The sequence below is a fragment of the Phycicoccus sp. M110.8 genome, assembly GCF_032464895.1.
Lineage (GTDB): Bacteria > Actinomycetota > Actinomycetes > Actinomycetales > Dermatophilaceae > Pedococcus.
Map to the genome: position 1 here is coordinate 1869308 of NZ_JAWDIC010000001.1, position 56048 is coordinate 1925355.

Genomic DNA, 56048 nt, shown 5'->3' on the forward strand with positions numbered 1-56048 from the left:
CGCCGCTTGAGGAAGTACTCGACCGCCTTGACGTCGTGCTGGGTCTCGCGCTCGATCTCGGCCATCTCCGCGATCTCGGCAGCCCCGAAGTCCTCGACGACGGTGCGCAGCGCGGTCTTCTCGTCGTCGGTGAGCGCGCGCACGCCGGGCACGACCCCGTGGTCGGTGAGGAAGACCAGCCACTCGACCTCCACCCGCACCCGCTCGCGGTTGAGCGCCGGCTCGGAGAGGTGGTCGACGAGCGGTGCCACCGCGCCGCGGTAGCGGCCGTCGAGGGCGCCGAGGGCGATGGGCGGGGTCGCGTCAGCAAGCGAGGCCATGGCCCACAGTGTCCCAGAGCGCCGGAGCGGGTATGCCGCAAGGCTCCGTCCGTGGGACGGCCGTCCGCTGGGGGTGCCGCGCCCCGGCACCCGGCATACGGTCGAGCACATGCGCTACACGACCCTCGGGAACTCAGGAACCGTCGTCTCCACCCAGTGCCTCGGCACCATGACCTTCGGGGCGGAGGCCGACGAGCAGACCTCCGGGCAGATCCTCGACGCCTTCGCCGAGGCGGGCGGGACGTTCCTCGACACCGCCGACGTCTACAGCTCGGGGACGTCCGAGGAGATCGTCGGACGCTGGCTGAAGGAGCACCCCACCGAGGCGGCGCAGGCCGTCATAGCGACCAAGGGCCGGTTCCCCATGGGTGAGGGGCCCAACGACGTGGGCCTGTCGCGGCGCCACCTGCGCCGCGCGCTCGACGACTCGCTGCGCCGGCTCGGGGTCGAGCACATCGACCTCTACCAGATGCACGCCTGGGACGCGGTGACGCCGCTGGAGGAGACGCTGCGCTTCCTCGACGACGCCGTGGCCGCGGGGAAGATCGGCTACTACGGGTTCTCGAACTACCTCGGCTGGCAGGTCACCAAGGCGGTCCACGTCGCCCGCGCCCACGGCTGGGCGCCGCCGGTGACGCTGCAGCCGCAGTACAACCTGCTCGTCCGCGACATCGAGCACGAGGTCGTGCCCGCCTGCCTCGACGCCGGCATCGGACTGCTGCCGTGGTCGCCGCTCGCGGGCGGCTGGCTGACCGGCAAGTACCAGCGCGACCAGCAGCCCGAGGGTGCCTCGCGCCTCGGGGAGGACCCCGAGCGCGGGATGGAGGCGTGGGGTCCGCGCAACAAGCAGGAGCGCACGTGGGCCGTCGTCGACGCGGTGCGCGAGGTCGCCGACGCGGTGGGCGCGACCCCTGCACAGGTGGCGCTGGCGTGGGTCGGCGCCCAGCCGGCGGTCACCTCGGTCATCCTCGGCGCGCGCTCGGTGGAGCAGCTGCGCGACAACCTCGCCGCCGCCGACCTCGACGTGCCGGCCGAGCACCTCGACCGGCTGACGGAGGTCAGTGCGCCGCAGGCCGACGACTACCCGTACGGCACCGCCGGTGTCGCCCAGCGGGACCGCGAGCTCACCGGCGGCCGCTGAGCCCACGCCCGGTGACGCCCGGCCGTCGCCGTGTCGCACGGCCGGGCGGATGGGCCGGGCGCCGGGCCTCGGTGGGAGGCGTCAGTAGAAGCCGTACCGGTCCAGGGCCGGGACGAGCTCGTCCTCCTCGAAGGACAGGTGCTCGAGCAGGGTCTGCGAGAGCCGGTCGACGACGCGCTGCAGCTCCGGAGTGCCCGACGCGCCGGTGACCAGGCCGACCAGCGCGTCGTCGAGCTGCTCGAGCACGTCGTGGATCACGACGTGCTCCTGCTCCAGCCGGTCGAGCACCGGTGCGAGGTCGGGGTCGCTGCGCCGCAGGTGCGGGAAGACCGAGCGGTCCTCCAGGCCGTGGTGGCCGGTGACGAAGCGGCAGTACTGCTGGCAGTACGCCCCGAGCGTCCAGTTGTTCTGCCGCATCGTGAGCTCGTTGATCGCGTTGCGGGCACGGTGCGCCTGCTCCTCGCCCGCAACCACCTGCTCGACGATGTCGCGCAGCCGGGCCAGCTCGGCCCGCAGGCCGTCGTGGACCTCGACGAGGTGCGCGCCCGCCCCTGCGTGCGCCTGGGCGGCGCCGTCGTCGTCGGTCGGTCGCACGGCGACGGTCTGGCGGACGGCCGGTTCGGCAGCGGGTGCGTCGGCACCGCCGGCGGCCCTGCGGGAGCGCTCGTCCTCGACGAGCTCCCGGGTCGCCGGGGCCACCTCGGCGGCGAACCGCTGCACGTCCCGCACCGACGCGACCGGCAGGATGAAGGTGGACATCCCGTGCTGCAGGGCCAGCTCCGCCAGCTGCTCGGGCCCGACCCCCGGGTCGACGTTATACAGCCGCCGCACCGCCGCCGGGTCGCGGCCGGCGCCGCGCGCCGCCTCGTCGATCGCCGCGTTCATGGCCGCGAGCTCGGAGGGCCCGGCATACCCCATCGAGGGGAGCCAGCCGTCGGCGAGCCGGCCGGTGAGGCGGAGCATCCGCGGCTTGTACGCCCCGATCCAGATGCCGATCGGGTGGGCGGGCGCAGGCCCCGCGTGCAGGCCCTTGACCCGGTAGTGCTCCCCGTCGACGGAGACCGATCCGCGCCCGGACCAGACGCCACGGATGACCTCGATCGCCTCCTCGAGCGCGGTCGTGGCCTCACCGGGGGTGCGGCGCGGGCCGCCGGCGGCCGCGATCGCGTCCCAGAAGGCGCCGGTGCCCAGCCCGAGCTCCACGCGCCCGCCCGAGAGCAGGTCGAGCGTCGCGGCGCTGCGGGCCAGGACCACCGGCGGGCGCAGGGGCAGGTTGGCCACGTTGGGGGCCACGCGCACCGTCGTCGTCCGGGCCGCGACCACCGACAGCAGGGTCCAGGTGTCGAGGTGCCGGGCGTTGTACGGGTGGTCCTGCACGGTCACGAGGTCCAGGCCGCTGACGTCGGCGGCCTCGCTCATCTGCAGGACGAGGTCGGCCGCCGAGGCGTCAGGGGTGGGGAAGATGCCGAACTCCAGCTGGTGCCCGTAGTCCGTCACGAGAGTCCTCCGCGTCGTTGCCGTGGGTCCGGGTGCAGGTCGGCGTCAGTGCGGGGCCGGCGCCGTGCGCTCACCGTAGGCGCTGGGCCGCTCGTAGTCGCCCAGCACCTCGGCCAGGGCGAGGTGGCGCCGGGCGTCGTCGTGGCGCCCCTGCCGCTGCAGGGTGCGACCGAGCAGCAGGTGCAGGTAGCCGTCCGCGGGCCGCTCCTCCACGAGCTCGCGCAGCAGCGCCTCGGCGCGGCCGAGCTGGGCCGAGCCGAAGTAGGCACGGGCGAGCAGCACGCGCAGCTCGGTGGTGTCGTGCAGGACCTCGGCCTCGCGGGCCTCGGCGACGAGCTCGGCGAGCGCGCCGGCGGCCGCGATGTGGTCCCCGCGGTCGAACAGGGTGCGCGCCCAGGTCAGGCGGAGGGCGAACGGGGTGGTCGTGGCGGTCATGCCCTCACAACATAGTTGTGATTTCAACTATTCCGGCGCGACGCCGGCGTCGGGCGGCGGACGGCCGGCGTAGGGCGCACGGGCGTCGAGCAGCCCGGCGTCGGACTCAGGCCGGTGTGGCTCCGCTCCCGGACAGCCGCCAGCCGCCGCGCAGGATGAGGTCGACGAGTTCCTGGCGCTGCTCCTGGGTGAGGACGCGCTCGTCGGTGGAGAGGGGCTCGTGCATGGGTACGAGGGTACGAACGCCCTTGCCGACGACACGAACCGAGGAGGGTGGGGACGAGGGACTCCCGACCGAAGGGAGGAGGACGAGAGCGTCCGAACGTGGCCGAACCGGGCCGAACGGGCGCAATGGCGCCCCTGTCCCTCAGGTCCCGGTGGTCAGGGGCGCCCTCGGGTCCCGGTGGTCAGGCGCGCCCTCGGGTCCCGGTGGTCAGGCGCGTCGGTCGAGCTCTCGTCGGACGTGCTCGACGACCCCGTCGGCGGCCGCGGTCACCTCGGCGTACGTCTGGTCGAAGGCGGACTCGTCCTCGCCGTACCACGGGTCGTCCATGTCGAGGGTCCCCGCGCGCTCGGACTCGGGGTCGAAGGAGCGGAGCATGCGGATCTTGTCGCGGTGCGCGTCGGTGCGGGCGAGCCGGCGCAGCTCCCGGGCGTGGCCGGAGTCCGCGGCGAGGACGAGGTCGACCTCGTCGAACCACGACCGCTCGAACTTCCGGGCCACGTGGTCGGCTCCGCCGAAGTCCTCGTGCCCGTTGCGCTCGAGGACGGCGAGCGTGCGCGGGTCCGCGGCGTTCCCGACCTCCCAGGAGTGGGTGCCGGCGGAGTCGACGACCACCCGGTCCCCCAGCCCCGCCTCGGTGAACCGCTCGCGCAGGACGAACTCGGCCATGGGCGAGCGGCAGATGTTCCCGGTGCAGACGACGGTCACGCGGTAGGGGCGGGAGGCGGTCATGCCCCCATCCAACAGGACGCCCCGAGCGGCCCGGCGGCCTCCCCGCGGGTCCCCCCCCCGGCGGCCGCGGCCCACGTCGCCGCGGTCAGCGCAGCGCGAGGAGCAGGAGCGTGACGGGAGTCGCGAGGACGGCGAGCGCGAAGGCGGTCATGACGGCGCGCAGCCACCGTGGCGCCTCCTCCTGCGTGAGCAGCTCCATCCGCGCCCGCGTCGCCGACGTGCTGGCCGGGTCGGCAGCCCCGAGCGCGGCGGACGGGTGGTGCCCGCTCGCGAGCGTGACCAGCGCCCGCGCCAGGGGTACCTCGCCGACGGCCCGCCGGGCGGCCCGGTCGGCCAGCACCTCGACGAGCAGGCGCACCTCGCGCAGGGCCTCGGGGGCGCGCAGCCGGGCCGGCGCCGACCGGTGCAGCACCGTGAAGAACTCGAGGACGAGGTCGTGCCGGGCGCGCAGGTGGGCCTGCTCGTGCGCCAGCACGGCGGCCAGCTCCTCGGCCGGCAACGCCTGCAGGGCCCCTTCGCTGAGCACCACCCGCCGGCGCAGCCCGGGCAGGCAGTATGCCGTGGGCGTCGGGTGCGCCAGCACGCGCAGCTCGGCACCGTGGCCGGCCGCGGGGCCCTGGGCGGCGGTGCGCGGCAGCTCGGTGCCCAGGACGTCGACAAGCCGCCTGTGCCGCCGGCGGTCGGCTCGGATCCCGGTGCCCACCCGGTGGCCCGACCAGAGCAGCCGCGCGAGGACCGCGACACCGATGAGGCTCGCCACCGGCCCCCACCAGGACGGCCCGCCCGTGGCCCAGGCCGCGGGGGCGACGGTGAGGGCGGACAGCACCGCCGCCAGGGAGACCGCCTGCCACACGAGCAGCGCCTCGAGGGGAGCGCGCCGGAAGCGCACCAGCGGCGCCATGACCCGCGGGGCGGGGCCGGCCAGCAGGACCGCCAGCACGGCCAGGGCCGCCGGCGCCAGGGCGTGGCTCAGCGCGACGTCCCCGGTCGGCGCCCGGACCCGCCGTCGCCGGTGCCCGAGTGGCGGGCCTCGACCTGCGCGAGGGCCACCTTGAGGTCCGCGATCTCGTCCGCGGTGGCGTCGTCGAGGAAGTGCAGCATCGCGGCGCGGCGGTCCTCCCCGGCCATGCCCTGCAGCTGCTCGCGCATGGTCGCCGCGGTGAGGGCCTCGCGGCTGCTCGCCGGGGCGTAGCGGTAGGCCCGCCCGCTGCGCTCCTGGGTGAGCAGGCCGGCGTCCGCGAGCCGGCCCATGACGGTCATGACGGTCGTGTAGGCGATCCTTCGACGGGCGACGATCGCGTCGTGGACCTCGCGGACCGACACGGAGGGGTGGCCGGCGTCGACCGCCGACCAGATGGCGTCCATGACGGCGCGCTCGAGGTCCCCGAGCTGGTTCATGGCCTTGTGCGGCATGGCTACCTCATCCTCCGGTGACCGCCGGGACGCGGGCACCCAGGTCAATGATGCCGTCCGCTCCTGAGAGGCCCTCCGGCCGGTGGCTGACCACGACGACCGTGCGGTTCCCGCGGGCGGCCAGCAGGTCCTCGAGCACCGCGACGGCGGTGGGGTGGTCGAGGTGGGCGACCGGCTCGTCGAGCAGCAGGACGGGCCGCTTCGACAGCAGCGCCCGCGCGATCGACAGCCGGGCGCGCTCGCCGCCGCTCAGGCCGCGGCCGCCGGAGCCGAGCCGGGTGTCGAGGCCGTCGGCCAGCCCCGTGCGCCAGTCCCGGAGGCCGGCGGCGTCGAGAGCTGCGGCGACCTCGGCGTCGGTGGCACCCGGCCGGGCGAGCCGCAGGTTCTCGCGCAGGGTCGTGGCGAACACGTGCGGCTCGTCGTCGACCACGGCGAAGAGCGATCGCACCTCGGCCAGCGGCAGCGCCAGGGCGTCGGCGCCGTCGACGGTGTAGCTGCCGTCCTGGGGGTCGAGCTGCCGGGCGAGGACCGCCAGCGCGGTCGACTTCCCGCAGCCGGACGGCCCGGTGAGCGCGACGACCGAGCCCGGAGCGAGGTCGAGGTCGACCGGGCCGACAGCACGCCGGTGCCCGTCCCACGAGGCGGTGACACCGCTCAGGCGCAGGCGCGGCGGCACGGTGCGGGAGGCGGATGCCCCGTCCTCGTCGGTGGCGTCCCCGGTGGCGCCCCCGGTCGCGAGGCCGGATCCGGCGACCGCGGATGCGTCGACCGCGGCTGCGGCGACGGCGGGTGCCTCGTCGGTCAGGGCGTCGAGCCGGCGCCCGGCTGCACGCGCGCTGGCCAGGGCCCGCGCCGCGTCCGGCAGCGGGCTGAGCACCTCGGCGAGGGCGAACGGCGCCAGCACCACCAGGGCCAGCACTGGGGTCGGCCGGTCGCTGCCGGTGGCGACGAGCGCGGCGACGAGGGTGGCGACGGCGGTCGCCACCGGGATCGCTGCGGCCGCGCCGGCCCGGCCACGGCTCTGCCGCCGGACCGCAGCGGCGAGGGAGTCGTGCGCCTCGCCCAGCCAGCCCAGGGCCGACGCACCGGCGCCGACCGCGGCCAGGTCGAGGGCCTGGCTCGCGGTGAGCTCCGCGGTCGCCGTCGCGTCGGCGCGCGCCCGCACCAGGTCGTCGTGCCCCCGCTCCTCGACCAGCCAGGCCACGGTCGTCGTGGCCGCCGCCACGAGGAGCAGGCCCGCCACGGCGACACCTGCCCACGGCTCGACCACGCCGCAGAGCACCGCGGTGAGGACGCCGGTGACGGCCGTGGCGACGAACGGCACGGCGACCCGCACCTGCGCCTCGACCCGGTCGGTGAGGTCGTCCACGACTCCGGACAGCATGGCCGCCCGGCCCCGGCGCACGAGGCGCGCCGGGGTCAGGGGCACGAGCGCGGCATACAGGCGGGTGCGCTCGGTGGCCAGCTCGTCGAGGGCCGCGTCGTGCGAACGCAGGCGCTCGGCATACCGGAAGACGGGGCGCGCGATCCCGAACGTGCGCACGGCCACGATCGCCGTCAGCAGGGTGAGGATCACCGGTCGCTCGCTGGCGCGCACGATGAGCCACCCCGACGTGGCAGTCAGGGCCACGCCCGACGACAGGGCTGCGGCGCCGAGCACGCCGGCGAGGACGATGCGGGGGGTGAAGAGCCTCATCGGGCGAGCACCGCCCGGTCCTGGGGGTGCTGCGCACCGAGGTGGACGTGGGCGTCGGCGAGGGCGACGAGCTCGGGCCGGTGGGTGACCGCGACGACGCAACGCGAGTCGGCAAGTGCCCTGATCGCCCTGTGCGCCAACGTCATCGAGCCGTCGTCGAGGTGTGCCGTCGGCTCGTCGAGCAGGACGACCGGCGCGTCGCCGAGGGCCGCGCGGGCCAGGACGAGACGTGCCCGCTGCCCCGCGGACAGGCCGCGCCCGTCGTCGCCGAGCGTGGTGTCGAGGCCCTCCGGGAGGGCTGCGACCGCGCCGTCGAGCCCGACCGCGCGCAACGCCGACCAGACGGCGTCGGTCGAGGTGTCGGGGCCCGTCCCGAGGGTGAGGTTCTCGCGCACCGTGCCCGTGGTGAGGAACGGCCGCTGCGTCACGAGGTGGGTGGCGGACGCGTGGACGACGCCGGCGTCCGGAGTGCGCAGCCCGGCGAGCAGCTCGAGCAGCGTGGTCTTGCCGATGCCCGAGGGGCCGGTCACCGCAATGAGGCCGCGGCCGGCGTCGAGGTCGAGGCCGGTGAGGGTCGGCCGGTCCGCGCCGGGGTGGGTGTAGGCGAGACCGCGCACCGAGATGCCCGGCACCGTGGGTACCGTGGCTTGCGCGAGCCCGGCGGGCTCCGCTGCCCCGTCCCGGGGGTCGTCGCCGGCGAGCTGCCGGGTCGCGTCGGCGAGGGCCTGCGCGCCGTCGGCCGCGGTGTGGAACTCCGCGCCCACCCGCCGCACCGGCCAGTACGCCTCGGGCGCGAGCAGGATCGCGAGCAGCCCGGTGGACAGGTCGACCGTGCCGTGGGTCAGCCGGATCCCGACGAACACGGCCACGATCGCCACGCAGATGCTGGCGAGCAGCTCCAGGGCCGCGGAGCTGAGGAACGCCAGCCGCAGGGTCGCCATCGTGGCGACCCGGTGCCGCCGGCTGACCTCGCCGACGACCTCGACCTGGCGCTCGCCCCGGCCGTAGGACACCAGCGTCGGCAGCCCGCGCACGACGTCGAGGAAGTGGCCGCTGAGCCCGGCGAGCGCCTGCCACCGGCGCTGCGTCGCGTCCTGCGTCGTCGCGCCGATGAGGGCGGCGAAGACGGGAAGCAGCGGCAGCGTCAGCACGACGACGAGCGCGCTCAGCGGGTCGACGAAGGCCATCACCACGACCGCGAGGGCCGGGACCACCGCGGCGGTGACCAGCGCCGGGAGGAAGCGCGCGACGTACGGCTCGACGCTCGCCGACCCCGACGTGGCGAGCGTGACGGCGGTGGCGGGGTCCGGCCGGGTCTCGACCGGGGCGCCGAGCCAGCGCCCGACCAGCCGCGTGCGCAGCGCGGAGCTCACCGTCGTCCCGGCGCGGGCCGCGACCCGCTCGCCCGTGTGGGCGAGCAGGCCGCGGACCACGAACAGACCCACGAGGTATGCCGCGGGCACGGCCAGCGGCGTGCCCCTCACCACCGCCACCACGACGGCGGTGAGGGCGAAGGCGGTGGCGACGGTGGCCACTCCCGAGGCGATGCCGACGGCCGCGAGGACGGCCAGGGGCCGCCGCGCCTCGGGGACGGTGCGCAGGAGCTGGGGGTCGAACGGACGCATCGACACCCGGGCCTCAGTGCATCGCCGGCGCGGGGATGTGCTGGGTGCCGATCCGCTTGCGGAAGACCCAGTACGTCCACGCCTGGTAGGCCACGACGAGCGGCGTGAAGACCACCGCGACCCAGGTCATGATCGTCAGCGTCCGGTCGGTGCTGGAGGCGTTGGCCGTCGTCAGGGACCAGGCGGCGTTAGTCGTGCTCGGCATGACGTCGGGGAACAGCAGGAGGAAGTAGGTCGCCACGGCCATCGCGATGGTGACGAAGGTGCCGGTGAACGCCCAGCCCTCACGACCCCGCGCCCCGGCGGCCAGCGCGCCGAGGAGTGCGGCCGCGGCGAGCACGGTCGTCGCCCAGGACCAGCCGTTCCCCTGCTGGAACCCGAGCACCCCGAGCAGCGCCACGGCGAGGACCGCGGTGACGGCCCCGGCGCGGATCGCGATGCGCCGGGCGTCCTGGCGGATGTCGCCGGCCGTCTTCAGCGCGGTGAAGAAGGCACCGTGGGTGAGGAAGAGGCCGAGCGTGACGAGCCCGCCGAGCAGCGACAGCGGGTTGAGCAGGGTGAACAGGTTGCCGGTGAACTCCTTGTCGGCCGCGATCGGCAGGCCGCGCACGACGTTGGTGAGGGCGACGCCCCACAGCAGGGCGGGTACGAACGAGCCGGCCACGATCGCGAGGTCCCAGCGACGGCGCCACTGCGGGTCGTCCCTCTTGCCCCGGTAGTCGAACCCGAGGTTGCGGACGATGAGCGCCACGAGGATGAGCAGCAGCGGCAGGTAGAACGCGCTGAACATCGTCGCGTACCAGTGCGGGAAGGCCGCGAACGTCGCGCCACCTGCGGTGAGGACCCACACCTCGTTGCCGTCCCAGACAGGGCCGATGGTGTTGACCAGGACGCGGCGGCGCTTCTCGGTGTCCTCGGCGTCGCGGCCCCGGCCGAGCACCGGCAGCAGCATGCCGACACCGAAGTCGAAGCCCTCGAGGACGAAGTAGCCGGTCCACAGGACGGCGATGACGATGAACCAGACGGTGCTGAGCTCCATGACGGATTCCGTTCTCTGTGTTGGGGTCTCAGTACGCGAACGCCAGCGGGGCGTCCTCGTCGGTGGACTCGGGGGTGGCGGGCTCCTCGAACGGCGGTGCGCCGGCCCGCACGTAGGTGAGGAAGAGCTTGACCTCGACTACGGCGAGCACTCCGTAGAGCAGCGTGTAGACGACCATCGACGTGACGACCTCGCCTGCCGACACCGACGGCGAGACCCCGGTGGCGGTCGACATGACGCCGAAGACGAGCCACGGCTGGCGCCCGACCTCGGTGAAGATCCAGCCGAAGCTGTTGCCCAGCACCGGCAGCAGCGGTGCGGCGATGATGACCCAGTGCCACCAGCGCGCCCGCGGCACGCGGTCGCGTCGGGTCGTCCACAGCGTCGCGACTGCGATGAGCGCGGCCAGGACGCCGACGCCGATCATGAGCCGGAACGCCCAGTACGACAGCGGGATGTTCGGCGCGTAGGTCGCGTCCATGGTGAGGGGGTTGCCGGCGAACTGGGTCGCGTACTGCGCCTTGAGGTCGTTGATGCCCTGGACGCTGCCGTCGAAGCGGCCGGTCGCGAGGAAGCTCAGCAGGCCGGGGACGGTGATCGAGAACTTCTCCTGGCTGCCGTCGAGCGAGCCGACGGTGAAGAGGCTGAACGGCGCGTTGCCCGCGGACGAGGTGTACAGCGCCTCGGCCGCCGCCATCTTCATGGGCTGGACCTCGGTCATGATCTTGCCCTGGATGTCACCGGTGACCGAGACCGCGAGACCCGCGACGAGCGTGACCCACGCGCCGAGCCGGGTCGAGCGGCGGTACATCGGGGCGTCCGCGCCGACGTCCGCGCGCCGCAGGTGCCACAGGGACACGGCCATGACCATCGCGCCGCCGACCATGTATGCCGCGGTGACGACGTGCGGGAACGTCACGAGCTGGACCTTGTTGGTGAGGACGGCGACGAAGTCGGTGAGCTCGGCCCGGTGCGTCTGCGGGTTGTACCGGTACCCGACCGGGTGCTGCATGAACGAGTTGGCGGCGAGGATGAAGTAGGCCGACAGCAGCGTGCCGACGTGCACGATCCACATGCAGGCCGCGTGCAGCTTCTCCGGGATCCGGCCCCAGCCGAAGATCCACAGCCCGAGGAAGGTCGACTCGAGGAAGAACGCGAGCAGCGCCTCGATCGCGAGCGGCGCACCGAAGATGTCGCCGACGAAGCGGCTGTAGTCCGACCAGTTCATGCCGAACTGGAACTCCTGCACGATGCCGGTGACGAGCCCGAGCGCGAAGTTGATGGTGAAGAGCTTCCCGAACAGCTTGGCCAGCCGCAGGTCGTCCGGGCGGTGCCGGCGCACCCACGCCGTGTGGTACCAGGCGACCAGGGCCGAGAGCCCGATCGTGATGGGCACGAAGAGGAAGTGGTACACCGTGGTGATGGCGAACTGCCACCGTGCCAGGTCGAGGTTGTCCATCGGGGACGCTCCGGGGTCGTCGGGTCGAGGAGTGGCGTGCTGCGGACGCAGAACTACTACGTTCCGTAGTAAATACTACGCCTCGTCGTAGACGCCTCGGCAGGGCCGAAGGTCCCGGGCGGCTGTGACCTGCGGCACCTCCGTGGCGGCGCCGGCTGGCTAGGGTCGCCGGTATGCCGCGTGCCCGCCGTCCGCTCGTCCTCGTCCCCGCCCGCTGGGCCGGCGTCATCGAGGGCCGGGAGCGGCCGGGCGTCTTCGCGCCCAGGACGCTCATGGACGCCGTCAGCCGCGCCGGCGGCGAGCCGGTGCTGGCCTGGCCCGACACCGCCGAGCGGGCCGAGGCCCTGGTCGGGGTCGCGGATGCTGTTGTCCTGCAAGGCGGCGACGACCTCGACCTGAGGCCGTTCGGGGTGCCGGAGGTCCACCCGCGCGAGGTCCACCCCCTGCCGGAGCAGGACGCGGCGGACGTCGCCGTCACGCGCGCGGCGCTCGCTGCCGGCCTGCCGGTGCTGGCCATCTGCCGGGGGATGCAGGTCCTCAACGTCGTGCTGGGCGGCACCATCCACCAGCACTACGACGAGACGTCGGTCGCGCACGCCAACAACCCGCACGACGTCGACGTCGTCCCGGGCACGCTGCTGGAGTCGGTCGTCGGTGCCGGCGCCCGCGGCGGCTGGTCGAACCACCACCAGGCCTGCGACCGGCTCGCCGACGGCATGGTCCTGTCCGCGACCACGTCCGACGGCTGCGTCGAGGCGTTCGAGTCCACCGACGGCACGGTCCTCGCGGTGCAGTGGCACCCCGAGGTGGACGCCGAGCGCGTCCCGCACCAGCAGGCGCTCTTCGACTGGGTCGTGCGCGCCGCGCATGCGGTGGCGGAGGAATGAGCGAGTGCGAGTCAGTCCAGAGGCCTCGCAGACTGCGGCTGCAAGGCCCAACGACCTACGCCCAAGCGCTCGGCGACATCGGGATGCTGAAGACTCGCACGCTCCAGCGCGTCCAAGCACGCGTACAAGGGCAACGAGCTGAAGCTGAGGGCATCGGCCGCGGTGCGGTAGCCCTCGACGCCGGCGAGGTGGATGCCCCTTCCTTCATAATCCGGTCCGGCAAGTTGCCCCCAGAGCAACCGTTTCGTGAACCGGCCCTCGTCCCGGCGCAACCCTTCCAAGGCGGTCCAGACCTCATCGCGCGTCCCACACAGCTGGGTGACGCAGAAGAACTCGGGTTTACCGCCACGGTCCAGCCACCGTCCGTACCCGACCACAGAGGTGTCCCCTATCTGATGGGCGGGAACTCCGGTCTCCTCACGCATCTCCCGCGTCGCTCCGCGAGTCACAAGGTCGGCCAATCCGACCCCGGACTCTTCCCTCAGGTCCCTGGGTTCCAGCGATCCGGAGCCACTGGGAGCCAGAAGGTCAGCACTGGCGGTGTTTGCGCGCGACTGCTCGGCGAGGAGGAGCCAACCGTCGCTGGTGACTGCCACAGTCGAGACGCCGATGACGTTGGCGAGCTGGCTTGCCTGCAGGCTCACCAGGTGTGGCTGTCCGCCCTCTGTGCGCTGGCGGTCGTAGAGAAAGTCCCAACGAAAATCCCACTCATCGTCTCCGTCGCGGATGCGGAATCTGGTCAGCTCGTTCGAGCAAAGGAGGTCGAAGTAGCGCACGGACTCGACGACCACCTGCCGCATGTCCATGATCGCGGTGAGGTCCGTGGACAGCCGAAGGCATGGGGCGTTGAACTTCCACCGGGCCGAGCTGGTTCTACGCAGGACGTACATGCTCCTGCGCTGGAGGGGATGCGGCAGTCGGAATTCCCCTTGTCGGAGCTCCACGGTCACCTCCCGACGAAGAGAGGCGTCGAGATCGCGGCTGTAAGCCAGCGCACCCCGCGGAAGGTCGTGCACCTGCGGGAGCTGGTCACACACAGGGAGCCGGTCGAAAGTCGGACGACGTTCCTGGAAGTCCAGCGCACGGAACCGCCCGTTCAGCGCCTTGGTGTCGCTGAGGAAGGTCAGGAGAGCCAAGACCAGCCCGACGGCTGTGAGCACGACGCTCGCCCACTTTGGCCACCACGGCGTGCTGGTCGCGAGGGCCACGACGAAGGCAGCGAGAGCGGCGACGTAGACGCGCTCGTGTCGCGCGAAATACTGTGTGTGGTCGCGGACACTGCGAAGCCAGGTCGCCAAACGGTATGGACTCGACACGGTGGACATCCAACCGCCTCCTGGTCGCAGTGTCAGGTGGTTCAGTGATCAGTCGGGGTAGCCCTCGGGATTCGAGCTCTGCCACCGCCACGTGTCGGCGCACATGTCGTCGACCGTCCTGGTCGCGCTCCAGCCGAGTTCCTCGTGCGCTCGCGTCGCGTCGGCCCAATAGGCGGCCAGGTCGCCTGCCCGCCGCCCGACGACGGTGTAGGGGACGGTGCGCCCGCTGGCGTGCTCGAAGGCTCGGATCATCTCCAGTACGGAGGTTCCGTGCCCGGTTCCGAGGTTCCATGCTCGCAGTCCCGGTTCCTGATGCGCTATCCGATGCAGTGCGGCGACGTGGCCGGCTGCCAGGTCCTCGACGTGGATGTAGTCGCGCTGGGCCGTTCCATCGGGCGTCGGATAGTCGTCGCCGAAGACATAAAGCTCCTCACGAGCGCCCACGGCAACCTGCGCGATGAAAGGCATCAGGTTGTTCGGCGTGCCCTGTGGATCCTCGCCAATGGTGCCGGACGGATGCGCGCCGACCGGGTTGAAGTACCGCAACACAGCGATGCGCCACTGCCCTCCCGCGCTGGCAACGTCTCGCAGGACCTGCTCGATCATCACCTTGCTTCTGCCATAAGGGCTGGCGGCAGACAGTGGTTCGTAGTCCTCTTGGTAGGGCACAGGCGCGTTGTCGCCGTACACCGTCGCGGAGGAGGAGAACACGAGCCGGAAGCAGCCGTGCCGCTGCATCGCCCGGACGAGCGCGAAGGTCGAGTCGAGGTTGTTCTGGTAGTACTCCAGCGGCACCTCGACGCTCTCGCCCACGGCCTTGAGCCCGGCGAAGTGGATCACCGCGTCGAACTGCCGCTCGGCGAAGAGGGACTCGGTCTTGTCGCGGTCGGTCAGGTCGAACGCGTGCACCTCGAGCGGTCCGCCGATGAGCGCCTCGAGCCGCGGCACGACCGTGGGCTTGGAGTTGGCGAAGCTGTCGACGACGACCACGTCGTGGCCCGCGGCCACGAGCTGGACGACGGTGTGGGAACCGATGTAGCCGGCACCGCCGGTGACGAGGACGCGCATGGGGCAACCGTATGCCGCGCGGCCGGTCGGCGGCCACGCGGCATACGGGGTGTCCCGAGGTGCGGTCCCGGGCGGGGGGAAGGGGTCAGCGGCCGCTCTTGGCGCGCTCGATCCGGACCGGCGAGGCGGGGGCGCCGTCCTCGGGCGTCCCCTCGTGCCCGGGTCGATGCCGGCGGCGGCGATCTCGTCGAGGACTCCATCCCGGCCTCGGTGACGTGGCCGAAGACCGTGTAGTCGGGCCGCAACCGGCTGTCCCGGTAGACGAGGAAGAACTGGCTGCCGTTGGTGTCGGGTCCGCCGTTGGCCATGGCGAGGGTGCCTCGCGGGTAGTTCTTGCGGCTGCCGTCGGGGAAGCCGGACCAGTTCGGCAGGGCCTGCGCCGAGGCGAGCTCGTCCTTGAAGGAGTAGCCGGGGTCGCCCCAGCCGGTGCCGAGCGGGTCGCCGCACTGCAGCACGGACAGTGCGAACGGTGGCGTCTGGTAGGCGGTGAGGCGGTGGCAGCTGGTGCCGTCGAAGTACTTCTGGTGGGTGAGGAACAGGAAGCTCTGCACCGTGCAGGGGGCGAGCGCGCGGGTCCAGCACGAGCGGGATGTCGCCGTGGTTCGTCTGCAGGGTGACCTGCTGGGGATCCGTGACGCCGACGCTGCGCTCGTCCCGGTCCGGGGCGCGGGGAGGGGTGTCAGCCGCGCAGCGAGCGGGAGCGGCCGCGGAACTCGGCCACGACGGCACCGTCGGACTCGCGGGTCACCGTCACGTCGGTCAGCCCGCTGCGCCCGTAGGCCGCGCGCGTACGGCCCTCGGCGACCAGGACGTCGCCGAGCCGGGCCGAGGTGACGAAGGTGATGTCGGCACCGGCGGCGACGGTGAGCCGGCCGCCGGAGTTGCAGACGAGGGCGAACGTCGAGTCGGCGAGGGTGAAGATGAAGCCGCCGTGCGCGATGTCGTGGCCGTTGACCATCGCCTCGGTCACGGCCATGGAGACGACGGCGTGGTCGGGCTCGATCACGAGTGCCTGCATGCCCAGGCCGCGGCTCGCCCGGTCGTCGTCCCACATGCGGCGGACGTGGGTGAGGTCGGGTCCGTCCGCTGCTGCTCCGGTCATGGGGCCATCGTGGCAAACGCGAGAGGTCGCCGACCCGCCGCCGCGCGGTCAGCGCGGGGCACGTTCCCTCTGGCACGATCGGGCCATGAACTTCCTGATCAAGATCGCGGTGAACGCCGTCGCCCTGTGGGTCGCCGCGTGGCTCGTGCCGGGCATCTCGTTCGGCGAGGGCAAGTTCGGGTCCAAGTTCGCGACCGTCCTGCTCGTCGCGCTGGTCTTCGGCCTCATCAACGCCGTCGTCAAGCCGATCGCCAAGTTCTTCAGCTTCCCGCTCATCGTGCTGACGCTCGGGCTGTTCACCTTCGTCGTGAACGCGTTCATGCTCCAGCTCACCGAGTGGGTGTCCGGGCCGCTGGGGCTGTCGTTCGTCATCGACCACTTCTGGTGGGACGCGATCCTGGGCGCCCTGGTCATCACCATCGTCTCGATGGTCCTCGGCTGGGTCCTCCCCGACGACGACGACTGACAGCCCGCACCACGCCACCCGTGCACCCACCCCCTGAGCCATTGCGCCGGAACTGGGTCACTGATGCGCCTGGTGCATCACTGCCGCGATGCGCGCGGGTTGTGCGGTGGGCGGCCTCGGGTCACTGATGCGCTGTGCGCATCAGTGACCCAGCACTCGCGGAATGCTCTCGGCTCCAGGTCGGCTTCAGGTCGGCGCCCGGTCGGCTCCAGATCGGCTGCCGTCCGCCCCGCGGCTTCGCCGCCCCTCGAGCGCTCCGCCCTGCACCGTCGCGGCTGCCGCCACCCGACCTGCTGTCGGTGCCTGCCGGCATCCTGACCACATGGGGGACTTCGACGCAGCGGCCTACCTTCCCCGTGCACGCCGTCTGGGTGACCTGAGCCAGCGCGAGCTGGCGGCACGGCTGGGCGTGCACCAGTCCTCGGTCGCTCGGTGGGAGTCGGGTGTGGCAGCGATCCCCCTCGGCGCGCTCGTCGAGGCGCTGGCCGCTTCCGGGCTCCGCCTCGCTGTGGTGGATGGAGAGGGTCGGGAGGTCCCGCCGTTCGACCGCGACGTTGTCCGGGACAACGCCGGCAGGCGGTTCCCCGCCCACCTCGACGTCGCCCCGCCCTGGCCGGCGCCGCACAACCGCGGCAACGGACAGCGTTTCGACCGACCACCGCCGCGCGCCTGGTACGCGTTGCGAGCGACCCGCGACGCGGACGACGAGCGAGGCCTTGGGGCCGCCGGTCCCGCCACCCCCGCCGGCCCCGCCGTCCGTGCGACCGACCACCCCACCAGGACCGAGCTGGCCGTGATCGCGGTCCGGCAGAGGCAACGACCTCGGCGCGCCCCGCTCGACGTCGCGCCGTGCTCCTGTGCCGAGGAGTGCCTGCTCCTGCCCGGCTGCTCGCCGGCGTGCGCCTGCCAGTGCGAACCCGCGCGCGGTGCCACGCCGCATACAGTGACGCCATGACCTCCAGCTCCTCGGGCGCGAACGCCTCCGTCCGCCTGCGCGATGCCCTCGACCAGGTGCCCGCGTACGTCCCCGGCAAGCCGGCCGCCGCCCGCGAGGGCGTCACCGCGTACAAGATCTCGTCCAACGAGAACCCGTACCCGCCGCTGCCGTCGGTCCTCGAGGTCGTCCGCGACGCCGCCACGCACATCAACCGCTACCCCGACATGGCCGTCGGCGAGCTCTCCCAGGCCATCGCCGACCGGCTGGGCGTCCCGGTCGAGCACGTCGCCACGGGCACCGGCTCGGTCGGCGTCCTCGGCCAGGTCATCCAGGCGACCTGCGACCCCGGCGACGAGGTCGTCTACGCGTGGCGCTCGTTCGAGGCGTACCCCATCGTCACCGCCCTCGCGGGCGCGAAGTCCGTCCAGGTCGGGCTCGACGACCACGCCCGCCACCGGCTCGACGCGATGCGCGCGGCGATCACCGACCGCACCAAGGTCGTCATCGTCTGCACCCCCAACAACCCCACCGGCACGATGGTCACGCACACCGAGCTCGCGGCATTCGTCGACTCCGTGCCGGACAACGTCCTCGTGGTGATCGACGAGGCGTACGTCGAGTTCGTCACCGGCGAGGACGCGCCCCGCAGCCTCGAGCTCTACCGCGACCACCCGAACGTCATGGTGCTTCGCACCTTCTCCAAGGCGTACGGCCTGGCCGGCCTGCGCGTCGGGTATGCCGTGGCGCACGAGCCCGTCGCGGGCGCCCTGCGCAAGACGGCCGTCCCGTTCGGCGTGAACTCCCTCGCCCAGGCCGCTGCCGTCGCCTCGCTCGGCGCGTTCGACGAGCTCAAGGAGAGGGTCGACGCCCTCGTCGCCGAGCGCACCCGGGTCGTCGCGGCGCTGCGCGGCCAGGGCTGGTTCATCCCCGACACCGAGGCCAACTTCGTCTGGTTCGCCCTGGGCGACCGCTCGGCCGACTTCGCCCGGGCGGCCCAGGAGGCCGGGCTCACCGTGCGCCCGTACGGCAACGACGGCGTGCGCGCCACCATCGGCGAGACCGAGGCCAACGGCCTGCTGATCGAGGTCGCGGGGCAGTTCCTCAGCGACCACCCCGCCTCCTAGGGTGGGGGCCATGGTCGACACCTGGCTCCCCCCGTACCTCGCCTCCCCCGACCGCTACGGCCCCATGCCGTACCGCAAGGTCGGCCAGTCCGGCCTGCGGCTGCCCGCGGTCAGCCTCGGCCTGTGGCACAACTTCGGCGACGACAAGCCGTTCGAGACCCAGCGCGCCATCCTGCGCCGCGCGTTCGACATCGGCATCACGCACTTCGACCTGGCCAACAACTACGGGCCGCCGTACGGCGCCGCCGAGACCAACTTCGGCCGTCACCTGCGCGACGACTTCCGCCCGTACCGCGACGAGCTGGTCATCTCCTCCAAGGCGGGCTGGGACATGTGGCCCGGCCCCTACGGCGACGGCGGCTCGCGCAAGTACCTCGTCGCGAGCCTCGACCAGACGCTCAAGCGCACCGGCCTCGACTACGTCGACATCTTCTACAGCCACCGGCCTGACCCCGACACCCCGCTGGAGGAGACGATGGGGGCGCTCGCCTCGATCGTCCAGCAGGGCAAGGCGCTGTATGCCGGGATCTCCAGCTACGGCCCGGAGCTCACCGCCCAGGCGGCGGACCTCCTGCGCGACATGGGCGTGCCGCTGACGATCCACCAGCCCAGCTACTCGATGCTCAACCGCTGGGTCGAGGGCGGCCTGCTCGACACCCTCGGCGAGCGCGGGGTCGGCTGCATCGCCTTCAGCCCGCTCGCGCAGGGCATGCTGACGAACAAGTACCTCGGCGGCATCCCCGAGGGGTCGCGGGCCAGCCAGGGCAAGTCCCTGTGCCCGGACCTGCTCACCGACGAGGCGCTCGCCCACGTCCGCAAGCTCAACGACCTCGCCCAGGAGCGCGGCCAGTCGCTCGCCCAGATGGCGCTGTCGTGGGTGCTGCGCGACGAGCGGGTCACCTCGGTGCTCATCGGGGCCTCCAGCGTCGCCCAGCTCGAGGACTCCGCGGCGGCCGTGGCGAACCTGCGGTTCAGCGACGCCGAGCTCGAGGAGATCGACCGCGACGCCGTCGAGGCGGGCATCGACCTCTGGCGCACCCAGTCCCAGCTCAGCTGATCGGGGGCCTGGGCCTGACCCCGGTGGGCTGACCGGACTGGGCTGAACGAGTCGGTCGGCCCGACTCGGCGCGTCTACGTCATCGGCAGGTGTTTGGGCTGCGCCGCCGCGGGGCATGGTCGAAGGACGACCGTGGCCAGGCTCGACGGGGTGGGAGCGTGATGTGACCTCGACGCAGGACGTGCAGATGCCGGGCCGGACGCCTGACCCGCGGGTGATCCGGCTCCCCTCCCTGCGCCGGCTGCTGCGCCCGGGCCCGACGCTCGTGCTCCTGGCCCTGCTCGTGGGGGCGGCCTCCGCACCCCCCGGCCGGGAAGCCGACGCGGCCGGTGCGCACGCGCGCACCCCGGGGGCCGACGGGGGCACGTCCGCGCCCCAGGTCCCCGGCTGGCAGCAGGAGGCCGACCCGCGGACCCCCGTGGCGGTCGGCACGGGGGCGAGCGTGCCGGTCGGCCCGTCCCCTGTCGTGCTGCCCCTCTCCCCGGTCGTGCTGATGGAGCCGCCCGGCGCCCCGGGGTCAGCCGTCGGCGTCGGCTCGGACCTGTGGGCTGCCTACCGCTCCGCGGCCGCCGCCGTCCCGGCGTCGTGCCACCTCGACCCCAGGCTGCTTGCAGCCATCGGACAGGTCGAGTCGGGCTCCCTGGCCGGCCGCACCCTCGACTCCCGCCACCGCGCCGTGCCGCCGGTCCTCGGGCCCGTGCTCGACGGCAACGGGTACGCGCGCATCCCCGACACCGACCACGGCCGGTGGGACGGCGACCCGGTCTGGGACCGCGCCGTCGGCCCCATGCAGTTCATCCCCTCCACCTGGGCGCGCTGGGGCGTCGACGCGAACGGTGACGGCGTGGCCGACCCGGAGGAGATCGAGGACGCCTCGCTCGCCGCGGCCGACTACCTGTGCGCCGGCGGGCGGGACCTGTCCTCCCCGGCCGACCTGCGTGCCGCGATCCTGTCCTACAACCACTCGGCCGCCTACCTGGCCACCGTCCTGGCCCTCGTCCCGCGGATGACCCAGGGTGCGCTCGGCACCACGCTGGTCGGAAGCGGCCCGGCCGTGTCCGCTGCGCTCTTCGTGGGTCCGCCCTCGGTCCCGCCGACATCGGCTACCCCGGCATCCGCGTCGCCCACCGCGCGGCCGGCCGCCCCCTCCAGCCCGACCACCAGCCCGACGCCCGCGACCGCCACCTCCACGACGGCCGCCACGCCGAGGACGGCCACCCGCACGTGGACCGGGAGCCCGACGACGGCTGCCACCTCCACGACCTCCGGTGCCTCCACGACCTCCGGCTCCCCGACGACGACCGGCAGCCCGACGACGACCGGCACCACCTCGTCATCGAGCACGACCAGCACCACGTCGGTGCCGTCGAGCTCGACCTCGACCACGGCCACCCCGTCGTCCTCGACGACGACCGCCGCGTGCCCGTCCGGGTCGACGACCAGCTCGCCGACCTCGGGCACGACGAGCCCCACGTCCCCCTCCGGGACCGCCTCCCCGACGCCGACACCCTCCTGCACGGCGACGGCCACCCCCACGCGCACGCCGGTGCCGTCCACCTCCTCGGCCACGGCGGCGGAGGCGACCCTGCTGGGACAGGCCGGCTCCTCGTCCACGGGCTGACCTGCGCGGGCTGACCTGCGCGGGCTGACCGTGCGGGCTGACCGTGCGGCTCGCCCGGCTGGGCTGACCGCCCTCGCGGCGCGCCGCCGCTGCCCACGATCGGGGCCGGAGCGGGGTCACGTCCCGGATTCTGAGATTCTCGGCTGCTGCGGATATCTTGGCCCGTGCAAGGGCCACATGTGAGCGCCGCCACAAGCAGTGCCACACCACCATGCCGCCAGACACCGGCGGGGACCCCGCCAGGGTGAAGAAGGAGTGCCTGTGAGCGACAACGCTGTCGCCGACGCCACCAGCGTCGACCATGAGGGCGACGTGATCGCCGAGCTGACCGCACCCGTGCCCGAGGTGGGTGACGGCGGGCCCGAGATGGTCCAGCTGCTCACCCCCGAGGGGCAGCGCGTGGAGAACACCGAGTACGACGAGTACGTCAAGGACCTCGGCGAGGAGGAGCTGCGGGGCTTCTACCGCGACCTGGTCCTCATCCGCCGGGTCGACGCCGAGGCCACCGCGCTCCAGCGCCAGGGCGAGCTGGGCATCTGGGCCTCGCTGCTCGGCCAGGAGGCCGCCCAGGTCGGCTCCGGTCGCGCCCTGCGCCCGCAGGACTACGCCTTCCCGACCTACCGCGAGCACGGCGTCGCCTGGTGCCGCGGGGTCGACCCGCTCAACCTCCTCGGCCTCTTCCGCGGGGTCAACCACGGCGGCTGGGACCCCAACGAGAAGAACTTCCACCTCTACACGATCGTCATCGGCGCCCAGACGCTGCACGCGACCGGGTACGCCATGGGCATCCAGCGTGACGGCGCGGTCGGCACCGGCGACGAGGACCGCGACGCTGCCGTCATCGCCTACTTCGGCGACGGCGCGACCGCGCAGGGCGACGTCAACGAGTCGTTCGTCTACGCGGCGGTCAACAACGCTCCCGTGGTGTTCTTCTGCCAGAACAACCAGTGGGCCATCTCCGAGCCCAACGAGCGCCAGACCCGCATCCCGCTCTACCAGCGCGCGCGTGGCTTCGGCTTCCCCGGCGTCCGGGTCGACGGCAACGACGTCCTCGCCGTGTATGCCGTGACGAAGCAGGCGCTCAACGCCGCCCGCACCGGCCAGGGCCCCACCTTCATCGAGGCCTTCACCTACCGCATGGGTGCGCACACGACCTCGGACGACCCCACCAAGTACCGCGTCTCCGCCGAGGTCGAGGTGTGGAAGCACCGCGACCCGATCGAGCGGCTCAAGTCCTACCTCGTGCACGAGAAGAAGGCCGACCAGGCGTTCTTCGACGAGGTCGACCGCGAGGCCGACGAGCTCGCCGCCCACGTCCGCGAGGGCTGCCTGTCGATGCCCGACCCGACCGGCGACTCGATGTTCGACCACATCTACGTCGAGCCGCACCCGGTCGTCGAGGCCGAGCGCAAGGAGTTCGCCGCCTACCACGCCGGCTTCGCCGAGGAGGGGGGTCACTGATGGGGACCATGACCATCGCCAAGGGCATCAACTCGGGCCTGCGCGCCGCCATGGAGCGGGACCCCAAGGTCGTCCTCATGGGTGAGGACATCGGCAAGCTCGGCGGCGTCTTCCGCGTCACCGAGGGCCTGCAGAAGGACTTCGGCGAGGACCGGGTCATCGACACCCCGCTCGCCGAGGCCGGCATCGTCGGCACGGCGATCGGCATGGCCCTGCGCGGCTACCGCCCCGTGGTGGAGATCCAGTTCGACGGCTTCGTCTACCCGGCGTTCGACCACATCGTCAGCCAGGTCGCCAAGATGCGGGCCCGCTCGCTCGGCAAGGTCAAGCTGCCGATGGTCATCCGCATCCCCGTCGGCGGCGGCATCGGTGCCGTGGAGCACCACTCCGAGTCCAACGAGGCGTACTTCGCCCACACCGCCGGACTCAAGGTGGTTTGCTGCTCGAACGCCGAGGACGCCTACTGGATGATCCAGCAGGCGATCGAGACCGACGACCCGGTGCTGTTCTACGAGCCCAAGCGGCGGTACTGGGACAAGGGTGAGGTCGCCGAGGACGGCGCACCGCGCGAGCTGCTGCGCGCCAACGTCGTCCGCGAGGGCACCGACGCGACGCTCATCGCCTACGGCCCCATGGTCAAAACCTGCCTGCAGGCCGCCGAGGCCGCCGCCGCGGAGGGCAAGAACCTCGAGGTCATCGACCTGCGCTCGCTGTCGCCGCTGGACGTCCCCGCGCTGACCGAGTCGGTCCGCAAGACCGGCCGGGCCGTCGTCGTGCACGAGGCGTCGACCTTCCTCGGCATGGGCGCGGAGATCGCCGCGACCCTGCAGCAGGAGTGCTTCTACTCCCTCGAGGCCCCGGTGATGCGGGTCGGCGGCTACAACCTGCCGTACCCGCCCAGCAAGCTCGAGGAGGAGTTCCTCCCCGACCTCGACCGGGTGCTCGACGCCGTCGACCGCTCGCTGGCCTTCTGAGAGGGGCGCGCACACCCATGTCCGTTCGTGAGTTCAAGCTTCCCGACCCCGGCGAGGGCCTGACCGAGGCCGAGATCGTCACCTGGAACGTCAAGGTCGGCGACACGGTCAAGGTCAACGACATCGTCGTCGAGATCGAGACCGCCAAGTCCCTGGTCGAGCTGCCCGTGCCGTTCGCCGGCACGGTCACCGCCCTGCTCGTCGACGAGGGGTCGACCGTCGAGGTCGGCACGCCGATCATCGCTGTCGACACCGCCGGAGGCGCCGGTGCCGGTGCCCCGACGTCGGTGCAGGACGCGCCGGCCGAGGGGCCGGTCGAGCCCGGCCTCGAGGGCAGCCCGGCCCCGAAGCTCGCCGCCGAGGTCGCGGCCGCGCAGGCCGAGGAGGAGCAGATCGAGGAAGGCAAGATCGGCGGGACGACGTCCACCGGTCGCACGGCCGTCCTCGTCGGCTACGGCGTCAAGCAGACCGAGGCCAAGCGTCGCCCGCGCAAGCCCGGTGCAGGCGCTCCCGCGCCGGCCGGCGCGACGACCGCCGCCCCGGCAGCACCCGCACCCGCCGCCAGGGCCTCGGCGCCGGCCTCGGCAGCCCCGGCTGCGGCGGGTGCCACGGCTGCCGTCCCCGCGGCCCGGGCCGGTGGCGCCCGCGCGCTGGCCAAGCCGCCCGTGCGCAAGTACGCCAAGGACCTCGGCGTCGACCTGGCCTCGGTGGCCGGGTCGGGCGATGGCGGCATCATCACCCGCGCCGACGTCGAGGCCCACGCCTCGGGCGCCGCGACCGGCGTCCCGGCGACGGGCACGGCTCCGGCGGCCGGTGGCGGCAGCGAAGCCGGCGCGGCCGCGGCGGAAGCCAGCACGGCGGCATACACGGCTCCGGTCTTCGCCCGCACGGGCGAGCGGGAGACGCGCATCCCGATCAAGGGCGTCCGCAAGATGACCGCCCAGGCGATGGTGGGCAGCGCGTTCTCCGCGCCGCACGTCACCGAGTGGGTCACCGTCGACGCAACGGCCACGATGGAGCTCGTCGAGCGGCTGAAGAAGGACCGTGAGTTCAGGGACGTCAAGGTCACGCCGCTGCTGGTGCTGGCCAAGGCGATGGCGATCGCGATCCGGCGCCACCCGGAGATCAACGCGACGTGGGACGAGGCCGCGCAGGAGATCGTGGTCAAGCACTACGTCAACCTGGGCATCGCCGCCGCGACCCCGCGGGGCCTGATCGTCCCGAACATCAAGGACGCAGACCAGATGTCGATGCGGCAGCTGGCCGAGGCGATCGGAGCCCTCACCGCCACGGCGCGCGAGGGTCGCACCCAGCCGGCGGAGATGTCTGGCGGGACGATCACGATCACCAACGTCGGCGTCTTCGGCGTCGACACGGGCACGCCGATCATCAACCCCGGCGAGTCGGCGATCCTGGCGTTCGGTGCCATCCGCCGCCAGCCGTGGGTCGTCACCGCCGAGGACGGCACCGAGACGATCGAGCCGCGCTGGGTCACCCAGCTCGCGCTGTCGTTCGACCACCGCCTGGTCGACGGCGAGCTCGGCAGCAAGTTCCTCGCCGACGTCGGCGCGATCCTCGCCGACCCGGCCCGCGGGCTCGTCTGGGGCTGACCTCCAGGCGAGGACCGCCACCACTGCCGCAGGCTCCGTGCACCTCCGGGTGCGCGGGGCCTGCGCGTCGTTGTGGGCCGTCCCGGGAGCCGGTCGTATGCGGTTTCCCAAGATTCGTTCAAGGGTCCGCTCCGGTGCTGGCCCGGCCGGGTGGGGGCACGTACGGTCGGCTGGTCGTCGACACCAGGGGGGATCGAGATGACGATGCCAGTGCTGCCGGTGACTCCGCGGCCCTTCAGCGTCGACGAGCAGCAGGCGGTGCTCGACGCCGCCGCCCTCCTCCAGACATGCCGCCGCGACTGGGCGCAGCGCCTGTCGGAGGGTCCGCGTGACGGTGGCCGGATCATCGCCCACGGGGACCTCGACGCGGGTCTCTACGACGACTCCACGCGGTGGACGGTCCTGCTGAGTGCCACCTGTGTGGTGAGCGCACCGTTCCTGCGTGCCTCGCTGCCGCACCAGCGGTACCTCGTCTCCCAGGGCCTGCGAGCGGAAACCCTCTTCGACCACGACCGCGTGGGTGAGCAGACCCTGGACGTCCTGCAGGCCGAGCAGGACCCCACCTTCCGGCTGGCGCTGGTCCCCCTGCAGATGAAGATCGTCGACGGGCGCGAGGTGGTGCTGCAGGGACCGAACTGCGAGGGCCGTCCGACCCTGATGGCGATCGCGGAGCCTCGCACGCTGTCCGCGGCCTGGGTCTACTGGCGCGCGATGCGGGAGAGCTCGGTGCCGGTGCCCCCGGCGCCGGGAGAGGGCGACGGCCTGACGGTGCGCCAGCGGCGAATCGTCACGCTCCTGCGCCAGGACCTCACCGACGAGGCTGTCGCCCGGCACCTGGGGTGCAGCGTCCGGACCGTGCGCGGCGACGTCGCGCAGATCATGGAGCGGGTGGGAGCGCACTCGCGCTTCGCCGTGGCCCACCGCCTCGCCAGCACAGCAGCCCGGGGCTGACCCGCCGGGCGGTCGACGGCGCACCGACCGTCAGCTTGCAGGTTCCTGCAGGGCGGGCGACGTCGGGGAGGGCGGCGGGTTCACTTCGTCGAGCGGGGCCGGCAGGGGGCCGGCCCGCCCGACGAAAGGACCTCCTCGATGAAGAAGATCATGGCCACCGCGGCTGCTGCCCTCCTGGCCGGCGGAGTTGCAACGGCCACGGCCGGCACCGCGAGTGCCGCACCGTGCACCACGAACGGGGTGGTGCTGCAGTCGGTCGGCCTCTACGCGCACTCTGAGCGAGTGGCGACGGTGCGCATCCACTGGTCCGAGACCTGCGGCACCAACTGGGCAACGGCCTCGTTCCCTTCCGGCTCGAAGGGGACCCTCACCCTGTGGACGGGGAGCAACGGGAGCTCGCCGCAGAGCATCTCGACGGCGTGGACCTCGGCGTACACCAGCCCCATCTACGCCCGGAACACCGTCGCCTGGGCGGGCCTCAACCTCACCCTGAGCAACGGCGAGCGCGCCAGCGCGGTGACCGACAAGTTCTGAGGCACGACGAAGGGCCCACACCTCGTGGTGTGGGCCCTTCGTCGTGTGCGGGGCGTCCGGAGACCGAGGGCCTCAGTGACCCATCGCCGGCGGGGCGACCGCGGCCTCGTCACCGGCGGCGGCCCGCTGGGCGTCCGCCTTGTCCGAGGCACCTCGCTCGGAGTACGCCGACCCGCCGCGCAGCTCGACGTGCGGCAGGAACAGCATCACCAGGAAGCCGACCACCATGACGCCGGACCCGACGAGGAACACCAGGTCCATCGAGTCCGAGAACCCCTGGAGGAACGGCTTGGCGAGCCGGGCGTCGAGCGAGTTCAGGAACGAGGAGTCCTTGAGCACGCCGGTGCCGGACGCGCTGCCACCCGAGGCCTGCGCCGCTTGCATCTGCTTGGCGAACGCCGCGTTGGCCGGGTCCTTGAGCGCGGCCTGGAACTCCGGCGTCGGGACGGCCTTCTGCAGGGCCGAGGCGATCTTGTCGCCCACGGTCGAGAACAGGATCGACAGGAAGACCGCCGTGCCGAGCGTGCCGCCGATCTGGCGGGTGAAGGTGGCCGAGGAGGTGGCGACGCCGATCATCCGCGGCGACACGGCATTCTGGACGGCCAGGGTCAGCGGCTGGAAGTTGAAGCCGAGGCCGAGGCCGAAGAAGACCATCACGATCATCGTCTGCCACAGCGGGGTGTCGGCGTGGACGTAGTGGAAGACGAACAGCGCCACGGCGAGCAGAGCGGCACCCATGATCGGGAACCGGCGGTAGCGGCCGGTGCGGCTGATGATCTGTCCGGACAGGATCGAGCCGAACATGATGCCCAGCGTCAGCGGCAGCAGCAGCAGGCCGGCCTTGGTGGGCGAGGCGCCCTTGACGATCTGCAGGTAGAGCGGCAGGCACGCGAGGCCGCCGAACATGGCCATGCCGATCAGGACCGAAGCCCCGGAGGCGACGGCGACGGTGCGGTTCGTGAAGAGAGTCAGCGGCAGCAGTGCCTCGTCCTTCATGGCGCGCTCGACCAGGAGGAAGGCCACGATCCCGAGGCCGCCGACGACGAAGCAGGCGATCGAGCGGCCCGAGGCCCAGCCCCAGTCGCGGCCCTGCTCGGCGACGAGCAGCAGCGGCACGAGGCCCACCGACAGCGTGACCGCGCCCCACCAGTCGATCCGGTGGTCGAGGCGGGTGTGGTTGAGGTGCAGGGTGCGGGCGACGACGAGCAGGGCGGCGATACCGATCGGCACGTTCACGAGGAAGACCCAGCGCCAGCCGGAGATGCCGAGCAGGGTGTCCTGGCCGGCGAAGAAGCCGCCGATGACCGGGCCGAGGACGCTCGAGGTGCCGAAGACGGCGAGGAAGTAGCCCTGGTACTTGGCGCGCTCCCGCGGCGGCACGATGTCGCCGATGATGGCGAGGGCCAGCGAGAAGAGGCCGCCGGCGCCGAGGCCCTGGAACGCGCGGTAGAAGGCGAGCTGGAGCATCGACTGCGACAGCGTGCAGAGCATCGAGCCGATGACGAAGATCGTGATGGCGGCCGAGAAGAACTTCTTGCGGCCGTAGATGTCGGAGAGCTTGCCGTACAGCGGCGTGACGATCGTCGACGTGATCAGGTATGCCGTGGTGGCCCAGGCCTGCTGGTCGAGGCCCTTGAGGTCGTCGGCGATGGTCCGGATGGCCGTGGCGACGATGGTCTGGTCGAGCGCGGCGAGGAACATGCCCATCATCAGGCCGACGAGGATCGTGACGATCTGCCGGTGCGTGAGGGCGCCGTTGTCCGGCGGTGTGGTGGCGGTTGCTGCCATGGGTGTCAGTGCTCCGTGGTGGACGTGGTGGACGTGGGTGAGGAGAGGTGCGACCGCTCGAGGGCGGCGGTGAAGCGCTCCAGGTGGTCGGCGAAGTCGCTGGCCTCCTGGGCGGTCCAGCCCTCGAGCAGCTGCTCGAACCAGGCGTTGCGCTGCTCCTGGATCCGGGCGAGCAGGTCGTGCCCGGCGGGGCTGAGCCGCACCACCTGCGCCCGGCCGTCCTCCGGGTCGCTGACCTTCTCGAGAAGGCCGTGGCCGACCAGGCTGCTCACCTGGCGGCTGGTGGTGGAGATGTCCGAGTGCACGCACTCGGCGAGCGCCGAGACGCGGCGCTCCTCGTGGGCGAGGTTGAACAGGACCGGGTAGGCCATGGTGTCCACCGCCGGGTGCAGCCGTGGGGCGTGCTGGCGGACGGCCTTGAGCAGCTTGACCAGGCGGACCAGGTCGAGGCTGACCCGCTGGGCCGTGGCCCGGTCGAGTCGGTGGTCAGGGGTCGTCATCGGAACCTTCGTCGCGGATACTTGTTTGCGGCATACAAGTATCCGGCACCGGGGCGGCACCTGCAAAACGGGGTCGGCCGTTCGGCCGACCCCGGGAGGTGGGACCTCGAAGGTGAGACCTCAGGAGGTGAGGGTGAGGTTCTCCAGCACGCGCCGGGCGACGTCCTCGTCACCGTGCGCCGTGTAGTGGATGTCGTCGACGGTGCCGCGACCCGCGCTGCGCCGGGTGACAGCGTCGGTCGACAGGGTGATGGTCGTGAAGACGTCACGCGGGTCGCCGTCGTGGGCCACGCCCGAGAACAGCGGGATGCCCTTGGCCTGGCCGTCCTCGCCGGAGTCCACCCACACGCCCGCACGCCCCAGCACGGGCCCGGTCACCTCGAGGATGACGACGTTGCCGGGCGGTACGGCGGCCCGCTCGGCGACCAGCTCGGGCAGCCGGGCGAACAGCTCCTCCATGACGATGGCCGCCGCGGGCGAGTCCAGGTCGCCCGGCCGGCCGAGGGCCTGGCGGATGTCCTGCTCGGCCACCCAGGCGTTGATGGTGTCCCGCCGCAGGGCGGCGACGGCACCGGGGTCCTCGGTGAGGCCGCGCACGCGGCGCTCGGCGACCAGCTCGAGCTCGGAGACGAGCTTCGGCGCGCTCACCCCCGTGCGGTGCGCCGGGTCGCCGGCGACGACGTGCGCGATCTCGTCGCGCACCGTCCACCCCTCGCGCGTGGTCGGTCGGGAGAAGTCCTCGTCGCGGCAGCTGCGGCCGAGGTCGACCACGGCCTGCGTCGCCTGCTCGTACGCGGCGACCAGGCCGGCGAGGTCCTCAGGGGCTGCCGGGTGCAGAGGCATGCCCCCACCCTACTTAGGCTGTCGTCATGAGCACGTCCGCGTCCGCGCCCGCCCGGCTGCCCACGCGCCTGCCGCTGTGGGTGCTGGCCGTGGCCGGTCTCGTGGCTGCCCCCCTCGCGGCGGTCGTCGGGCAGGCCGCCGTCGCGCCCGTGGTCTCCGACCCGGGGGCCGTCGTGCGGTGGGGTGTCGTCTACGCCCGCGTCGTCCACGACGTGGCCGCCTCGGCCACGGTGGGGCTGCTGCTCAACGCGGCGTTCCTCGTACCCGAGACGACCCGCACGCGGCGCCGCGAGACCGCCACGCGCCTGGCCGGCGTCGCCGCGGCCCTCTGGGCGCTGGCCTCGGTCGCCGGTGCGCTGCTCACCATGGCCGACTCCATCGGCATACCGCTCACCGACCCGGGCTTCCCGCAGCAGTTCACGACGTTCGCCTGGCAGTTCCTGCCGGTGCGGGTCGAGCTCATCACGGCCGGGGTCGCGCTCGTCGTGTGCGTGGGGGCGTTCGTCGCGACCAGCCGGGCGACGATGGCCTGGCTGTTCGCCCTCGCGGTCGGCGCGCTGCTGCCGCTGGCCCTGGCCGGCCACGCCGCCGGTGCGACCGACCACTCCACCGCGGTCAACTCCCTCGCCGTGCACCTCGTCGCCGCCACGCTCTGGGTGGGCGGCCTGCTCGGGCTGGCGGTGCTGCGCCCGCTGCTCGGCCGCGACCTGGCCGCGACCGCCACGCGGTTCTCCGCGGTGGCCCTGTGGTGCTTCGTGGCCGTCGCGCTCTCCGGCGTCCAGAACGCGTACCTGCGGGTGGGCGACCTCAGCAACCTCGGCACGCGCTACGGCGCGCTGGTCCTGGTCAAGACGCTGGCGCTCGTGCTCCTCGGCGTCGCGGGCTGGCGGCACCGCCGCGCCCTGCTGCCCCGGCTCGCCGGCGAGGGCTCGACGGCTGCCTTCGTCCGGCTCGTCCTGGCCGAACTGGTCGTCATGGGCATCGCGTTCGGCACGGCGGTGGCGCTCTCGCGCTCGGCCCCGCCGGTCCCGGACGCGGTGGTCCCCGACGCCAGCCGGTCCTTCATCCTCACGGGCTACCCACAGCCGTCGGCGCTGACCGGTGCGTCGTGGGTGACCGCCTGGAGCACGGAGTGGATCTGGGTCGCCCTCTCGGTCCTCGCCGTCGGCCTCTACCTCGCCGGCGTCGTGCGGCTGCGCCGCCGCGGCGACGCCTGGCCGGTCCACCGCACCGTCCTGTGGGTGCTCGGCTGGGTCGTGTTCGTGTATGCCGTGTGCGGCGCCCCCGGCGTCTACGGCCGGGTGCTCTTCTCGATGCACATGGTGATGCACATGGTCGTCGCGATGCTCGTGCCGCTGCTGCTCGTGCCCGGCGCGCCGATCCTGCTCGCGCTGCGCACCCTCCCCGCCCGGCGAGACAAGACCTGGGGCCCGCGCGAGCTCCTGCTCCAGGTCGTGCACTCAAGGGCCATGCGGGTGCTGTCCAACCCCGTGGTGGCCGCAGCCCTGTTCTTCTTCAGCCTCGCGATCTTCTACTACTCGCCGCTGTTCGAGCTGGCCCTGCGCACCCACACCGGGCACGTGCTGATGCTGCTGCACTTCCTGCTCACCGGGTACCTGTTCGTCTGGGTGCTCGTCGGCGTCGACCCGGGGCCGCGGAAGTGGCCGCCGCTGATGCTGCTCGTCGTGCTGTTCGCGACGATGAGCTTCCACGCGTTCTTCGGCGTCGTGATGACCAGCAGCACCACCGTCCTGGCGCCCGACTTCTTCGAGACCCTCAAGCTGCCGTGGATGACCGACCCGCTCGGTGACCAGCACCGTGCCGGTGCCATCGCCTGGGGCATCGGCGAGGTCCCGACCGTCGCACTGACGCTGATGGTGGCCATCGCCTGGGTGCGGTCGGACCGCGCCGAGAGCCGTCGCCGGGACCGGCAGGCCGACCGCGACGGCGACGCCGAGCTCGCGGCGTACAACGCGCACCTGGCGCAGCTGCGCGAGCGTGGACGAGGAGGGTCGTGATGAGGGTTGCGGTGGTGCAGGTCGGCTACGGCGACGCCGAGCCGGTCGCGGAGCGGGTCGAGCGGGTCGCCGCCGTGGTGCGGGCGCAGGCCGGTCACGACCTCGTCGTGCTGCCCGAGCTGTGGGCACCGGGCGGCTTCGCCTACCGCGAGTGGCAGGACCGGGCCGAGCCCGTCGACGGCCCGACCGGGCAGGCGATGTCCGCCGCGGCCCGGGACGCCGGTGTCGTCCTGCACGCCGGGTCCATCATCGAGCGCCCGGCCGATGGCGAGGTGGGCAGCGACGGGCACGGCCTGTGGAACACCTCGCTCGTCTACGGCCGGGACGGGAGCCTGCTCGCGGCATACCGCAAGGTGCACCGGTTCGGCTTCGGCGCGGGCGAGCCGAAGCTGCTCGACGCGGGCGGGGACGTCGTCGTGGTGGACCTGCCGCTGGGCGACGGCGGCAGCGTCCGGACCGGCCTGTCCACCTGCTACGACCTGCGCTTCCCCGAGCTGTACCGGCGGCAGGTCGACGCCGGGGCCACCCTCTTCGTCGTCCCGGCCGCCTGGCCGGCCGCGCGCGTGCGGCACTGGACGCTGCTCGCGCACGCCCGCGCGGTCGAGGACCAGTGCGTCGTCGTCGCGTGCAACACCGCGGGCACGCACGCCGGCACCGAGATGGGCGGTCACTCCCAGGTCGTCTCGGCCACGGGCGAGGCGCTCGCCATGGCCGGCACGGACGAGCAGGTGCTCAGCGTCGAGGTCGACCTCGACGCGGTGGCGGCCTGGCGCGAGCAGTTCCCGGTCCTGCGGGACCGGCGGCTGTGACGTCGCCGGCCCCGGTCGTCCGCGCCGCGCGCGGTCGCCGGCCGTCAGGCGGTCATGCGCCGGTGCCGCTCGGCCACGAGGTCGGCGCGGCGCAGGTCCATGAACGCCGTGTCGGACCCGCAGTCGTGGCACACGACCATCGCGCTGTGCCCGAGGCCGATCACCTCGACGGCGTGCGGGTGGCAGGACTGGCCGGTGGTGTGGGTGTGGTCGCGGCGGTGCACCGCGTCGACCGTGCTGAGTGCGACCGCGGTGGCGGTGTGAGTCCCCCTGTGCTTCATCGAAGGCACCTCCTGACTGGGATGACGAACCGGGGCCGCGCCGAGTTGCCGTCGTCGCCGAATCGTCACCATGACGGCCCGTGCCGCCACCCCCATGAGACCCCCGGGCACCGACAGGCGCACGCCGCCGCGCCGGACCGTGACCGAACACGCGAGAGAAGGACCGACCGTTGGGACGAGACGCACAGGACCACGCCGTGGTGACCCGCACCCGGCTGCGGGCGCCGGAGCTGCGCGGGCGTGGGTGGCTCAACACCGGCGGCCGCGAGCTGTCGCTGGCCGACCTGCGGGGCCGGGTCGTCGTGCTCGACTTCTGGACGTTCTGCTGCGTGAACTGCCTGCACGTCCTGGACGAGCTCCGCCCGCTCGAGGAGAGGTACGCCGACTCGCTCGTGCTCGTCGGCGTCCACTCGCCCAAGTTCGAGCACGAGGCGGACCCGGACGCCCTGGCCGCCGCCGTCGAGCGGTATACCGTGCACCACCCGGTCCTCGACGACCCCGACCTCGTCACCTGGCAGGCGTACACCGCCCGTGCCTGGCCCACCCTGGTCGTCGTCGACCCCGAGGGGTACATCGTCGCGTCCATGTCCGGCGAGGGCCACGCCCACGGGCTCTCGGTCCTCGTCGAGGAGCTGGTCGAGGAGCACCGGGCGAAGGGCACGCTGCGCGAGGGCGACTCGCCCTACACCCCGCCGCCGGCACCGTCGACCGCCCTGCGCTTCCCGGGCAAGGCCGTCGCCCTCGGCGACGGGTCGTTCCTCGTGTCCGACACGACCCACCACGACGTGGTCCACCTCGAGGCCGACCTGCAGACCGAGCGCAGGCGCTTCGCCGACCACGACGGCGACGGCCCCGGGCGGCTCAACGAGCCGCAGGGCCTGCTGCTCCTGCCCGCGGACGTGGCCGAGCGGGTCGGCTACGACGTGGTCGTCGCCGACTCGGTGAACCACCAGGTCAAGGGACTGCGCCTCGCCGACGGGGCGTGGACCGTGCTCGCCGGCACCCGGCGGCAGCTGCGCGAGCGGTCCGGCAGCGGTCCGGCCCTGCGCCAGGACCTGTCGACGCCGTGGGACGTCGCCTGGTTCCTCGACCGCGTGGTCGTCGCCATGGCCGGGACCCACCAGCTGTGGGCGCTGCACCTGGCCGCCGACCCGGCCGAGAACACCGTCGCGGTCCTCGCCGGCACGACCGCCGAGGGCATCCGGGACGGCGTCGCCGACGAGGCGTGGTTCGCCCAGCCGTCGGGGCTCGCCGCCTCGGCCGACGGCGCCCGGCTGTGGGTCGCCGACTCCGAGACCTCGGCCCTGCGCTCGCTCGACCTCACCGACGACGGCTTCACCGTGACGACCCACGTCGGGACGGGCCTGTTCGACTTCGGCCACCGGGACGGCGCCGCGAGCCAGGCCCTGCTGCAGCACCCGCTCGGGGTCACCGTCCTCCCCGACGGGTCGGTCGCGGTCAGCGACACGTACAACGGCGCGGTCCGCCGGTTCGACCCGGTGGCGGGCGAGGTGACGACGCTGGCGACCGGGCTGCGCGAACCGTCCGACGCCGTCGTCGAGCGCACGGACGACGGCGAGACGCGACTCGTCGTCGTGGAGTCCGCGGCGCACGAGCTGGTCCGCATCCCGTTGCCCGACAAGGCGACCCGCGTCGACGGCCTCGCCCACCAGACGCAGCGGCCGCGCACCGAGCTGGCGCCCGGCGCGGTCCGCCTCGAGGTGACCTTCACCCCGCCGACCGGCCAGAAGCTCGACCACCGGTGGGGTGACCCGACGCGGCTCATGGTGTCGGCGACCCCCGAGGCGCTGCTGCGCGAGGGGGCCGGGAGCGCCCAGGGCCTGACCCGCGAGCTGGTCCTCGACCCGTCGGTCGTCGACGGAGTGCTGCACGTCTCGGTGCAGGCCGCCTCGTGCGACGGCGACCCCGTCACCGGCGAGGTGCCCGAGCACGCGGCGTGCCACCTGTACCAGCAGGACTGGGGGATCCCGGTCGTGCTCGTCGAGGGCGCACCCGACGCGCTCACGCTCGACCTGCGGGGCACCTCCTGACCGACTCGCTCAGCCGGTGTACTCCCAGTGCCAGGGCTCGGGCAGCGAGCCGCCCGCGTCCGCCCACCCGGGGTGGGTCCAGCCGTAGCGCGGCGCGTTGACGACCATCCAGAGGTGGGCGTCGGTACCGAACCGGTCGACACCACCGCACAGGTCGACCGCGAGCCCGAGGCCGTGTTCGCTGCGACCCGGTGTGGCGGCCCACCGACCGCGCGTGGCCTTGACGGCCACCTGCTCGTCGTAGGAGCGGTAGGAGTCGGTGACGCAGAGGGCGTGTCCGCTGTGCTGCCGGTATGCCGCGCTGAGGCCGTCGAACGCGGCAGCAGCCTTGGGGCGCAACGACTCCGAGCGGGCGTCGCGCAGGGTGCAGAGCGCGGAGCGGGGCACCCGGCCGTTGGTGTAGGGCCGCTCGTCGGTGCTGCACGGCCGGCTGCCGCGGTACGCGACGGCGACCGTGTCGAGGGCCGACGGCGAGCACTCGGGCGAGGGGTCGGACGAGGAGGTGTACGCGTCCGCGACCCAGCGGCCGTCGCCCAGCTTGTCCCACACGTCGGTCGACCCGTAGGGCCCCTTCACGCGAGATCCCTTGGTGTGGCAAACGATCGTGATGCGGGCGCCGCGGGCGACGGCGCCCACGGCGGCATACGACGTGCCGGGACCGGACCGGACCGTGAGGGGGCTGCTCTGGGTGCGGACGTGCCCGATCGCCGCGTCCGCGGCTGCGGCGCCGCCGAGCACGACGCCGAGCCCGATTGCGGCCACGAGGCCGAGCCGTGCCGGCCGGCGCGTGGCGAGGGTGGTGGCGACGCCCATCTGCTCTCCTCCTGAGGTGTCCCGCCGGGGTGTCCCGGGGCGGGCACCTCCCGCCTGTCGGTGGCAGGACCGTAGGAAGGCCGGCGCGTCCCGGTCGATGGGGACGACTCCCCTCGCCGCAGTCCCACGCACGGACCCGGCCGGGGGAGCACTCCCCCCGACCACGACACGGAGGTCTGCGCACGGACGTCCGTGTGCCTGCGCAGGGAGCAGATCCGCGCGCAGTGGTACGCGGGTGTGTGCGCAGACGAGCGGGCGCGAGCGGACGCGCGTCTGTGCGCAGACGTCCGTGTCCGCGCACGAGTGCGGGTTCGGCATCCCTGCAGGTCGGCCCGTGCGGCACTACGCTCGAAGGAGCGGGTCAACCCTGGACCCGCCGGACCCCTGGAGTGAGCATGTACATCGGACTTGGGATCTTCCTGCTCGTCGTGGGCGCGATCATCACGTTCGCCTACACCGGTGACGCGAGCCTGGGCGGGGTGCTCAGCGTCCACGCCGTCGGCTGGATCTGCATCGTCGCCGGCATCCTGGCGATCCTCCTGTCGCTGGTCATGACGCGGCGCACCACCGCGGGTGGCTACTCCGCGCGCCGCGTGAGCCACCAGGACCCGGCCACCGGGACCCGCGTCGACGAGGTCGACGTCGACCGCAACGACCGTCTCTGAGCCGACCGGGCCACCGGCCCGATCCCGCTCCACCGAGGGCGGCACCACTCCACGTGGTGCCGCCCTCGTCGCGTCCGGGGCCCGTCCGTGTGGCCTGTCGTACGGGACGTCCGTGCGGCCCGTCCGCGTCGCCGTCCGGGTCCCCACCCGGCGCAGGGCAGTCCTCCCCGGCGTGGGCCGTGCGTGGGCCGGCCCCGGGGGTAGTCCTCCCCATCGACGCCGCTTCAGCGCGCTGCCAGCGTTCCTGCCAGCGCCGGTTCCGCAAGGGGGGCAGGCCGAGCCGAACGACGAAGCAGGAGAACGAGATGCGACTGAGCACCATCACCCACAAGCCGGTGCGCGCGGCGGTCGCCGCGGCGATCGGCCTCGGCGTCGTGGCCGGGGGAGCGGCCCTCGCCGAGGCCGCGACCGGCACCGTCAAGACAACGGGCGCGAACCTCACCGTCCGCTCCGGACCGGGCACGTCCTACCGCGCGGTGGGCAGCCTCGCCAAGGGCACCCGGGTGGACATCACCTGCCAGACCCGGGGCACCACGGTCAGCGGCCCGTACGGCACCTCGAGCTGGTGGGACAAGATCGGCAGCGGCCGCTTCGTCGCCGACGCCTACATCTACACCGGCTCCGACGGGCGGGTCGCCCCCCTGTGCGGCGGCGTCTCGTCCACCCCCAGCGGCGTCAAGGACGACTACCCGTACCGCGGACAGGGCACCGGCGTCGACCCGTGGAACTTCTACAAGGGCCAGTGCACGTCCTTCGCTGCCTGGCGGGTGAACCACAACCTGGGCATCCGGTTCTCCAACTCCTACAAGGGCCAGCACTGGGGCAACGCCGAGCACTGGGACAACGCCGCCCGCGCTGCCGGCATCCCCGTGTACAAGACCCCGAAGGTCGGCGACATCGCGGTCCGCAGCAGCGGCACCTACGGCCACGTGGCGTACGTCGCGAAGGTCAACGCGGACGGCACCTTCATGGTGGAGGAGTACAACCACGTGCGCTCCGACACCTACAGCTACCGCAAGGCGCACCGCGGCACGGACGCCGACGGCTTCACCGACTTCATCCGCTTCAAGGGCTGAGGCGCGGTCGCCGCGGGCGTGACCACGCGCGCGGCGTGACCGCGTCCACGACACGGCGAAGGGCCGGCTCCCACCAGGGGGCCGGCCCTTCTCCGTGGTGCGGGACCTGCGTCAGAAGGCGCTCTCGGGCACGTCCATCAGCGCGTTGTCGGTGGCCTCGGCGATCGCGCGCTCGGCGGCGAGCTTCGGCAGGACGGTGCGCGCGAAGAACGACGCCGCGGCGACCTTGCCCTCGTAGAAGTCGCGGTCCCTGGCCGAGACCTCTCCCGACTGCAATGCGCGGTTCGCGACCTCGGCCTGGCGCAGCAGCAGCCAGCCGATGACGAGGTCACCGGCGCCGAGGAGCAGTCGCGTGGTGTTCTGGCCGACCTTGTAGAGGTTGGTGAGGTCGCCACCCTCCTGGCGCGGGTCGGACTTCATCAGCTCGCCGACCATGAACCCGAGGATGCCCTGGACGTTCTCGAGCGCCTGGCCGAGCAGCTCGCGCTCGCGGTCGAGCGCACCGCCGTCGGTGCCGAGGTCCTTGGCGAACTCCTGCACCTGCATCGCGATGTGGGTGAGCGCCTGGGCCTTGTCCTTGATGATCTTGCGGAAGAAGAAGTCCAGGCCCTGGATCGCCGTCGTGCCCTCGTAGAGGGTGTCGATCTTGGCGTCGCGGATGTACTGCTCGATCGGGTAGTCCTGCAGGAAGCCCGACCCGCCGAGCGTCTGCAGGGACTCGGTGCCGAGGAGCACCCAGGCGCGCTCGGACCCGACGCCCTTGACGATCGGGAGCAGCAGGTCGTTGACCCGGTTGGCCATCTCGGCCGGGCTGTCCTTCTCGAGCGACTCGGCCCCGGTCTCGAGCTGGGCCTGGTCGACGAGGTCCTGCTGCGTCGCGGTGTAGAGCACCAGTGCGCGCAGCCCCTCGGCATACGCCTTCTGGGTCATCAGCGAGCGGCGCACGTCCGGGTGGTGGGTGATGGTGACGCGGGGGGCGGACTTGTCGCCCTGCTGGGTCAGGTCGGCGCCCTGCACGCGCTGCTTGGCGTAGTCGAGCGCGTTGAGGTATGCCGTGGAGAGCGTCGAGATCGCCTTGGTGCCCACGAGCATGCGGGCGTGCTCGATCACCCGGAACATCTGGGCGATGCCGTCGTGGGTGTCGCCGAGCAGGGTGCCGACGGCCGGCTCCCTGTCGCCGAAGGTCACCTCGCACGTGGTGGAGACCTTCAGGCCCATCTTGTGCTCGACGTTGGTGACGTAGGCGCCGTTGCGCTCGCCCAGCTCGCCGGTCTCGAGGTCGACGTGGAACTTCGGCACGATGAACAGCGACAGGCCCTTGGTGCCCGGGCCGGCGCCCTCGGGGCGGGCCAGCACGAAGTGCACGACGTTGTCGGTCATGTCGGACTCCGCCGAGGTGATGAACCGCTTGACGCCGGTGACGTTCCAGGTGCCGTCGTCGTTCTGCACGGCCTTGGTGCGGCCGGCGCCCACGTCGGAGCCCGCGTCGGGCTCGGTGAGCACCATCGTGCAGTGCCAGCCCTTCTCGATGATCCAGCGGGCCAGCTTCTTCTGCTCGTCGTTGCCGAGCAGGTAGAGAAGCTTGCCGAAGGAGTACGACGCGGCGAACATCGCGATCGCCGGGTTGGCGCCCAGCACCATCTCGTTCATGGCCCACTTGAGGCTGGGCGGCACGACGGTGCCGTCGAGCTCGCCGGGCACGTCGACGTTCCAGAAGCCGGAGTCGACGTAGGCCTGGTAGCTCTTGGTGAACGACTCGGGCATGGTCACCGAGTAGGTCGAGGGGTCGTAGACCGGCGGGTTCCGGTCGGCGTCGGCGAAGGACGCGGCGAGCTCGTTCTCGGAGAGCCGGGCGACCTCCTTGAGCATCTCGCGGGCGGTGTCTGCGTCGACCTCGGCGTACGGGCCGCTGCCCAGCACCTCGCCGCGGCCGAAGACCTCGAAGAGGTTGAACTCGAGGTCTCGCAGGTTGCTCTTGTAGTGGCCCATCCCGGGGCACCTCCACGCTCGGAACGTCGGTGGTCCGGCCATTACCAGCCGGTAACTTCCATGGTGCTACTCGCCAGTAGCGAATGCAACCCCGACGCGAGTGACCTCAGCCGCTCGGACGAGGCCGGGGACGACCGGGTGGCCGTCGCACGAGGTAGCCGGGCGACGGGCGGTCCCCCACGTGGGGGGAGGTCGACCGGTCGTCCCGGGCGTAGCGTCGACTCGTGACGGAAGAGCTGGCGTACGAGGTGGTGGGGCGGCTGCCGGACGGGGTGGAGCTGCGGCGCTACCCGGCCCATGCCGTCGCGGAGGTGACCGTGCGCGGGTCGCTCGGCGGCGCCGTCAACCGCGCCTTCGCGCCGCTGTTCGCCTACATCAGCGGCAGCAACCAGCCCAGGGCGAAGGTCGCCATGACGGCCCCCGTCGTGCAGCAGCCGGCCGGCCGGCGCGGCCACCGCGTGGCGATGACGGCCCCCGTGGTCCAGGAGCAGGCCGGGGCGCCGGGCGCCGGGCCCTCCGCGGGTGGCGGGCCCGGGGAGGGGGCGTTCACCGTGGCCTTCGTGCTGGCCGCCGACGTGACCGAGGAGACGGCGCCGGTGCCGACCGACGAGCGGGTCCACCTGCGCACCGTGCCGCCGTCGCTGGCCGCTGCCATCCGGTACTCCGGCCGATGGACCGAGTCGGGCTTCGAGACGCACCGCGACCGGCTGCTCGCCGCCGTGGCCGAGGCCGGCCTGACACCGGTCGGCGCGCCGCGCTGGCTGCGCTTCGACCCGCCGGTCAAGCCCTGGTTCCTGCGCCGCAACGAGGTCGTCGTGGACGTCGTCGAGCCCGACGGGACCGGCACGAACGGCTGAGGCGCGTCCGCCCCGGGCGGCCGGCGGCGGGCTGCCTCGCGCGCGTGGCGCCGTCGTCGCGGTTGCCGACGCAGACGGCATACTTCCGGGGGTGAGTGACGACACCCGCAGCCAGCCCGGCCCTCCCGACCGGGACACCGCCTCAGGCCCTGCCGCGGCCGGCGGCGGCGCGGGCACGCAGCGCACGCGGGGCGCGCTGGCGCAGGCGCGCGCCGACCTCGCCGCCGGCCGCGAGTGGCGGGCGCGCGAGCGGCTCGTCGCCCACCTCGCCGAGACGTACGACCCGCAGGGCCTGGAGCTGCTCGGGGAGGTGCAGTTCGCGATGCGTGACCTGCCCGCTGCCGGCGCCGCCTGGTTCGGCACCAGCCGTCGTGGCGAGGACGTCGACGCCGCGGTCGACGCGTGGCGCGAGCAGTACTCCGACCACTTCCCGGCCATGTGGCTGAGCCTGCCGGCGCCGGTCCGCGAGCACGAGGGGAACAAGCGCGTGGACGCCCTGCGGCGACGCGCCACCGCCGTCCCGGCGCCGGTCAGTGAGGCCACGGCCCCCGTGGAACCGGAGGGCTCGGGAGGGTTCGACGCGGCCGTCGTCGTGGCCCTGGTGCTCGCCGGGCTCTTCGTCGTGTGCGCCGTCATCGGCTTCGTCACGGTGCTCATGTGGCTCGTCCCCTGAGCCGGGCCGAGCTGGTCGCCGAGCTGGCGGCAGGCGTTCCCGGCAGCGCCGGGCCGGACTGCGTCCGGGTCGGCGTGGACGGTGTCGACGGTGCCGGCAAGACGGTGCTCGCCGCCGAGCTGGCCGCCGCCCTGGCGTCGCTGGGACGCAGCGTGGTCCAGGTGTCCGCGGACGACTGGCACGCGGTGCGCGAGCTCCGCTACGCGCGCGGGCGGCACTCCCCCGAGGGGTTCTGGCTGGACTCCTACGACTACGCGCGGCTGCGGGCCGAGGTGCTGGAGCCGCTCGGCCCGGGTGGCTCCCGCCGGTACCGGGCACGAGGGCACGACCTCGCCAGCGACGCCGTCCTCGTGGGGGACTGGCTCGTGGCGCCGCCGGGTGCGGTGCTGGTCCTCGACGGCCTCTTCCTCCAGCGCGAGGAGCTGGAGGGCTGCCTGGACCACGTGGTGTGGCTGCAGGTGCCCTTCGAGGAGACGGCGAGGCGGATGGCGGTCCGGGACGGCAGCCCCGCCGACCCCACCCACCCGGCGCTGCGCCGGTACGTCGAGGCCCAGCGCACGTACTTCGCAGCACGGACCCCGTGGGCCAGGGCCGATGTCGTCGTGGACAACTCCGACTGGTCCCGTCCGTTCGTGGTCGACCCCGTCCCGCCCCGCTGAGCCCCCTTCCGGCGGCGTCGCCGTCGGAACCGCGTTAGCGGACCCGTCAGAAGCCGACCGGCTCGCTGTCGAGGAAGTTGGTGAAGTCGTCGGTCGCGTTGAGGTCGACCCAGGCCTGCGACGCCCCCGGTAGCACGGTCTCCTGCACGCTGGCCCGACCTCCGCCGAGCGAGTCGGTGGTGAGGTACCCGGAGATGCCGTGGCAGTCCGTGTCGCCCGGCAGCAGCTGGATGACCCGGATCGCGTACGTCGTGTCCGGACTCGCCCCTGTGACCGACACCGACACCACGAGCTTCCCGGACGCCGGCCGCGTCACCACGGCCTGGCCGAGGGGTGTCGGGAGGTCCCCGTCGATCATGACCCCGTCGCAGGTGCGGTTCGTCCTCGTCAGGGCGACCTTCTGGGCAGGCGTGGCGGGCCCACCCGCCGGCGCGGCCCCGGCGGGCGCCGTCCCCGCAGCCACCAGACCGGCCACGGCCAGCGCCACCGTGAGGCCGACCCGGCGGCCTCTTCCCCTGTTCCTGCGCGCCATCTCGACGTCCTCTCGTGCGTGTCCCCGAAACCATGGTCCGACCGGCACGACGGCGTGGCCCATCACCAGAACGGCTCGAAGACGCTCCACCAGCGGGCGGAGCCGTCATCGCCGCACCTGGGGTATGTAGGAGCGCCCCCGCCCCGAGGAGGACGTCCTCGGGGCGGGGGCGCGGAATCCTTGCGGGCCGGGGGAGTCCCCGAGCCGGTGAGGGCAGGCCCTCAGGAGTCCGTGAGGGAGAAGTTGGTGAACTGCCAGGTCGCGGGGGACCCGCCGGTGTCGACCACCTCGACGCCGTAGCAGACCTGGTCCACCGTGGCGGCCGACCCATTGGTGACACGCCCCTGCGACACGAGGTAGTCGAGCATGGCCTTGATGTCGATGGTGCCGGAGGTCAGGCGGGCGCCGCCGGAGGGCACGAAGGCGATGTACCCGTTGCCGCTGGTGGCGTAGACGTCCCACGTGTGCCCGCCTACGGAGATGCCGGTGGCGAACCGGTTCCCGGCGGGGTACTGGCCGTGGTTGTCGGTCCAGATCATGACCTCGTCGTTGGGGACGCCGTTGAGCCACAGGTCGTAGGCGACGTCGTAGATCCCGACGTTCGGTGAGGTCGCGGCGAAGGAGGAGACCAGCTTGGGGAAGCTGGCGATGGTGCGACCGGAGTAGTCCTTGTGCACGTTGGGGTAGGTCTTGACCTCACCGGTGCCCGAGCTGTTGCTGGCGGTCGCGACGTGGTTCCAGGAGTGGTACGAGCAGACCGAGGTGGTGCCCTTGGTGCCGGGGTACTTCGAGGCGTTCCACAGGTTGTTGTGGACGTAGAACCCGCCGTCGGTCACGCCCCCGTTGGGATCACTCGTCGTGAAGTACGGGTTCGTGCACACCGACCCCACGGGGGCCTGCGCGCTCGTGGTGCTGCTCGAGGTCGTCGAGGAGGTGGGCGTCGTCGTCGAGCTGGTCGTGGTCGAGCTGGACGACGTGCTGCTCGTCGTCGTCTGCGTCGACGGGGGGGACGTGGTCGGCGACGTCGTGGTGGACGTCGTGGTCGTGGTGGTCGACGGCTGCGGGGTCGTCGTGAACGTCCGGTCGGCGCCGAAGGCCGTGCCCGCCGAGCTCCTGGCGACGAGCCGGTAGTGGTACGTGGTGCCGCCCGTCAGGCCCTGCAGGGTCGCCGAGGCGGTCGTGGTGCGGCCCTTGCCCGAGATGCTCGCGGCCGCGGACGACCCGTATGCCGTGGACGTGCCGAACTGGAACGTCGCCGTCGCCGCGGAACCGCGAGGGGCGGAGACCGTTCCCGCCAGGACGGCGCCGCTGGACGTCACCGACGTGGCGGCCCCGGTGGTCGCCACGAGCTTGACGGCGCCGGTGAGCTGTTGGTCGGACGTCCGGACGGTGTCGTGCACCGCGAGGGTGGCGACGAGCGCCACGGCGGTGACCGCGACGGCAGGCAGGAGCGGGGGTCGGAACTTCACAGGTCCTCCAGGAGGGGTCGACGGACTGTCTGGCCCCAACGGCCGGCCACGGGCCCTGCTCCACGAGGCGCCCGATGGCGCGACACCCGAGGGCACCACATCCGGCGTCGATCGGGCAAATCCGGCCCGCTCCCCGGGCAGGCCAGGGCCGGGGCCTGCAGGTGGTCCCGGCGACCGGGCGCAGCCGCGCGGAAATGCCCGCACCCGGGCGCACTCCGCCGTGCGCTTGAGTGGATCCACAGCATCGCCGCAGGTCACAGGGTGGCGCCACCGGAACGGTCGGGGCAGGGTGGATGGTGAGCCGAGGAAACGGAGAGACTCATGGAGACCTACGAGTCGCACCTGCAGCCCGATGGGACCACCTTCCCGCCCGTGACGCCGGACGTCCCGGCGCCGCCCGGGGTGGACGAGCCGGTCGTCCCCGACCTGGTCTTCACCCCACGCACGACGGAGTCGCCGGGCCCGGCACCGCGGGAGGGCTGACCGGGTCCGCACCGCCCGGCGTGGGTCCGCAGGGACCCCCGCGGGACGTGCCACCCTCGTGGCATGGAACCGCTCGCCGACGTGCTCCTGCTGCACGCGGTCCAGGCCTGGTGCGAGGACTGCGGCGCCGAGCAGCTGCTCCTGCCCGTGGACGACGAGGGCCACCCCGGCCTGTGCTGCTCGGTCTGCGACGCAGCGGTCTTCCTCCTGCCCGCCGAGGAGGTCCCGCTGCCGGTGCTGCGCCACACGGCCTGAGCCGGGGCCGGCGGACCGGCATACGGGATGCGCGCGGGGAAGGCCCTCGGAAACGGCGCCGACCCGGCATAGCCTGCCCTGGTGGGCCCTGCAGGGATCGTGCCGCGGCGCGCGGTGCTGGCGGGCGGCGTCGGTGCGGCGGCCGCCGCGTCCTTCGGCGTGCTCGAGGCGCGCGGGCGCACCGGCCGGCGCGACCTTCCGCTCTACTCCGAGACCGTCGCCCTGGGCGAGGCCGGCGCCCGCACCCCGGTCCCGGTCGGCCGGGTCGACCTCCTCGTGGAGGGCACACGGGTGCTGCGCACCGACCGCTACCCGGCCCGGCTCGTCCACGCCGAGGCCGAGTTCCTCGGGTCGGCCGCCGCGTGGACGCGGGCCGGCGGGCGGTGGTCCGGGATCACCCGCACGGCACTGCTCGACCTCCGCGTGCTCACCCACGGGCTCCCGGCGGCCGTGGCCGGCTGGACCTCGCCGTGGCGGTACGTCTGGCCGCGCGACTGCGCGCACGTCGCCGTGGCGCTGGCCCGCTGTGGCTTCCTCGACGCCGGGCTGGCCCAGCTGCGGTTCCTCCAGGAGGTGCAGGGAACGGACGGCTGGTTCGAGGCGCGGTACGACGCGACCACCCGGCGCTCGCCGGACCGTCGCCCGCGCCAGTTCGACGGCGCCGCCTGGGCGCTGTGGGCGGTGTCCTCGCTGCTCGACGAGCCCGGCGCCGACGCCGAGCGCGTGCTGCGCGGGCTCGAGCCCCTGGTGCGGCGCAGTGCGGCCGTGCTCGTGGACAACCTCGGGCCGGACGGGTTGCCGCCGGCGACGCCGGACTACTGGGAGCTGCCGACCGACGTGCTGACCCTGGGGATCGCGGCACCGGTGTGGGCCGGGCTCTCGCACGCGTTCCGGCTGCTCGACGTCCTGGGCGACCACGCCGGCGCGGACCGGGTGGGCATGGCGGCCGACGCCGTCTCGCGCGTGGTGTCCGAGCGCTTCGGGGTGACCGGCTACGGCCGCGAGCTGGGTGGCCGTGCCCTCGACGCCTCGGTGGCCTTCCTCTTCCCGCCGTATGCCGTGTACCCGCCGTCCGCGCCGGTGCGGGCTGCGCTCGACCGCGCCGAGGCCGCGCTCCAGCGGCCGGCCGGCGGCCTCGCCCCTGGGGAGGACTGGCGCTCCGACGGCGTGAGCTGGACGCCGCAGACGGCTCTCTTCGCGCTCGTCCACGCGCAGGACGGGCAGGTCGCGCGGGCCACGCGCCTCCTGGAGTGGCTGGACCGCCACCGCACGGCGGCCGGCTCCCTGCCCGAGAAGGTGCTCCACGACGGCCGCCCCGCGTCCGTCGCACCCCTGGCGTGGACGGCCGCGCTCACCCTGCTGACCGTGTCCGCGGTCCAGGGAGCCGACGAGGCCTGACCCGTTGCCTTCGGGCCGTCGCCCTCCGGGCGACGAGGACCTCCGGCCCTGCTGTCACGAGGGATGCCGGCGCACGCTGGGCGCTGGCGACCGACCACCGGACGGGACGAGGGGGACGTGATGAGGCAGCACACGCTGGCGCCGACGACACACACGACCGAGCTGCACCAGGTGCGGGAGATCAACGCGACCCTCGCCACCGGCCGCCGGCGCCTGACCGCCGGGTCGGTCGTGGCTCCGAGCCGGGTCCCGCGGGACTCCGTGCTGCGGCGGCTGCAGGCCGAGGGTCCCCCGTCGTACCCCTACGTCTTCGGGCTGTTCGAGGTGCCGGGCGGCGCGCAGCCGGCACGCGTCGAGCTCCACACGGACCAGCTGCGGGCCACGAGCGACCAGCTGTCGCTGCGCTCGCACGCCTGGGGGTTCTGAGCCCCGGCCACCACGGGCGGACGGGTGACCCGTGGGCCCGGGTCGCCCTCCGTCCCGGGGTCAGCCGCGAGCCGGTCAGCCGCGCCCGGTCAGCCGCGACCCGGGGCGGCCGCGGCCACGGCATCCGGGTCGTCGTCGGGTGACGGCTCGGCGTCGGGCAGGGGGTGCTCGCGCTCGAGCCGGGCGCCCTCGACGTCGACGTCGGGCAGGACGCGGTCGAGCCACCGCGGCAGCCACCAGGCCGCCCCTCCGAGCAGGTGCATGAGCGCCGGGACGAGCATCAGCCGGACGACGAAGGCGTCGAGCAGGACCCCGAAGGCGAGGCCGAAGCCGATCGGCTTGATCGTCGCGTCGTGGGAGAAGATGAAGCCCGCGAAGACCGAGGTCATGATGATCGCCGCCGCCGTGACGACGGCGCGGCCCGCGAGCACGCCCCGCTGCACCGCGACCCTCGCCGGGGCGCCGTGCGTCCACGCCTCGCGCATGCCGGACACGAGGAAGAGCTGGTAGTCCATGGCCAGGCCGAACAGGATGCCCGTCTCGATGATGGGCAGGAAGCTCAGGATCGGACCGGGGTCGTGCACGCCGAAGACGCTCGAGAGCCACCCGAGCTGGAAGATCGCGGTGAGGCCGCCGAACGACGCCAGCAGCGAGAGCACGAACCCGAGGGTCGCCGTCAGCGGGACGAGCAGGGAGCGGAACACCAGCAAGAGGATCAGCAGCGACAGCCCCACCACGAGCACCAGGTAGAGCGGGAGGGCGTCGGACAGCTTCTGCGAGACGTCGATGTTGGCGCTGGCGTTGCCGGCCACCCCGAGCGTGACCCGGCCGCCGTCGGTGGCCTGCGGGTGGAGGTCGCGCAGGGACTGGACGAGCGTCGCGGTCGACTCGCTGTTGGGGCCGCCCTTCGGGATGACCTGGAAGGCGAGCGCGTCACGAGCCCGGGAGGCCCCGATGGGCACGACCGCGACCACGTCACCCGTGTCGCGGATGGCTCGCCCGACGGCGGCCTGCTCGGCGGTGAGGGCGTCCTGGGCGACCGGGCGGGGCAGGTCGGCCACGACGAGCAGCGGGCCGTTGTACCCGTCGCCGAACCGGTCCGCCTGCAGCGTGTAGGCCTTGTACGCCGCGGTCTCGCGGGGCTGGCTCGACCCGTCGGGCAGGCCGAGGCGCATCTGGAGCGCGGGGAGGGCGACGACGGCCAGGACGGCCACGCCGGCGAGGAGCGTGACGACCGCCCGGCCCGTTCGCATCGGGCGGACCGGCGCGGGTGCCGCGTGGTGACCGGCCGTGGACGACTCGCCCTCGCCGACCCGGGCCTTCGCGCCCCCGGCCGCCGCGAGGAGCCGGGCCCGCTCGCGGCGGCGCAGGATCCGCATACCCACCAGCGAGAGCACCGCGGGCGTGAAGGTGGTGGCGACGACGATGGCCACGAGCACCGCGGCCGCGCCCACCGTGCCCATGAGGCCGAGGAACGGTATGCCGGTGATGTTGAGGGCGAGCAGCGCGACCATGACCGTGGCACCGGCGAAGACCACGGCGTTGCCGGAGGTCCCGTTGGCCAGGCCGATCGACTCGTGCAGCCCCATCCCGTGGCGCAGCTGGGTCCGGTGCCGGTTGAGGATGAAGAGCGAGTAGTCGATGCCGACCGCGAGGCCGAGCATGACGCCGAGCACCGGTGTCACCGACTGGAAGTCCACCAGCCCCGAGAACGACATCGCGGCCAGGGTGGCCACCCCGACGCCGAGCAGGGCGCTCGCCAGGGGGAGGGCCGCCCCGACGAGCGTCCCGAGCATGAGGACCAGGACGAGGGCGGCCACGAGGACGCCGGCGACCTCACCCGGGCCGAGGACCGACGGCACCGTCTGGGAGATGTCCTGCGACGGGTAGACGGCGACCCCGTCGATCCCCGCTCGCGCCACGAGCGTCTCGATGGCCGTCTTGGTCCCGGTCGGCACCTCGTTGGTGGGCAGGTCGAAGGACACCGGCGCGATGGCCGCGCTGCCGTCCTCGGAGACGAAGCGGAACCCGGAGGCGAGCTCGGCGACCTGGGCGCCGTCGGCGAGTGCGGCGCCCTTGGCCTGGAGGGTGGCTCGCTGCGCCTCCAGCTCCTTGCGAGCGGTGTCGAGCTGGGTCTGGGCGGCGTCGAGCCGGGCGGTGGCGCTCGCCGGGGCACCCGCCGCGGTGGCCGCGGCACGCTGCTGGTCGAGCTGCCGCTGCTGCTCGGCCAGCTTCTGCTCACCCTGGGCGAGGGCCGCCCGCCCCTGGTCCAGCTGGGTGCGGCCCTCGGCGAGCTGCGCGGCGCCGCGGTCGAGCTGGGCCTGCGTGGCGAAGGGGTCGGTCGTGCCGCGCACGCCGGAGACCGTGTCGACCTGCTGGAGCAGCCGGGTGACGCCGGCCTTCTGCGCCGCCGTGAACGGGGTGCCGTCCGTCGTGGTGAGGGCCAGGCTCCCCGCGCCGCCGCTGGCGTCCGGGAAGTCCTTGGCCAGCTGGGCGGCGACGGCGCTGGTCGGCGTGCCCGGGATGGTGATCGCCGAGCTGACCGGTCCCGAGAAGCCGAGGAACGTCCCGAGCCCGACGAGCAGGGCCAGCAGCCACAGGCCCAGGACGGTCCAGTGGCGGCGCGCGGCGAACCGGCCGACGCGGTAGAGGAGCTCAGCCATGGGGGTTCGGTCTTCCTTCTCGGGTCAGGCGGTGGTGTAGCCGGAGCGGATCTGCCGCAGCAGGCGCGTCATGGAGCGGGTCCAGGCACCGCGCGTGGCGGGAGTCAGCCGGGCCCCCGACTGCTCCAGCCAGCGGTGCGCGAGGACCCCGACGCCGTTCATGAGGAACGCGACGGTGAGGTCGAGGGTGAGCGGGTCGAGGCCGGGGTCGGCGCGCAGGACCTCGGCGGCGATGCGCCGGCCGACCTGGTCCAGCGCGGACTGCGAGATCGCCTCGACCCGCGACTCGTCACCGCCGAGGCCGCCGATGAGGCGGTCGATCGACACCATGGCCGTGGGCAGGTCGGCGGCACGCACGGCCGCGCACAGGGCGTCGAGCGAGGCGTGCGGGTCCCGCCCCGCGGCAGCGGTCCTGCGGGTGCGACGCGCGACGTCCTCGAGGACCTGCGCGGTGACCTCGGCCAGGACGTCCTCGCAGACGGCGACGAGCAGGGCATCGAAGGAGCCGAAGTGGTTGAACACGGTGCGCCGCGACACGCCCGCCCGGTCGGCGACCTGCTCCACGGTGATGTGCGTCGTCGAGGCGGACGCCACCAGCTCGCGCGTCGCGGTGAGGATCGCCTGCCGCCGCTCGGCGCGCAGGGCGCTGCGCCCGTCGACGGAGGTGGTGGTCACCGGGAGAGCGTAGGAACCTAGTTGCACTCAATGCAAATTGTTGGCGACGGCCTCGCTGGCACCGCCTCCGTTTCCCGCAGCCCGGGAGGCGCCAGGTATGCCGTGCGCGGCCCGTGCACCCGAGGACGAAGGTCCCTAGGCCGGTCCCGGCGCCGGTGGTCCAGTGGACGTGGATGTCACGAAGGAACACGCCTTCGCCGTAGGGGGGCGGGACGCGTCAGGAGTGGCGGAATCCCAAGCCACGGGTGGGGATCCGGGGCGGGTACCGATGCGAAAGAAGGTTGTGCCATGGTTCTGGCCCGAAGGTCGCTCGCCCCCGCGAGCGTTGCGCTCGTCGCAGGTCTCGCACTCGCGGCGTGCGGCAACTCCCCGACGACGACGAGCACCTCGTCGTCGTCGTCCGGCTCGTCCTCGGCCACCGTGCCGCAGGTCGACGCAGCGGCGTTCACCTCCGACTTCTCGGTGATGAAGCAGCTCACCCAGATCGCGTCACAGGGCAAGGGCAAGATCGGCGTCCTGCTCCCCGACACGACGACCTCCACGAGGTACGTGCAGTACGACGCGCCCTACCTGACCAAGGCGTTCGAGGCCGCGGGCCTCACCGCCAGCCAGTTCAGCATCCAGAACGCCCAGGGCAGCGCGGCGACCATGCAGACGCAGGCCGACGCCATGATCACCGGCGGGGCGACGGTCCTGCTGGTCGACCCGCTCGACCCCGGCTCGGGTGCCGCCATCGAGGCCAAGGCCGAGGCAGCCGGTGCCAAGGTCATCGACTACGACCGCCTCGTCACCGGTGGCCCGGCGGACCGGCACTACGTGTCGTTCGACAACGTCAAGGTGGGCGAGCTGATCGGCAAGGGCGAGGTCGACTGCATCACGTCCTGGAAGCTGGCCAAGCCCAACATCCTCATCATGAACGGCGACCCGACCGACAACAACGCCAAGCTCTTCGCACAGGGCTACCACTCGGTGCTCGACCCGAAGTTCAGCGACGGCAGCTACGTCAAGGTCGGCGAGCCGGCCGGCACGTGGACCCCGTCGGTGGCGGCCACCACGTTCCAGCAGCAGTGGACGGCGCACAAGAACATCAACGCCGTCGTGACCCCCAACGACGACAACGCCAACGCCGTCATCGCGGTCCTGAAGTCGAACAAGATCCCGCCGAAGAAGTTCCCGACCACCGGCCAGGACGCCTCCCTGCCCGGCCTGCAGAACATCCTGACGGGCTACCAGTGCGGCACCGTCTACAAGCCGATCTACCTCGAGGCGCAGGCTGCGGCCGCGCTGGCGCTCTTCCTGCGGGCAGGCGTCACGCCGCCGGCGACGCTGGTCAACGCCAAGACGTCCGACTCCAAGATCGGCAAGGACGTCGCCTCGGTGTACACGACGCCCATCTGGGTCACGAGCGAGAACATGAACGCCACGGTCGTCAAGGACGGCGCGGTGACCAAGGACAAGCTCTGCTCCGGCAGCGTCGCCAGCGCCTGCACCGCTGCGGGCATCGGCTGACCCGTGACCGCGGACCCGCGCACCGCTGACACCCCCGCCCCGGGGGAGGCAGGACCTCCTGCCGCCCCGGGGGCGGGGGAGCCCCTGCTCCGGCTGCGGGGCATCAGCAAGAGCTTCGGGCCGGTGCGCGCCCTGACCGACGTCGACCTCGACCTGCACGCCGGCGAGGTCACGGCGCTCGCCGGCGACAACGGTGCCGGCAAGTCGGTCCTCATCAAGTGCATCGCGGGGATCCACGCGCCGACGTCGGGCGAGATCTGGTGGGAGGGGCAGCAGGTCTCCATCGACACGCCCCGCGACGCAGCCCACCTGGGGATCGAGACGGTCTACCAGGACCTCGCGCTGTGCGACAACCTCGACATCGTCGAGAACATGTTCCTCGGGAGGGAGCGCACCCGGCGGGCGGCGCTCGACGAGGAGTCGATGGAGCACTCGGCCCTCGACACCCTCAAGAGCCTGGCGGTCACCAGCGTGCGCTCGATCCGCCAGCCGGTCGCCTCCCTCTCGGGCGGCCAGCGGCAGTCGGTCGCCATCGCCAAGGCGGTGCTGTGGAACTCCAAGCTCGTCATCATGGACGAGCCGACCGCGGCCCTCGGTGTGGCGCAGACCGCCATGGTGCTCGACCTCGTGCGCCGGCTCGCCGACCGCGGGGTGGCGGTCCTGATCGTGTCCCACAACATGAACGACGTCTTCCAGGTCGCCGACCGGATCGCGGTGCTCCACCTCGGCCGGATGGCGGCCGTGCGACCGGTCGCCGAGCTCGACCGGCAGATCGTGGTGGACCTGATGACCACGGGCGAGTCCACCCGGGTGGCCGGCCCACGACCGGCAGGAGGCTGACCATGGCCCAGGTCGACGACGCACCCCGCGCCCCCGAGGAGGTCACGCAGGCCCCACCGCCGGTGACGACGGCGGCATACCTGCGCGCCTCGGTGGCGCGCATCAAGGACGGCGACACCGGCGTCCTGCCCGTCATCGCGGGCCTGCTGCTCGTGTCGGTCCTGTTCGAGTCGCTCAACGGCAACTTCCTCACGGCCGGCAGCCTCGTGAACCTGCTCGTGCAGGCAGCCGTCTTCAGCATCCTGGCCATGGGCCAGGTGTTCGCCCTGCTGCTGGGCGAGATCGACCTGTCCATCGGCTTCGTCGCCGGCCTGAGCGCCGTCATCATGGCGGAGCGGGTGCAGCCGACCGTCGGCTGGCCGTGGTGGGTGGCGATCCTCGCGGCCCTCGCCGTGTGCGCCGCGATCGGGGCCGTCCAGGGCACGCTGATCACCCGCCTCGGGCTGCCGTCGTTCGTCGTGACGCTGGGCGGCCTGCTGTTCTGGCAGGGCGTGATGCTGGTGATCCTCGGCAGCGGCGGGTCGATCCTCATCCAGGACCCGACGATCAACGACATCTCCAGCGGCAACCTGTCCCGGCTCGCCGGGTGGGTCGTGATGCTCGTCATCGTCGCCGTCTTCGCGTTCACCACGTGGCGCGGTGACGCCCACCGGCGCGACGCCGGGCTCACCGCGCCGCCGGCCACCCTGACCCTCGTCAAGATCCTCCTGGCGCTCGCCGGCGGTGTCGCCCTGGTCCTGCTGTGCAACGCCGACCGCGGCATCCTGCTCCCCGTCTACGGCGTCCCCTGGGTGGTGCTGCTCGTCTTCGCCGTCCTCGCCTCGTGGACCTTCCTGCTGGGCCGCACCCGGTTCGGGCGCTACGTCTACGCGATCGGCGGGAACGCCGAGGCCGCCCGCCGTGCGGGCATCGGGCTGGCCCGCATCCGGACCGTGGCCTTCGTCCTCGCGTCCCTGACCGCCGGCATCGCCGGCGTCGTGTACGCCTCGCGCCTGCGGTCCATCTCCACCGCCATCGACGGCGGCACCCTCGTCCTGTATGCCGTGGCGGCGGCCGTCATCGGCGGCACGAGCCTGTTCGGCGGCCGGGGCAAGGCGATGCACGGCGTCCTCGGCGGGATCGTCATCGCCGCCATCGACAACGGCATGGGGCTGCTCGGGTTCAGCGCGGCCAGCAAGTACATGGTGACGGCGGCCGTCCTCATCATCGCCGTCACCATCGACGCCGTCGCCCGGCGCAACCGGCCGTCGGTGCGCTGACAGGTCCACGGGTCCGGCAGTCCCTCGGCGGCCGGGTGCCCGAAGTGTGCGCATATGCCTGCGCGCAGGGCCGTCGACCGCGTACGGTCTGCACCGACGCCGCCTGAGGTGAAGGGCAGGCAGGGCGTCGGGCGTGGGGGAGACGCGCGGTGCGCGGGCTGGGTTCGTGCTGTGGAACGCGGGCGGGATCCCTGACGTCACAACGACTCCACGGCCGCCAGCCCGACGCTGGGGCCCCTACCCGGTGAGGACCACGGTGCTCGCGTTCTGGATCGTCGGCGGCGTGGGCGTCGCCCTGTTCATGCTCACCTTCGTCTTCGGCGAGCTGCTCGACGGCATCCTCGACGGGGTCGACTTCACCGGCGGGTTCCTCTCGACCGCAGCGGTCGCCGGCTTCGCGGCCGCGTTCGGCATCGTCGGCGGCATCGCCATGAGCATGGGTGCGCCGCTGCCGCTCGCGGTCGTCGTCGGCGTCGTCGCCGGCGCGGCGATCGGCGCCGTCGGCGGCCTGACGACCAAGGTCGTGAAGAACACTCCGACCGACCGTGCGCCCGGGGCCGACGACCTCGTCGGCGCCCGCGGCGTCGTCGTCAGCGCCATCGGCGACGGTGCCTACGGCGAGGTGCTGGTCCGCGTCGGCGGCCACCGGCAGAAGTACAACGCCCGGTCCGAGTCCGGCGCGATCGCCGTCGGGTCCGACGTCCTCGTCACCGACTCCCTGTCCAGCTCGTCCGTGCGCGTCCGCGCCCTCTGACCCAGCCGGTCACCACCCCAGAACGGAGCTCCACGTGTTCGGTCTCAACCCCGTCGTCCTCGGCGTCGTCGCCCTGGTCGCGCTCGTCATCATCTCGGTCCTCGCGGTCGTCTCGCGGTACAAGGTCGCCAAGCCCAACGAGGCCCTGCTCATCACCGGCCGCAAGAGCAGCGGCGAGGACCTCGCCGGGCAGAAGGTCGTCATCGGTGCCGGCGTCTTCGTCCTGCCCGTCGTGCAGAAGATGTCGGTGATGGACCTGTCCAGCCGCGAGATCGAGCTGCGCGTCCCGAACGCGGTGTCCAAGAACAACATCAAGCTCACCGTCGACGGCATCGCGATCGTCAAGGTCGGGGGCACCGACGAGGCCGTCCGCGCGGCCGCGCAGCGGTTCGGCAACCAGCAGGCGGCCATCACGGCATTCACCGAGCGCACCCTGTCCGGCGCCCTGCGCAGCATCGTCGGCACCCTCACCGTCGAGGAGATCATCCGCGACCGTGCCGCCCTCGGCGCGCAGGTGGCCGAGGTGACCGAGCACGCCCTCACCGGGCAGGGCCTGACCCTCGACAACTTCCAGGTGCTCGACATCAACGACGACACCGACTACCTGCGCAACCTCGGCCGCCCGGAGGCGGCCCGGGTCGAGCAGGACGCCAAGATCGCCGAGGCCGACGCGATGCGCAACGCCGAGCAGCGGCAGCTCGCCGCCCAGCAGGAGGTGCTGGCCTCCCGCCGTGACTTCGCGCTGCGCGAGGCGCAGATCAAGGCCGAGACCGAGGCGGCGCAGGCGAATGCTGCGGCCGCCGGGCCGCTCGCCGCCGCCGCCAAGCAGCAGGAGGTGCTCACCGCGCAGAGCCTCGTCGCCGAGCGCCAGGCCGAGCTCACCGAGCGCCAGCTCGACACCGAGGTGCGCAAGCCCGCCGACGCCAAGCGGTATGCCGCGCAGCAGGACGCCGAGGCCGCCCGCTTCACCACGGAGCAGAACGCCGCCGCCGACAAGTACTCCAAGGTCGCCCAGGCGCAGGCCCAGGCCGAGACCGCGAAGCTCACCGGTGAGGCGGAGCGCGACCGCCGCGCGGCGATCGCCGCCGCGACCAAGCTCGAGGGCGAGGCCGAGGCGGCTGCCACGCTCGCCCGCGGCCAGGCCGAGGCGCAGACCATGGAGGCCAAGGCCGACGCGCTCGGCAAGTACGGCGAGGCGGCCAAGATGCAGATGCTCGTCGAGGTGCTGCCGCAGGTGGCGCGCGAGCTAGCCTCGCCCATGGCGGCCATCGACAAGCTGACGGTGGTCTCGACCGACGGCGCCGGGGCCCTGCCCAAGACGGTGACGAACAACTTCGCCCAGCTCCAGACGATGCTGCGCGACGCCACCGGGGTCGACCTCAACGGCCTCATGGACGGCATCGCCGGGCGCAACGGCTCGAGCGCCGCCGCGGCTGCCGGCGCGGCCACCGGGGCGGTCGTTGCCGGGGCGCTCGCGGACGGCGGCACGGAGGCCTGATGCGCGACCGCTCGGCGAGGGCTGCCTCCCGCGTGCGCTCCGGGGGCGCAGGCCCGGTGACCGCGGGCACGGTGGCCGTGCTCGCGGTCGCCGTCCTCGCGCTCTCGGGGTGCGAGGTGCGACTGCTCGCCGAGCCGAAGGGCACGGCCCCGACGGTGGTCCAGGCCGACCGCGGTCACGGGCTGACCATCGACGCCGACGTCTTCGCCTACCGCGACGACGTCGGCACGTCGAACGAGGTGCTGCGCGTCGTCAGCGACTCCGGGCGCGAGAAGGTCGTCGGCGCCCTCACAGCAGCCGGCGCCCGGTTCATGCTGGTGGACGAGCGGGGCACGGAGTACCACGACGAGGCGGGCATCGAGTCGGCCGCGGCGAACGACCTCTACACGCCCAACTACGTCTCGGACCCGGAGGTGACCGCCGACGGGGTCGAGCTGTACGTCGACTGCAAGGGCTCGATCGAGGAGCCCATGGCGACGACCTTCCGCAGGATCCTGCGCGAGGAGCTGGAGGCAGCCGGCATACGCGGCGCCGTCCACGCCGTCACGTCCTGACAGCGGGGTGCCCGGGGGCGGCA

Annotated in this window: 53 protein-coding genes and 1 pseudogene (1 of these 54 cut by a window edge); 30 read left to right on the top strand and 24 right to left on the bottom strand. The window is 73.0% G+C overall.

Features of this window, described 5'->3' with window-relative positions:
• A protein-coding gene (gene purB, locus RKE38_RS08930; protein WP_316007082.1) for an adenylosuccinate lyase crosses the window boundary here: on the bottom strand, positions 1-320 show its 5' end (the start). It extends 1096 nt beyond the left edge of the window; only the first 320 of its 1416 coding nucleotides appear in the window; it begins with the start codon at positions 318-320; the stop codon falls past the left edge of the window.
• A gap of 109 nt (positions 321-429) precedes the next feature.
• Between purB and RKE38_RS08935 the strand changes: the two genes are divergently transcribed.
• Positions 430-1461 carry an aldo/keto reductase gene (locus tag RKE38_RS08935; protein WP_316007083.1) on the top strand — a complete coding sequence of 344 codons (1032 nt, stop codon included), beginning with the start codon at positions 430-432 and terminating at the stop codon, positions 1459-1461.
• Between the two features lie 81 nt (positions 1462-1542).
• Here the strand turns inward: RKE38_RS08935 and RKE38_RS08940 are convergent, their stop codons facing one another.
• The 9 genes from RKE38_RS08940 to RKE38_RS08980 form a co-directional block, all read right to left on the bottom strand.
• A complete protein-coding gene (locus RKE38_RS08940; protein ID WP_316007084.1) occupies positions 1543-2958 on the bottom strand; it encodes an LLM class flavin-dependent oxidoreductase in 1416 nt (471 codons plus the stop codon).
• Between the two features lie 45 nt (positions 2959-3003).
• Entirely contained in the window at positions 3004-3393 is a 390-nt protein-coding gene (locus RKE38_RS08945; protein WP_316007085.1) for a tetratricopeptide repeat protein, read from the bottom strand.
• 433 nt (positions 3394-3826) lie between these two features.
• Positions 3827-4348 carry a low molecular weight protein-tyrosine-phosphatase gene (locus RKE38_RS08950; protein WP_316007086.1) on the bottom strand — a complete coding sequence of 174 codons (522 nt, stop codon included), beginning with the start codon at positions 4346-4348 and terminating at the stop codon, positions 3827-3829.
• Between the two features lie 85 nt (positions 4349-4433).
• Positions 4434-5288, bottom strand: coding sequence for a M56 family metallopeptidase (locus RKE38_RS08955; RefSeq protein WP_316007087.1), 855 nt, complete (start codon positions 5286-5288; stop codon positions 4434-4436).
• 29 nt (positions 5289-5317) lie between these two features.
• Positions 5318-5761, bottom strand: coding sequence for a BlaI/MecI/CopY family transcriptional regulator (locus tag RKE38_RS08960; RefSeq protein ID WP_316007088.1), 444 nt, complete (start codon positions 5759-5761; stop codon positions 5318-5320).
• A gap of 7 nt (positions 5762-5768) precedes the next feature.
• Entirely contained in the window at positions 5769-7457 is a 1689-nt protein-coding gene (gene cydC / locus RKE38_RS08965) for a thiol reductant ABC exporter subunit CydC (RefSeq protein WP_316007089.1), read from the bottom strand.
• Positions 7454-9082: a thiol reductant ABC exporter subunit CydD gene (cydD, locus tag RKE38_RS08970; RefSeq protein ID WP_316007620.1), complete on the bottom strand. Its 1629-nt coding sequence runs from the start codon at positions 9080-9082 to the stop codon at positions 7454-7456. The genes cydC and cydD overlap by 4 nt, the downstream gene beginning before the upstream one ends.
• 13 nt (positions 9083-9095) lie before the next feature.
• A complete protein-coding gene (gene cydB / locus RKE38_RS08975) occupies positions 9096-10121 on the bottom strand; it encodes a cytochrome d ubiquinol oxidase subunit II (RefSeq protein ID WP_316007090.1) in 1026 nt (341 codons plus the stop codon).
• A 28-nt stretch (positions 10122-10149) separates the two neighbouring features.
• Positions 10150-11580, bottom strand: coding sequence for a cytochrome ubiquinol oxidase subunit I (locus RKE38_RS08980; RefSeq protein ID WP_316007091.1), 1431 nt, complete (start codon positions 11578-11580; stop codon positions 10150-10152).
• A 173-nt stretch (positions 11581-11753) separates the two neighbouring features.
• Between RKE38_RS08980 and RKE38_RS08985 the strand changes: the two genes are divergently transcribed.
• A complete protein-coding gene (locus RKE38_RS08985) occupies positions 11754-12467 on the top strand; it encodes a gamma-glutamyl-gamma-aminobutyrate hydrolase family protein (RefSeq protein ID WP_316007092.1) in 714 nt (237 codons plus the stop codon).
• Between the two features lie 11 nt (positions 12468-12478).
• Here RKE38_RS08985 and RKE38_RS08990 read toward each other — a convergent pair whose 3' ends face one another.
• From RKE38_RS08990 to paaI, 4 genes and pseudogenes are all read right to left on the bottom strand, one after another.
• Positions 12479-13792: a hypothetical protein gene (locus RKE38_RS08990; RefSeq protein ID WP_316007093.1), complete on the bottom strand. Its 1314-nt coding sequence runs from the start codon at positions 13790-13792 to the stop codon at positions 12479-12481.
• A gap of 39 nt (positions 13793-13831) precedes the next feature.
• The gene (galE, locus tag RKE38_RS08995; RefSeq protein ID WP_316007094.1) at positions 13832-14851 is read right to left on the bottom strand and encodes a UDP-glucose 4-epimerase GalE; all 1020 of its coding nucleotides are present in this window, start codon (positions 14849-14851) and stop codon (positions 13832-13834) included.
• A gap of 206 nt (positions 14852-15057) precedes the next feature.
• Positions 15058-15402, bottom strand: a pseudogene (locus RKE38_RS19570) (peptidylprolyl isomerase); the annotation flags it as partial.
• 128 nt (positions 15403-15530) lie between these two features.
• Positions 15531-15953, bottom strand: a complete 423-nt coding sequence (paaI, locus tag RKE38_RS09000) for a hydroxyphenylacetyl-CoA thioesterase PaaI (protein ID WP_316007095.1) — start codon at positions 15951-15953, stop codon at positions 15531-15533.
• An 85-nt stretch (positions 15954-16038) separates the two neighbouring features.
• Between paaI and RKE38_RS09005 the strand changes: the two genes are divergently transcribed.
• The 10 genes from RKE38_RS09005 to RKE38_RS09050 all read left to right on the top strand — a co-directional run bounded on the left by RKE38_RS09005 (position 16039) and on the right by RKE38_RS09050 (position 26688).
• Positions 16039-16419 (top strand): phage holin family protein, encoded by a 381-nt coding sequence (locus RKE38_RS09005; protein WP_316007096.1) that lies wholly within the window; start codon positions 16039-16041, stop codon positions 16417-16419.
• Positions 16420-16741: 322 nt separating this feature from the next.
• Positions 16742-17374 (top strand): helix-turn-helix transcriptional regulator, encoded by a 633-nt coding sequence (locus RKE38_RS09010; RefSeq protein ID WP_316007097.1) that lies wholly within the window; start codon positions 16742-16744, stop codon positions 17372-17374.
• Complete coding sequence (hisC, locus tag RKE38_RS09015; protein ID WP_316007098.1) at positions 17371-18480, top strand: histidinol-phosphate transaminase; 1110 nt, start codon at positions 17371-17373, stop codon at positions 18478-18480. Before RKE38_RS09010 ends, hisC begins: the two co-directional genes overlap by 4 nt.
• A 10-nt stretch (positions 18481-18490) precedes the next feature.
• Positions 18491-19537, top strand: coding sequence for an L-glyceraldehyde 3-phosphate reductase (gene mgrA, locus RKE38_RS09020; protein WP_316007099.1), 1047 nt, complete (start codon positions 18491-18493; stop codon positions 19535-19537).
• A gap of 163 nt (positions 19538-19700) precedes the next feature.
• Complete coding sequence (locus RKE38_RS09025; protein ID WP_316007100.1) at positions 19701-21158, top strand: lytic transglycosylase domain-containing protein; 1458 nt, start codon at positions 19701-19703, stop codon at positions 21156-21158.
• A 261-nt stretch (positions 21159-21419) separates the two neighbouring features.
• Complete coding sequence (pdhA, locus tag RKE38_RS09030; RefSeq protein WP_379117094.1) at positions 21420-22619, top strand: pyruvate dehydrogenase (acetyl-transferring) E1 component subunit alpha; 1200 nt, start codon at positions 21420-21422, stop codon at positions 22617-22619.
• On the top strand, positions 22619-23593 hold the full coding sequence (locus tag RKE38_RS09035) for an alpha-ketoacid dehydrogenase subunit beta (protein ID WP_316007101.1): 975 nt from the start codon (positions 22619-22621) through the stop codon (positions 23591-23593). The genes pdhA and RKE38_RS09035 overlap by 1 nt, the downstream gene beginning before the upstream one ends.
• 17 nt (positions 23594-23610) lie before the next feature.
• Positions 23611-25203: a dihydrolipoamide acetyltransferase family protein gene (locus tag RKE38_RS09040; RefSeq protein WP_316007102.1), complete on the top strand. Its 1593-nt coding sequence runs from the start codon at positions 23611-23613 to the stop codon at positions 25201-25203.
• Positions 25204-25401: 198 nt separating this feature from the next.
• Positions 25402-26154: a helix-turn-helix transcriptional regulator gene (locus RKE38_RS09045; protein WP_316007103.1), complete on the top strand. Its 753-nt coding sequence runs from the start codon at positions 25402-25404 to the stop codon at positions 26152-26154.
• Positions 26155-26292: 138 nt separating this feature from the next.
• On the top strand, positions 26293-26688 hold the full coding sequence (locus tag RKE38_RS09050) for a hypothetical protein (RefSeq protein ID WP_316007104.1): 396 nt from the start codon (positions 26293-26295) through the stop codon (positions 26686-26688).
• A gap of 72 nt (positions 26689-26760) precedes the next feature.
• Here RKE38_RS09050 and RKE38_RS09055 read toward each other — a convergent pair whose 3' ends face one another.
• The 3 genes from RKE38_RS09055 to RKE38_RS09065 form a co-directional block, all read right to left on the bottom strand.
• The gene (locus tag RKE38_RS09055; protein ID WP_316007105.1) at positions 26761-28476 is read right to left on the bottom strand and encodes an MDR family MFS transporter; all 1716 of its coding nucleotides are present in this window, start codon (positions 28474-28476) and stop codon (positions 26761-26763) included.
• A 5-nt stretch (positions 28477-28481) separates the two neighbouring features.
• Positions 28482-28976, bottom strand: coding sequence for a MarR family winged helix-turn-helix transcriptional regulator (locus RKE38_RS09060; protein WP_316007106.1), 495 nt, complete (start codon positions 28974-28976; stop codon positions 28482-28484).
• Between the two features lie 120 nt (positions 28977-29096).
• A complete protein-coding gene (locus RKE38_RS09065) occupies positions 29097-29819 on the bottom strand; it encodes a maleylpyruvate isomerase N-terminal domain-containing protein (RefSeq protein ID WP_316007107.1) in 723 nt (240 codons plus the stop codon).
• A 26-nt stretch (positions 29820-29845) separates the two neighbouring features.
• On the opposite strand from RKE38_RS09065, the gene RKE38_RS09070 reads away from it, so the two are divergent.
• Together RKE38_RS09070 and RKE38_RS09075 are read left to right on the top strand one after the other, a co-directional pair.
• A complete protein-coding gene (locus RKE38_RS09070) occupies positions 29846-31837 on the top strand; it encodes a cytochrome c oxidase assembly protein (RefSeq protein WP_316007108.1) in 1992 nt (663 codons plus the stop codon).
• Complete coding sequence (locus RKE38_RS09075) at positions 31837-32646, top strand: carbon-nitrogen family hydrolase (RefSeq protein WP_316007109.1); 810 nt, start codon at positions 31837-31839, stop codon at positions 32644-32646. Before RKE38_RS09070 ends, RKE38_RS09075 begins: the two co-directional genes overlap by 1 nt.
• 44 nt (positions 32647-32690) lie before the next feature.
• Here the strand turns inward: RKE38_RS09075 and RKE38_RS09080 are convergent, their stop codons facing one another.
• Positions 32691-32927, bottom strand: coding sequence for a hypothetical protein (locus tag RKE38_RS09080; RefSeq protein WP_316007110.1), 237 nt, complete (start codon positions 32925-32927; stop codon positions 32691-32693).
• A gap of 170 nt (positions 32928-33097) precedes the next feature.
• Here RKE38_RS09080 and RKE38_RS09085 point away from each other — a divergent pair, with 170 nt between their 5' ends.
• The gene (locus RKE38_RS09085) at positions 33098-34978 is read left to right on the top strand and encodes an NHL domain-containing thioredoxin family protein (protein WP_316007111.1); all 1881 of its coding nucleotides are present in this window, start codon (positions 33098-33100) and stop codon (positions 34976-34978) included.
• A gap of 9 nt (positions 34979-34987) precedes the next feature.
• Here the strand turns inward: RKE38_RS09085 and RKE38_RS09090 are convergent, their stop codons facing one another.
• Positions 34988-35791: a D-alanyl-D-alanine carboxypeptidase family protein gene (locus tag RKE38_RS09090; protein ID WP_316007112.1), complete on the bottom strand. Its 804-nt coding sequence runs from the start codon at positions 35789-35791 to the stop codon at positions 34988-34990.
• Positions 35792-36186: 395 nt separating this feature from the next.
• On the opposite strand from RKE38_RS09090, the gene RKE38_RS09095 reads away from it, so the two are divergent.
• Both RKE38_RS09095 and RKE38_RS09100 read left to right on the top strand, forming a co-directional pair.
• Positions 36187-36456 carry a DUF6458 family protein gene (locus tag RKE38_RS09095; RefSeq protein WP_316007113.1) on the top strand — a complete coding sequence of 90 codons (270 nt, stop codon included), beginning with the start codon at positions 36187-36189 and terminating at the stop codon, positions 36454-36456.
• Positions 36457-36761: 305 nt separating this feature from the next.
• Positions 36762-37532 carry a CHAP domain-containing protein gene (locus tag RKE38_RS09100; RefSeq protein WP_316007114.1) on the top strand — a complete coding sequence of 257 codons (771 nt, stop codon included), beginning with the start codon at positions 36762-36764 and terminating at the stop codon, positions 37530-37532.
• A gap of 111 nt (positions 37533-37643) precedes the next feature.
• On the opposite strand, the gene RKE38_RS09105 is transcribed toward RKE38_RS09100, so the two are convergent.
• Positions 37644-39521: an acyl-CoA dehydrogenase gene (locus RKE38_RS09105; protein ID WP_316007115.1), complete on the bottom strand. Its 1878-nt coding sequence runs from the start codon at positions 39519-39521 to the stop codon at positions 37644-37646.
• 224 nt (positions 39522-39745) lie between these two features.
• On the opposite strand from RKE38_RS09105, the gene RKE38_RS09110 reads away from it, so the two are divergent.
• From RKE38_RS09110 to RKE38_RS09120, 3 genes are all read left to right on the top strand, one after another.
• Positions 39746-40378, top strand: a complete 633-nt coding sequence (locus RKE38_RS09110) for a heme-binding protein (RefSeq protein ID WP_316007116.1) — start codon at positions 39746-39748, stop codon at positions 40376-40378.
• Between the two features lie 91 nt (positions 40379-40469).
• Positions 40470-41051, top strand: a complete 582-nt coding sequence (locus RKE38_RS09115; RefSeq protein WP_316007117.1) for a DUF6584 family protein — start codon at positions 40470-40472, stop codon at positions 41049-41051.
• Positions 41036-41710: a uridine kinase gene (locus tag RKE38_RS09120; protein WP_316007118.1), complete on the top strand. Its 675-nt coding sequence runs from the start codon at positions 41036-41038 to the stop codon at positions 41708-41710. Before RKE38_RS09115 ends, RKE38_RS09120 begins: the two co-directional genes overlap by 16 nt.
• 46 nt (positions 41711-41756) lie before the next feature.
• On the opposite strand, the gene RKE38_RS09125 is transcribed toward RKE38_RS09120, so the two are convergent.
• Both RKE38_RS09125 and RKE38_RS09130 read right to left on the bottom strand, forming a co-directional pair.
• Entirely contained in the window at positions 41757-42242 is a 486-nt protein-coding gene (locus RKE38_RS09125; RefSeq protein ID WP_316007119.1) for a hypothetical protein, read from the bottom strand.
• A gap of 221 nt (positions 42243-42463) precedes the next feature.
• Positions 42464-43711 (bottom strand): GH12 family glycosyl hydrolase domain-containing protein, encoded by a 1248-nt coding sequence (locus RKE38_RS09130; RefSeq protein WP_316007120.1) that lies wholly within the window; start codon positions 43709-43711, stop codon positions 42464-42466.
• 321 nt (positions 43712-44032) lie between these two features.
• On the opposite strand from RKE38_RS09130, the gene RKE38_RS09135 reads away from it, so the two are divergent.
• The 4 genes from RKE38_RS09135 (at position 44033) to RKE38_RS09150 (ending at position 46273) form a co-directional block, all read left to right on the top strand.
• Positions 44033-44194 carry a hypothetical protein gene (locus tag RKE38_RS09135; RefSeq protein ID WP_316007121.1) on the top strand — a complete coding sequence of 54 codons (162 nt, stop codon included), beginning with the start codon at positions 44033-44035 and terminating at the stop codon, positions 44192-44194.
• A 63-nt stretch (positions 44195-44257) separates the two neighbouring features.
• Positions 44258-44449: a hypothetical protein gene (locus RKE38_RS09140; protein WP_316007122.1), complete on the top strand. Its 192-nt coding sequence runs from the start codon at positions 44258-44260 to the stop codon at positions 44447-44449.
• Positions 44450-44530: 81 nt separating this feature from the next.
• On the top strand, positions 44531-45847 hold the full coding sequence (locus RKE38_RS09145; protein WP_316007123.1) for a glycoside hydrolase family 15: 1317 nt from the start codon (positions 44531-44533) through the stop codon (positions 45845-45847).
• Between the two features lie 120 nt (positions 45848-45967).
• On the top strand, positions 45968-46273 hold the full coding sequence (locus tag RKE38_RS09150; protein WP_316007124.1) for a hypothetical protein: 306 nt from the start codon (positions 45968-45970) through the stop codon (positions 46271-46273).
• 89 nt (positions 46274-46362) lie between these two features.
• On the opposite strand, the gene RKE38_RS09155 is transcribed toward RKE38_RS09150, so the two are convergent.
• Both RKE38_RS09155 and RKE38_RS09160 read right to left on the bottom strand, forming a co-directional pair.
• A complete protein-coding gene (locus tag RKE38_RS09155; protein WP_316007125.1) occupies positions 46363-48936 on the bottom strand; it encodes an MMPL family transporter in 2574 nt (857 codons plus the stop codon).
• Between the two features lie 24 nt (positions 48937-48960).
• Positions 48961-49611 (bottom strand): TetR/AcrR family transcriptional regulator, encoded by a 651-nt coding sequence (locus RKE38_RS09160; RefSeq protein ID WP_316007126.1) that lies wholly within the window; start codon positions 49609-49611, stop codon positions 48961-48963.
• Positions 49612-49899: 288 nt separating this feature from the next.
• On the opposite strand from RKE38_RS09160, the gene RKE38_RS09165 reads away from it, so the two are divergent.
• The 6 genes from RKE38_RS09165 (at position 49900) to RKE38_RS09190 (ending at position 56025) form a co-directional block, all read left to right on the top strand.
• Complete coding sequence (locus tag RKE38_RS09165) at positions 49900-51120, top strand: sugar ABC transporter substrate-binding protein (RefSeq protein WP_316007127.1); 1221 nt, start codon at positions 49900-49902, stop codon at positions 51118-51120.
• Between the two features lie 3 nt (positions 51121-51123).
• Complete coding sequence (locus tag RKE38_RS09170) at positions 51124-51960, top strand: ATP-binding cassette domain-containing protein (protein WP_316007128.1); 837 nt, start codon at positions 51124-51126, stop codon at positions 51958-51960.
• Positions 51961-51962: 2 nt separating this feature from the next.
• On the top strand, positions 51963-53219 hold the full coding sequence (locus RKE38_RS09175; protein ID WP_316007129.1) for an ABC transporter permease subunit: 1257 nt from the start codon (positions 51963-51965) through the stop codon (positions 53217-53219).
• Between the two features lie 244 nt (positions 53220-53463).
• The gene (locus RKE38_RS09180) at positions 53464-53973 is read left to right on the top strand and encodes a hypothetical protein (RefSeq protein ID WP_316007130.1); all 510 of its coding nucleotides are present in this window, start codon (positions 53464-53466) and stop codon (positions 53971-53973) included.
• A 34-nt stretch (positions 53974-54007) separates the two neighbouring features.
• The gene (locus RKE38_RS09185) at positions 54008-55471 is read left to right on the top strand and encodes a flotillin family protein (RefSeq protein ID WP_316007131.1); all 1464 of its coding nucleotides are present in this window, start codon (positions 54008-54010) and stop codon (positions 55469-55471) included.
• Complete coding sequence (locus tag RKE38_RS09190; RefSeq protein WP_316007132.1) at positions 55471-56025, top strand: hypothetical protein; 555 nt, start codon at positions 55471-55473, stop codon at positions 56023-56025. Before RKE38_RS09185 ends, RKE38_RS09190 begins: the two co-directional genes overlap by 1 nt.
• The last annotated feature ends 23 nt before the right edge of the window (positions 56026-56048 follow it).

Bases quoted from the DNA above. Each gene is read 5' to 3' on its own strand.
- RKE38_RS08935 (WP_316007083.1), top strand. From the start codon at position 430: ATGCGCTACACGACCCTCGGGAACTCAGGAACCGTCGTCTCCACCCAG.
- RKE38_RS08945 (WP_316007085.1), bottom strand. From the start codon at position 3,393: ATGACCGCCACGACCACCCCGTTCGCCCTCCGCCTGACCTGGGCGCGC.
- RKE38_RS08950 (WP_316007086.1), bottom strand. From the start codon at position 4,348: ATGACCGCCTCCCGCCCCTACCGCGTGACCGTCGTCTGCACCGGGAAC.
- RKE38_RS08960 (WP_316007088.1), bottom strand. From the start codon at position 5,761: ATGCCGCACAAGGCCATGAACCAGCTCGGGGACCTCGAGCGCGCCGTC.
- cydC (WP_316007089.1), bottom strand. From the start codon at position 7,457: ATGAGGCTCTTCACCCCCCGCATCGTCCTCGCCGGCGTGCTCGGCGCC.
- cydD (WP_316007620.1), bottom strand. From the start codon at position 9,082: ATGCGTCCGTTCGACCCCCAGCTCCTGCGCACCGTCCCCGAGGCGCGG.
- cydB (WP_316007090.1), bottom strand. From the start codon at position 10,121: ATGGAGCTCAGCACCGTCTGGTTCATCGTCATCGCCGTCCTGTGGACC.
- RKE38_RS08980 (WP_316007091.1), bottom strand. From the start codon at position 11,580: ATGGACAACCTCGACCTGGCACGGTGGCAGTTCGCCATCACCACGGTG.
- RKE38_RS08985 (WP_316007092.1), top strand. From the start codon at position 11,754: ATGCCGCGTGCCCGCCGTCCGCTCGTCCTCGTCCCCGCCCGCTGGGCC.
- RKE38_RS08990 (WP_316007093.1), bottom strand. From the start codon at position 13,792: ATGTCCACCGTGTCGAGTCCATACCGTTTGGCGACCTGGCTTCGCAGT.
- galE (WP_316007094.1), bottom strand. From the start codon at position 14,851: ATGCGCGTCCTCGTCACCGGCGGTGCCGGCTACATCGGTTCCCACACC.
- paaI (WP_316007095.1), bottom strand. From the start codon at position 15,953: ATGACCGGAGCAGCAGCGGACGGACCCGACCTCACCCACGTCCGCCGC.
- RKE38_RS09005 (WP_316007096.1), top strand. From the start codon at position 16,039: ATGAACTTCCTGATCAAGATCGCGGTGAACGCCGTCGCCCTGTGGGTC.
- RKE38_RS09010 (WP_316007097.1), top strand. From the start codon at position 16,742: ATGGGGGACTTCGACGCAGCGGCCTACCTTCCCCGTGCACGCCGTCTG.
- hisC (WP_316007098.1), top strand. From the start codon at position 17,371: ATGACCTCCAGCTCCTCGGGCGCGAACGCCTCCGTCCGCCTGCGCGAT.
- mgrA (WP_316007099.1), top strand. From the start codon at position 18,491: ATGGTCGACACCTGGCTCCCCCCGTACCTCGCCTCCCCCGACCGCTAC.
- RKE38_RS09035 (WP_316007101.1), top strand. From the start codon at position 22,619: ATGGGGACCATGACCATCGCCAAGGGCATCAACTCGGGCCTGCGCGCC.
- RKE38_RS09040 (WP_316007102.1), top strand. From the start codon at position 23,611: ATGTCCGTTCGTGAGTTCAAGCTTCCCGACCCCGGCGAGGGCCTGACC.
- RKE38_RS09045 (WP_316007103.1), top strand. From the start codon at position 25,402: ATGACGATGCCAGTGCTGCCGGTGACTCCGCGGCCCTTCAGCGTCGAC.
- RKE38_RS09050 (WP_316007104.1), top strand. From the start codon at position 26,293: ATGAAGAAGATCATGGCCACCGCGGCTGCTGCCCTCCTGGCCGGCGGA.
- RKE38_RS09055 (WP_316007105.1), bottom strand. From the start codon at position 28,476: ATGGCAGCAACCGCCACCACACCGCCGGACAACGGCGCCCTCACGCAC.
- RKE38_RS09060 (WP_316007106.1), bottom strand. From the start codon at position 28,976: ATGACGACCCCTGACCACCGACTCGACCGGGCCACGGCCCAGCGGGTC.
- RKE38_RS09065 (WP_316007107.1), bottom strand. From the start codon at position 29,819: ATGCCTCTGCACCCGGCAGCCCCTGAGGACCTCGCCGGCCTGGTCGCC.
- RKE38_RS09070 (WP_316007108.1), top strand. From the start codon at position 29,846: ATGAGCACGTCCGCGTCCGCGCCCGCCCGGCTGCCCACGCGCCTGCCG.
- RKE38_RS09075 (WP_316007109.1), top strand. From the start codon at position 31,837: ATGAGGGTTGCGGTGGTGCAGGTCGGCTACGGCGACGCCGAGCCGGTC.
- RKE38_RS09080 (WP_316007110.1), bottom strand. From the start codon at position 32,927: ATGAAGCACAGGGGGACTCACACCGCCACCGCGGTCGCACTCAGCACG.
- RKE38_RS09090 (WP_316007112.1), bottom strand. From the start codon at position 35,791: ATGGGCGTCGCCACCACCCTCGCCACGCGCCGGCCGGCACGGCTCGGC.
- RKE38_RS09095 (WP_316007113.1), top strand. From the start codon at position 36,187: ATGTACATCGGACTTGGGATCTTCCTGCTCGTCGTGGGCGCGATCATC.
- RKE38_RS09100 (WP_316007114.1), top strand. From the start codon at position 36,762: ATGCGACTGAGCACCATCACCCACAAGCCGGTGCGCGCGGCGGTCGCC.
- RKE38_RS09105 (WP_316007115.1), bottom strand. From the start codon at position 39,521: ATGGGCCACTACAAGAGCAACCTGCGAGACCTCGAGTTCAACCTCTTC.
- RKE38_RS09125 (WP_316007119.1), bottom strand. From the start codon at position 42,242: ATGGCGCGCAGGAACAGGGGAAGAGGCCGCCGGGTCGGCCTCACGGTG.
- RKE38_RS09135 (WP_316007121.1), top strand. From the start codon at position 44,033: ATGGAGACCTACGAGTCGCACCTGCAGCCCGATGGGACCACCTTCCCG.
- RKE38_RS09140 (WP_316007122.1), top strand. From the start codon at position 44,258: ATGGAACCGCTCGCCGACGTGCTCCTGCTGCACGCGGTCCAGGCCTGG.
- RKE38_RS09150 (WP_316007124.1), top strand. From the start codon at position 45,968: ATGAGGCAGCACACGCTGGCGCCGACGACACACACGACCGAGCTGCAC.
- RKE38_RS09155 (WP_316007125.1), bottom strand. From the start codon at position 48,936: ATGGCTGAGCTCCTCTACCGCGTCGGCCGGTTCGCCGCGCGCCGCCAC.
- RKE38_RS09165 (WP_316007127.1), top strand. From the start codon at position 49,900: ATGGTTCTGGCCCGAAGGTCGCTCGCCCCCGCGAGCGTTGCGCTCGTC.
- RKE38_RS09175 (WP_316007129.1), top strand. From the start codon at position 51,963: ATGGCCCAGGTCGACGACGCACCCCGCGCCCCCGAGGAGGTCACGCAG.
- RKE38_RS09190 (WP_316007132.1), top strand. From the start codon at position 55,471: ATGCGCGACCGCTCGGCGAGGGCTGCCTCCCGCGTGCGCTCCGGGGGC.